The sequence below is a fragment of the Robertmurraya sp. DFI.2.37 genome (assembly GCF_029211245.1).
GTDB lineage: Bacteria > Bacillota > Bacilli > Bacillales > Cytobacillaceae > Robertmurraya > Robertmurraya methanolica_A.
The window spans coordinates 57672-110661 of record NZ_JARGEJ010000011.1; the positions used below are offsets into that span (position 1 = coordinate 57672).

The window sequence follows — 52990 nt, forward strand, 5'->3', positions numbered from 1 at the left end:
GTTGTTGCATCTAAGTGTGCGAATGTAGTTGCTGGAGCCGGATCCGTATAGTCATCGGCAGGAACATAAATCGCTTGGATAGATGTAACTGAACCAACATTTGTTGATGTGATACGTTCTTGAAGTTTACCCATTTCAGTAGCTAGTGTTGGTTGGTAACCAACGGCTGAAGGCATACGTCCTAATAGGGCCGACACTTCTGAACCTGCTTGCGTGAAACGGAAAATGTTATCCATGAAGAAAAGAACGTCCTGTCCTTGTTCATCACGGAAATACTCAGCCATCGTTAAACCAGTAAGAGCAACACGCATACGTGCTCCTGGTGGCTCATTCATCTGACCGAATACCATCGCTGTTTTCTTAATAACGCCTGAATCAGTCATTTCATGATAAAGGTCATTACCTTCACGAGTACGCTCACCTACACCAGCGAATACCGAGATACCGCCGTGCTCTTGAGCGATGTTATTGATTAATTCCTGAATTAAAACGGTTTTACCTACACCGGCACCACCAAATAGACCGATTTTTCCACCCTTAATATACGGGGCAAGAAGGTCTACTACTTTAATTCCAGTTTCAAGGATTTCAACTTCTGTTGAAAGCTGTTCAAAATTAGGTGCTTCTCTGTGAATAGAGTCACGACGAGATTCTGCCGGAATTGGCTCATCAAGGTCGATATTTTCGCCAAGTACGTTAAATACACGTCCTAACGTAATGTCCCCTACAGGAACAGAGATTGGTTTACCAGTGTCAGTAACTTCAGCTCCACGAGTTAATCCGTCAGTTGAAGCCATAGCAATGGCACGAACTGTATCATCACCTAAATGAAGGGCAACTTCAAGAGTTAAGTTGATAGCAACTTCAGATTCGTTACGCGCTTCGTTAACGATTGTTAAAGCGTTATAGATTTCAGGTAGCTGTCCGCTTTCGAATTTCACGTCAACAACCGGACCCATAACTTGAACAACGCGTCCTATGTTCATCTTTTTCCCTCCTAATCACGTTCTCATAGCAAATAGAGTAGGAAGTCTAGGCTTCCTAACCTCCAATAAAATTTATGTTCTAATTCTTGCTCAATAGCTCAGTTTACTCGCCGACTAAGCTATATTATTCTAACGCTGTAGCCCCACCAACGATTTCTGTAATTTCCTGCGTGATGGCAGCCTGTCTTGCACGGTTGAATAAGAGGCTGTATGAATCGATAAGTTCTTTTGCGTTATCGGTTGCACTTCTCATCGCGTTCATCCGAGCCGCATGCTCTCCCGCCTTACTATCTAAAAGGGCACCGAAAATTAAGCTTTCCGCATATTGAGGAAGTAATACTTCTAAAATCTCTTCTGCTGAAGGCTCGAATTCATAAGACATCGGCTTTTTAGAGGTAGCAATATCGGTGAGCGGAAGAAGTTTCTTCTCGACAACATCGTTTTGAATAGCACTGACAAAATGATTATAGTACATGTATAATTCATCAAACGCACCGTCAGCAAACATACCAATTGTCTTATTCACCGTGTCTTTTACCTCGTTAAACGTTGGCTGATTTGCGATTGATGTTAAATCAAGGGCAATATTCATATCGCGCTTTCGGAAAAATTCGCGTCCTACTTTGCCTAAAGCAATGATGACAAACTCATCATTTGATTGATGGCGTTTTTGAATCGCTTGTAACGCTGCACGCAATACGTTACTGTTAAACGCACCTGCAAGTCCACGTTCGGCAGTAATGACCAAATATGCCGTTTTCTTGACGGGACGTTTGACCAACATCGGATGGGATGCATCACTGCTACCAAGCGCAACGGATGCAGTAACTTCTTGGATTTTCTCCATATAAGGGACAAATGCCTTTGCGTTACCTTCAGCACGACTAAAATTAGATGCCGCAACCATCTCCATCGCTTTCGTAATTTGGCTCATTTTCTTAGTAGAAGTGATTTTATTTTTTATATCACGTAATGATGCCACTCAGTTCTCACCACCTTATCAAGATTGTTCGGTTAAAGTACCTTTTAGGTTACTCCAACTCCTTTTTAGACGATATTACTCAGAAACTGCGAAAGATTTCTTGAATTCGTTAATCGCTGCCGCCATTTCTTCATCGGTCGGAAGCTCTTTCGTAGTAGCAATATGGTCTAACACATTCTTGTGATTGTGGTCTAACCATGAAAGGAATTCAGATTCAAAACGACGAATATCCTGTAATGGTATATCATCTAAGAAACCACGGGTTAACGCATATAGAATCGCAACTTGTTTTTCAACCTTTAATGGCTTGTTCAGATCCTGTTTGAGAATCTCTACTGTACGCGCACCACGATTTAATTTTGCTTGTGTTGCTTTATCTAGGTCTGATCCGAACTGAGCAAATGCTTCAAGTTCACGGTATGATGCAAGGTCTAGACGCAGCGTACCAGATACTTTTTTCATCGCTTTAATTTGCGCAGATCCTCCTACACGCGATACTGAAAGACCTGGGTTAATCGCTGGACGAACACCAGAGAAGAATAGATCAGATTGTAAGAAAATTTGTCCATCTGTGATAGAGATAACATTTGTTGGAATATAAGCAGAAACGTCACCAGCTTGTGTTTCGATGAATGGTAGTGCTGTGATTGAACCAGCACCTTTTGCATCGCTAAGCTTAGCAGCACGCTCTAGCAAACGGCTGTGTAAGTAGAAAACATCCCCTGGATATGCTTCACGACCTGGAGGACGACGTAATAACAAGGAAAGCTCACGATATGCTGCAGCTTGCTTTGTTAAGTCATCATAAACAACTAAAACATGTTTTCCGTTATACATAAATTCCTCAGCCATTGATACACCAGCGTAAGGAGCTAAGTATAGTAATGGAGCTGGTTGAGATGCAGAAGCTGTTACAACGATCGTGTAATCAAGTGCACCGTTTTTACGTAAAGTCTCAACAAGTCCACGAACGGTAGATTCCTTTTGCCCGATCGCTACGTAAATACAGATCATGTCTTGATCCTTCTGGTTCAAGATTGTATCTACAGCAACGGATGTTTTACCAGTTTGGCGGTCACCAATGATTAACTCACGTTGTCCACGACCGATTGGCACTAGAGCGTCAATCGCTTTAATACCCGTTTGAAGCGGCTCATGAACGGATTTACGATCCATTACTCCTGGAGCTTGGCTTTCAATTGGGCGAGACTTCGTTGTATTGATCGGTCCTAGACCGTCCACTGGCTGACCGAGCGGATTAACAACACGACCGATTAACTCTTCACCTACAGGAACTTCCATGATTCGGCCTGTACGACGTACTTCATCGCCTTCACGGATTTCTGTAAATGGTCCTAAAATGATAATACCGACGTTATTTTCTTCAAGGTTTTGCGCCATACCCATAACGCCATTTGAAAATTCAAGAAGCTCCCCAGCCATGACATTGTCGAGGCCATGAGCACGGGCGATACCGTCACCGACTGTGATAACTGTACCTACATCACTCACTTGAATTTCCGACTGATAGTTTTCAATCTGCTTTTTTATCAGCGCACTAATTTCTTCAGCATTGATGCTCATGAGTTTCACCCCTATCTACGAATAGAATGCGTCAACATGACGCAATACGGTTCTAATAACAATAGGTTATTAACCTAAAAGTTTACGTTCTAAGCGCTCAAGTTTGCCGCTTAAGCTGCCATCAAAAATACGATTCCCAATGCGGATTTTAACTCCACCAAGCAAATTAGAATCGACAATATTATTAATACGAAGAGCTGATTTGCCTACTTTTTTTGCAAAAGTCGAAGATAATGCAGCACGCTCCGCCTCTGTTAACGGGCGAGTGGTAAAAACCTTAGCCTCTGCAACTCCTCTTTCTTCGTTTGCCAATTGAATAAATTCATCGGCTATCGCTGCAATCTCATCTTCACGATGACGTTCAATTAATAGCATAAGTGTATTTAACACGAATGTGTTCATTTTAGAGAATGCCGTTTTTAAAATCTCTTTCTTCTGTTCAATTGGAAGCTTAGGAGACTTTAACACAGCTTGCAACTCTGCATTATCTGCTACTACCTCTTTTACTACACGAAGCTCTGCTTCCATCTGGTCAAGAAGTTGATGTTCTTTGGAAAGCTGGAAAAGAGCTGTTGCATAGCGTTTTGCTACACTTGAGCTACTCATCTTTATCTCCCGCCTTCTTGAATATATTCATTAATCAACTTTTCTTGGTCTTCTACAGAAAGTTCTTTTTCAATCACTTTAGAAGCGATTAAAACAGATAAGGAAGCGACTTGATCACGGATAGCTGAAACAGCTTGTTCCTTTTGCTGTTCAATTTCAAGCTTGGCTGATTCTTTCATGCGATCAGCTTCAGTTCGAGCCAACGTAATAATTTCTTCACGTTGGAGATCCCCTTGCTTTTTCGCATTTTCAATTAAGGTTTGTGCCTCTGTACGCGCTTCCTTTAACAGATTGCGCTGCTCTTCCAATAACTTCTTCGCTTCGGTACGACTTTGTTCAGCCGACTCTATTTCATTAGCAATATGTTCTTCACGTTGTTTCATGATGCCCATTAATGGACCCCATGCAAGCTTTTTCACTAAAAAAAGCAATATCGCAAACATTGCGATTGTAAATAGTATATCTCCACTATTAAAAACACCCGCAGATGCGCCTAAAACAAAAGTATTACTTAACAACACGCTTGATTCACTCCCTTCAGAAAACACTGAAACATTAAGGAAAAGATTATAGTTGATATAAGGATGAGTCAATTTCATTACTGTGCACATAAAGCTAATAACGGACGCCTTTCCATCTCGAAAAACGCACATTTTTAACTGGCGTCTATCCATTATGAAATCGATTCAGGTTTTATTTAAGATAAAGGAAAGGCGAAGCTCCTAAATAGATCATCTTCGCCATTTGCTAAAACTATATACCCTATTATTGACCTATAGCCATAAACGCGATAACAACGGCCATAATAGGAATCGCCTCAACGAATGCTACCCCGATAAACATTGTTGTTTGTAACATTCCACGTGCTTCAGGTTGACGTGCGATCCCTTCTACTGTACGAGATACGATCAAACCATTCCCTAAACCTGCTCCTAATGCTGCTAAACCAATTGCGATTGCTGCTGCTATTGCACCCATTATTTTTCCTCCTTGATAGTTAAAGTTATTAAAGTTTTTAGTTCAATATATATTGAACCTATATCATTAATGGTCATGACTTACTTTGTGAGAAATATAGACCATTGACAATAAAGTAAAGATAAATGCCTGAATGGATCCGATAAAGACTGAGAAGCCTTGCCATACGATGGTAAGCGGAGCTGCCGCTAGTACACCGATAAAACTTGATGTGGCTAAACCTGCAAGTAAAGATAATAAAATTTCACCTGCGTAAATATTTCCATAGAGACGAAGACCGAGTGTAAGAGTATTAGAAAATTCCTCGATTATTTTAAGTGGAAATATAAAACCTACTGGCTGGAAGTAAGAGCGTCCATATTCTTTTGCTCCTTTGAGCTTTATGCCGTAATAGTGTGATAAAGCCACTACCATCGCCGCAAGCGTAAGTGTAACGACAGGATCTGCAGTTGGCGATTTCCACCATAACGTGTGGTCTACTACTATTGCAAATGGTAAACCTAGCATATTGGAAACAAAAATAAACATAATAAGGGTTACCCCTAGAACATGAAATCTACCGCCAGTTTTCCAATCCATAGAGCTATTAATGATATTTCTTACAAAATCCATTACCCATTCCATGAAGTTTTGTTTCCCAGTTGGTTTCATAGAAAGGTTGCGTGTGCAAACTACTGCAATGATTAATACAATGATACTCGCAACCGTAATCATGAGTATGTTTGATAGATTAAACCATAAGCCCATTATTTTAATCATTGGGGATTCATGACTCAACAGTTATCACCTCTCTTTTCTCTGTTTAGAAAGTAAAAATTTTGTAAAAAGAAAATCTATCATAATGACTATGTAAGATGTCATTAATCCAAAAACTACACTATAAAAATGAAACATTTCTGGATATTTCAAGGCTATCATAACTGCTAAGACGGCTGTCGCCATTCTTGAGAACATCCCAAGGGAACGAACTCTTTCTCCTCTTACAACAGCCTCTCCGAACCTTTCCATCCGTTTGGCCAAGAGCCACAAATTAAACAGACTCAAGGATGTGCCTAAAATTAGACCGAGAAATATTGACTTATAGTCAGTAAAGCCCCAACCAAGCACATAGAAGGATAACAAAAAAAATAAGCTTCTTTGCTGCCTCATGTATGTTGTTTTAATATCCTGCATTATCTATTCTCCCGAAAAAAAATGTTGGATTAAGCGAATCGTAGAATATACCCCGACAGTTAGACCGATAAATAAGCCTATGATCAAAAAAAGTGGCTCGGTCTCTATTCGGTTGTCGATCCATCTTCCTGAAAAAATACCAATCAGAACTGAACCGACTAATTGAGAAAGAATCGCGGACATTAACGCCATCGCTTGAAACGGGTGGCGGTTACTTTGTTTCATAGTAACGCATCCTCTCTATTATTAAAGAGAACGGTAGGAAGGCTGTCAGGTGAATTCATATAAAATCAAAAGGTTAAAAGGTTTCTTCTATGAGTATGTTGAAAACCTTATCATTTATATCCTTTGTAAGCATACAATAGCGACTATTTAATGTCAATTGGTTTGTAGGGAAAAAAAACACACATTCAAGTGGCAAATTTATGCATGTTCACAAAATTTTCAAAAATAATTTCTAATAGATATTGCATTCTTTTTCCCTACTTGTTCTATTTGTCATTTTTCAATAAAAAGAGTAGTCTCAATCATGTCCTCTTGACCCGACTTTTTCGCAAATACCTGGGCCAGGTAAAGTCCATCTTCGGGTAGATCTTCGACTTTTATCTCTTCCTTTAACAAACCTTTTCCTACCTTTCTTTTCGCATCTAAAAATCCAATAAATTGATACGTATCTGGATCAAATAAAGCAATGCCAAATTCTTCTGCTCCTCCAGGTAAATACACTTCATATTGATACGTCCCTTCCTTATCTCCTACACCAAAATCAAAACCCATTACCCGTGGATAGTTTGGTTCTTCTAGTAAATACAAATAAGGAATTTGAATCTGTTGAGAACCCGCACGCAGTTCTAAATGACCATCATATATTTTCTTCGTGAATGCACTTGGGTCTACCATCATGTTAATTTCTAACTTCTTTTTTTCCTTTGGTTTTAGAGTAAAAGAAAGCGGTAGCTCCCATTCGATTCCCGTTTCATTTTGGGGGATAGCGAAGGAATATGATAATGTTTTGTTACTGACATTTTCGACTGTTACATATTGTTTATGCTCATGCTGATTTTCAACCTGCTTGAATTTCCCAAACTGCAATGAACCAGGAATTACAAGCGATTGTGTTTTAACGGCTTCATCCAGTTGAATTCTCCCTGCTCCTTGCTCATAAGTCCGATATCTCTCCCCCTTGACATTTGTCAGAGGTTTCGCCGTGTTCATTAAAGCGGCTTTGATTTGCTCCGGAGTCCAGTTTGGATGCACCTGTTTTAGTATCGCACTAGCTCCTGCTACATGTGGTGCTGCCATACTGGTCCCTTGTAAAGCTAGATAGCCTCCTGGAATCGTGCTTGTAATTGCCACTCCTGGAGCGACGACATCGGGCTTGATTTCCCAAGTTGATGTGACCGGACCACGGGAACTAAAATCTGCGATTAAATCCTTTTCTTCGATTACATTGGTTTTTGCAAAAGCGCCATCCAGCGCAAGCCTTTTGAGTTTTTTTCCGTCCTTCTTTGAAATCGTAGCGACAGGGAGCTCCACCTCACTATCGAGATTACCGACAAAGCTTCCATTAATATGATTATAAATCATAACCGCCACCGCGCCTGCTTGAAAGGCATTATAAGCTTTTTCAGTAAATGTCAATTCACCTCGTTCTATCAAGGCGATTTTCCCTTCTACCGTTTTTAGCTCTTCCCTTTTCCCTAAACCTCCGAACGCTAACGGATAGGAACGGTCGAAGTTCCATTGCTTTGATCCTTGCATCGGCTCCAGTCTGATTTCACCGTCGAATCCATCGACCTTAAGATAGGGAATTTTTAACGACGGAGTTGACGCTCCTACAGAAATCGCCTTCGTCGCAGTCCCTGGGGACCCAACTGTCCACATATTCGGACCAGAATTCCCAGATGACGTAACTGGTACAATTCCTTTTTCCGCTGCTTTATTTAAAGCAAGGCTTATCGGCAAGTCAGGGCCGTTAATTTCATTTCCAAGTGAAAGATTAAGAATATCTACCTTATCTTTTATCGCTTCTTCAATCGCAGCCAACACTTGCTCCGTCGTACCCGAACCGCCAGGACCGAGCGCTCGATAGGCAATGACATTCGCATCAGGCGCGACTCCGTTGATTCGTCCATTTGCTGCAATAATCCCCGCGACATGGGTTCCATGCAATGTCATCGGACCATCTTCTGTCTCTGACTCCATCGGATCCTTATCCCCATCGACGAGGTCATGCCCGCTCTTATAGCTCCTGCTTAAATCAGGATGGTGATAATCGATACCTGTATCAATGACACCAACGGTCACTCCTTTTCCTGTCAACCTGTTGTTATGGGCGTCAAATACCCCGCGAACGGTTTGCCCTCCAATAATATCAATATTCTCAAGCTGTGCTTTATATGTTTTAACTGGGGATACAAGTTGTACTTTGTTCGATTGTGCTAGCTGTGCGAGCGTTTCTTTGCTGCCTTTTACCGAAAAACCGTTTAGTGCATGTTTGAAAATATGTCTTAGTTCTAAGTCGGGATAATGGTTGATGATGTTGCGAATGTCAGTTTCCGTCATTTCTTCGGGTAGTGTGACAATCGCTACTTTTTCTGTAAGAGGAGATTCCTCTGGGAGAGAAGGGCGCTGAAGATTTTGGGCATTTGTAGTTGTCGTTAAGGGGAAAAGAAATATTAGTAGAAGTAATATGATTTTTTTCATGAAAACACCCTCTTTTTTCACTAGAATGTTCTGATTGAGAGTGGAGTATGCATGAAAGTTTGGATTTTGTGGTTGGGTTAAGAGGCCTTGTGCTGTTTAGACGGTTGGATTGCTGTTGTTTTGGTGAGGATTGCGGGGGTTTCAGGGGGGATTGCGGGTCTTTTGTGATTTATTGCGGGTAAATCCAACAGGATTGCGGGTAATTTATAGGTTATTGCGGATTTGCGTAATTCAGCGAAATTCAAATACTTATTTTAGGTAACTACTTTGTGGATCACCAATGATAGATCACATTTTTGGTCGTTCCCGATTGTTCAAGTTCCATTCTTAATAGGAGTTCACGAACCACATGCCTAGACGACATATGAAGGAAGTCACGACATTGTTGATTATTTATGGTTTCCCCAAACAAATAGAGATAATCTTCTATCGCTTTTTTATAAGCTGTTTTTGAAGATGTAGCACAGGATGGACATGACCAGGTCCCATAACAATAATTCATCGGAATGAAATTACAGTTCGGGCATTGCACACCTGAATTGACTTCTGATTTTTGTAGTTTATATATCTCGAAAACATCTTGCTTTGATGGAGTGTGGTTTTTAATCATGGTCTTAGTAAGGCGCCGATAATCTTTTTCACTAATCTTTTGTTTATGCAAATTTTCAAATGGTTTTATTTTGCTTGGCAGGTGCTCAGCATGGAATACTTTCTTAAAAATTTCTGGATCATTGGATTTAATTATTGTTGAGGGGTTGCTAATGACTGCATAACATTCGATCGGAAGGATTGGAAGTTTACGCTCAAGAATCCATTTATTTAATTGTATTTTATGCCTTTCCGCTTGAATGATCGGATTAGGAAAGCCTTCTTCAACCCCATTAAATGTTCTCGTGAATTGTTTCGAATGTTTATCAAAATATAAGGTTCCTATCATATTTTTGGTTTCAAGGCTGAGGAAAAAGTAAGGGGATACGACCAAGCTATCAATCTGAAACGTTTGTCCTGATTTAATTTTGAGGCGGATATCATGGATAACATCATACTTTTCTGGTAGAAACGTAAGATGGTAGGATACATTTTGCTCACCACGTAAACCCGCTTTCCGCTTTGCTTGATCATCTAAGATAGATTGAATTTTCGGATGGTCTTTAGGTAACCTACGAAGAAGTACATCATTTTGCATAATTCTAAAGGGTTTATCTCTTTCTTTTAATATCATAATGGGTCTTTCACTCCTTATTATTAGATTAATAATGAAATTCGCTTCATATCTAGATTCTCCTGTTTAATTTCTGTGAACAGTTTACGAATTAGGAGTCAATTTTACTTGTTTAATAGGTACCAGCGGTAAGGATTGCGGGTCTTTTGGCCATGATTGCGGGCATTTTGAGATTATTGCGGGTAAATCGAACAGGATTGCGGGTTAGTTGTAGATGATTGCGGTTTGCGTAGACTCGAAAATTTTAGATACTAATTTTCAGAGATAAAACACACCTTCAAATTGAAGGTGTGTTCCTTTTACTCGTCTAATGGATTATATGGTTCAGGTCGTGCATTCGTTTTGTCGAAATAGTAGCGAATCGCCTCGCATATTCTGCGGGAGGCTTCGCCGTCACCATATGGGTTTGTTGCTTTTGCCATTTTTTCATACGCCATAGCATCGGTTAAAAGTTCAGTGGCGAGAGAGTAGATCGTTTCTTCATCAACGCCTGCAAGCTTTAATGTGCCTGCTTCAATTCCCTCTGGTCTTTCGGTCGTATCACGAAGCACTAATACAGGCACGCCTAAAGATGGGGCTTCTTCTTGGACCCCGCCTGAATCCGTTAAAATTAAATGAGCACGCGCTGCTACATTGTGAAAATCAATAACATCGAGAGGTTCGATTAGACGAATGCGCGGATCATCTCCTAAAATCTCAGCTGCTAACTCACGGACAACAGGATTTAAATGGACTGGGTAGACAACTTGAACATCCTTTTGCTCGTCGACAATGCGTTTTACAGCACGGAACATATTGCGCATCGGCTCACCTAAATTTTCACGGCGATGGGCTGTTAAAAGAATAAGTCGATCGCTGCCAAGACTAGACAGCACTTCATGATGATACTCTTCCTTTACCGTTGTCTTTAAAGCATCGATCGCTGTGTTTCCTGTAATGAAAATACTCTCTTCTTGCTTGTTTTCCCGGCGTAAATTTTCAGCAGATTTAGATGTTGGTGAAAAATGCAGATCCGCCATTACTCCTGTTAACTGCCGATTCATTTCCTCTGGAAAAGGAGAATATTTATTCCACGTTCTTAACCCCGCCTCCACATGACCAACAACGATCTGATTGTAGAAGGCTGCCAGGCTAGCTACGAAGGTTGTCGTTGTATCGCCATGAACAAGGACAATATCCGGCTTCACTTCTTTCATAACTTTATCTAGACCTTCTAGGCCTCGAGTGGTTACGTCAATCAGCGTTTGGCGGTCCTTCATAATATTTAAATCATAGTCAGGAGTTATGCCAAAAATCGCCAGCACTTGATCTAGCATTTGACGATGTTGAGCAGTAACCGTCACAATCGATTCAAAGTACTCTGGGTATTTTTGCAGCTCTAAAACCAATGGGGCCATCTTAATTGCCTCAGGTCTGGTCCCAAAAATCGTCATTACTTTAATCGGCTTGTCCATTATGCACACTCTCTTTCTTCTCATTCATGCTCCTATCGCCTTACTTCGTACCAAATAAACGATCTCCCGCGTCTCCTAAACCTGGGACGATATAGCCCTTTTCGTTGAGCTTTTCATCCAATGCCGCAATATAAATATCTACATCAGAATGAGCTTCTTTGACGGCTTCTACCCCTTCTGGAGCAGCGATTAGACACATAAATTTAATATTTTTAGCTCCGCGCTTCTTCAAAGAGTTAATTGCCTCGATCGCTGATCCACCTGTTGCAAGCATTGGGTCAACCACAATGAAGTCTCTCTCCTCGACATCGCTTGGTAGCTTCACATAGTATTCAACTGGCTTTAACGTTTTCGGGTCCCGATAAAGTCCAATATGGCCAACTTTTGCCGCAGGAATAAGCTTAAGTACACCATCAACCATTCCAATTCCAGCACGTAAAATTGGAATGACACCAATTTTTTTCCCTGCCAATACCTTTGATTTCATAGTGCTGACTGGTGTTTGAATTTCAATTTCCTCCAAAGGCATGTCACGTGTAATTTCGAAAGCCATTAACGTTGCCACTTCATCAACTAGTTCACGAAATTCCTTTGTTCCAGTGTCCTTTTCACGGATGTATGTAAGTTTATGTTGGATTAATGGGTGGTCAAAAACGTATACTTTTGCCATGCTACACTCTCCTTTTCTATTCACACTTCGTCTAATTTTACAGAAAAAGAGATCCAAGAGCAACTCCTATCCGAAATTGTTAAAGAAATGACATCTTCCTCGATATATACACGTGACTTAAAGAAAAAGTCTTACATATCTTTATTTTTAGTTCTACTGGTGACGCTGCGCCTCAACACCTTGACAACCTAAAATCCTAAAAGTTCACTTTTAGAGTAACATCATCTGGCTATACTTACCCATAGTGGATGCTTCCTTAGCTGGGGATATTGCCTTTTTGCTGCTGTCGATTCATCCATTACGCTCTGATCTTATATCTCTTGAATCAGCACTGTAAACTATCTACATTGAGATCAAAACACTCCTAAATTGCGGACGCACTATATTCTACACTAGGATAAATATTCCCCTTATCAAAAACGATATTTCTTTCAGAAAATTGATCCCGCAGTAATTGTTGTTGTTCTTCTGTTAGAAAATTATGCCTAATCTCTATAGCTCCAGTTTTCGCATCGACGCCCAACACATACAAGAGATGCTCGGGCGTTGCAGACTGTTTGACTATTTCGTTGACAACCTTATATACTTCGTCCGTTAGTAAATGATTCTCTTCCGTAGTATACGGAGTATAGTAAATATGTATATTTTTTGCCAGCATATCTCCACTATCTACTTTTTCTTGTAAAGCGTCAACGAAGCTTTTTAACTTCTCATCCGCTTGTTTGACTCCAATCCAAACACCGAATGGTTCCGTATCTGTTACTTCTTTCACAAAGAAAATTACACCCTTCTTCATAAACGCATCATATCCACCATTAATATCCGCTATACTAGATTCAACAATCCCTCCTTCAATTACCTCAACAGCTAACGACTCTACTCGTTCTTCTATTGTATCGCCAAACTGCCCAGCCAAAAATTCCGTTAGATCCTTGACTTCTTCTACTGCCCTATCTCGCTTTGACGTATCATTTGTCGTTTGTTCTAATTTCGCAATAATACTTCGGTTATTGACTACTTCAACCGTTTCCCAGCCTGAGCTGTTTTCAGGATTTTGCGATTGACTTTTCAATTGCCCTCCATCCGCTTTCGGCTGCGTGGACGCTGTACCACATGCAGTTAAAAACAGAATGATAAGGAGAGAGGCCCTCCATTTCCATTTCATCATTATCTCCCTCGATCCTATTGACTTATATTCATTTAGACGAAGGAGTGAATATTTAAGTTACTATTTGTTTCCAGTTTTTCTCCTATTTCGGGGAAAAGTACGTTTCTGCAAGGATGAATCAAGTGGCCTCTCTTTGTGCCCACACAAGCTTACGGATGCTAACTTGCCAATACACTAACTACAAATCAATGTCCGCAAAAATAAAAGAGCGAAATTCCAGCAACAGAACTTCGCTCTTCTTACATAATTATTGTTGTTGATATAACGGAAATCTACCTGTCAAAGCTTCCACTCGTTGTTTCGCCTCTTCAAGCTTTCCTTCATCTTCGTGATTTTTCAATGTAAACCCGATGATGGAGGCGATTTCTTCCATCTCTGCTTTATCAAAACCACGAGAGGTAACGGCAGCTGTTCCAATTCGAACACCACTTGTTACAAACGGGCTTTCCGGATCATAGGGAATGGTATTTTTATTAACAGTGATTCCAACTTCATCGAGAACCTTTTCAGCAACTTTACCAGTAAGACCTAGAGAACGTACATCCACTAATAGGAGATGATTGTCCGTTCCCCCAGAAACAAGGTTGAGCCCTTGCTTTTGCAGTTCTTCTGCTAAATGCTTAGCATTGGCAATAATATTCGCTGCATAATCCTTAAAGGAATCTTGTAAAGCCTCCCCAAATGCCACTGCTTTCGCAGCGATTACGTGCATAAGTGGACCGCCTTGAATTCCCGGAAAAATCGATTTATCAATCTTCTTCGCAAATTCCTCTTTACAAAGAATCATTCCGCCACGAGGACCACGAAGAGTTTTATGGGTTGTTGTAGTAACAAAATCAGCATACGGAACTGGGTTTGGATGGAGGCCAGCAGCAACAAGTCCTGCAATATGAGCCATATCCACCATTAAGTAGGCACCCACTTCATCCGCGATTTCTCTAAAACGCTTGAAATCGATCACGCGAGGGTATGCACTTGCACCAGCAACAATTAGCTTTGGTTTATGGGTACGTGCTTTTTCTAAAACATCATCATAATTGATGGTGTGAGAAACTTCATCTACACCATACTCAACAAAATTATATTGAACTCCAGAAAAATTAACAGGGCTTCCGTGTGTTAAATGGCCACCATGGGAAAGGTTCATTCCCAACACTGTGTCCCCTTGCTCTAGGATCGTGAAATAAACAGCCATATTTGCTTGAGCACCTGAGTGAGGTTGAACATTTACATGCTCTGCACCGAAAATTTGCTTTGCACGATCACGGGCTAAATCCTCGGCTATATCCACATATTCACAGCCACCGTAATAACGTCTGCCAGGGTAACCTTCTGCATATTTATTTGTTAATACAGAACCTTGCGCTTCCATCACTGCTTCACTCACAAAGTTTTCAGATGCAATAAGTTCGATTTTTGTACGTTGTCGACCTAATTCTTTTTGAATCGCTTGAAATACTTGCTCATCCTGCTGTGCCAAATGCTTCATCATAATCCCCCTCATATGTTTTATTTCTCCTGCCACATGCTTCCCATTTTAATCGTTAATAGAAAAATACGCAAGATGATTTACGAATAAAATCCGAATAATATTATATGGTTATAATAAAAATGTTCGTTATTCCTCCCAATTCCAATAATCGAGCTCTCCAAGCCTTTCCCCTCGGATTTCAGGAGCATCCTGAAGCTTCAGCAGTTCTTTTACAGGACCGGTTACTACTGCCCCATAGACGATAAATCCATTCTCCTGCAAATAATCGTAGCGCTCTTTAAGATAATCCAGCCCTAAAAATCCTTCGTAGTATCTCTTTGACTCTTCGGTGAGGAGGTTTTTCATGTTCGTTAGCATCATTTTTTTACTTTCGTCAAGCTGCTCCTCTGTTAACACCCTTATTTTCCCTTCCGATAAATAATCATCATCAATCTCTCGTCCTCCCGTAAGCCCAAAGGGACTCATAATTGAGATTTCCTCTTCTCCTCCACCCCATCCTCCTGGTTGAAAAACGGTGAATTCACCTGTATAAAGCGGGGCCCATAATATATCGATATCATACGGTTTTAACAAATCAATAAGTTCTTCAGCTGTCATGAAATCAGTCGTTGAAAAGGCGAGCTCCCCTACCGTTCCTTCATGAAGTTTAGCTAACGTATCCCAAACCCTCGGATCCTCGTTAGCCTTTAGCCTGTCTCCTGTTTTAGGGTGTTCCGGTAAGGAAAAAGAAAAGCGATTGTCCTCAGGGATCGTCACATTGTCCAACGGCCGCGATGAAAACAACAGCGATTTACGAATGTTCATTTCGCCTACTTGCTTCTCCTCTTTCCCAATCGTCTTGAACAACGGGTAAGAGATCTTTTGCGTCAGAAATGGCGTAATTTCACTATCCACAAATCCGCCTATATCCCCATTTATGTTTGGATTTGTCCACTCTAAAGCAACTTTACTATAATACGCATGCTTTCTATCCAAATGTAGAGATTCATAACTAATGGAGACAATCATCATGTAGACCACGTACAGAAAAAAGAACACAATTAAGATGCGCAAAATTTTCATCGTTAACATAAAGCGATACTTTAATAAAATTTTTTTCTCCTTCTCCTTATTCCACTCATTCACGTTCTTCCCTCCAATTATTCTCTTTCGCTAATTGTAATAATTTTTTTCGCGCCCGGTGAATGGTCACTTTTACTTGACTTTCCGTCAAGTCAAGCGCCTCGGCGATTTCTTTATAACTAAATGATTCAAATTCTCTTAAATATAAAGTTGTTCTATATTGCTCTGGCAAAAATTTTAGGAAAGTATGTAGATCTTCCCTTTCCTCCATCTTTAACGCTTCTTCCTCAGGCAATCCATAAGGGCTGAGGAACTCATTTTCTTTTGTAAAAAGCTCTGCAAAGGGAATCTTCTTTCTTCTCTGCCGCTTTCTCCACTCATCTATATAGACGTTTCTCGCCACTTTAAATAACCACGCTCGGACGTCCTCGCGATTATACTCTGACAGAGAAATCGTTGCTCGCACGAAGGTTTCCTGTGTTAAATCCTCTGCCAGTTCTTTCGAGCCCGACATTTTTAATAAAAAATAGTACAGGGATTTCGCATATTGCCTGTATAAAATTTCAAGTTCATTTTTTCGACTGCGCATGCTTTTTCCCCTTTAAAAAGTAATCCGTAAGGTACACGTCTCTCTTACTTTAAAGTTACACTAAAAATAAAAAAAGCCTCTACCGAATAGTAGAAGCAAAAAAATGTAGATGTATGCAAATTTTTTTGGAGGTTTTTAACATGATTTGTTTTCAGTTGTTCGTTCATATACCGCACGAGCACCACCGATTAGCTTCGGACGACTCGTTGCCAGTGTGATATGAGCGTTTCCAAGCGTTTTTAATGAGACACGGACAGGAACAGCAACATGTTTAATATGCATGCCAATCAGTGTATCGCCGATATCTATCCCTGCTTCTGCACGAATGTGTTCAACTACGACCGGATCAGCAAAATGATGATAAGCATAGGTTGCCATTGCACCACCTGCATTGCGAACAGGAATCACGGTTACTTCCTCAAGCCCTCGACTGTCTGACGTCTTTCGCTCAACAACGAGCGCCCGATTCAAATGTTCACAACATTGGAAAGCAAGCTGAACCCCGGTTTCATCAGCGAATTCTTTCACTTTTCGAAAAATCATTTCCGCAACTTCAACCGTTCCAGCTGTACCGATTTTTTGACCAACTACCTCACTGGTACTACAGCCAATCACGAAAAGATGACCTTTCGCAATCGTTGTTTGCTCTTTAAATTCTCGTAAAACGGTTTCTAACTGCTTTTCCCATTGCGGTAATTCCATTACCATGCCCATACCTCCTTTCAAGGAAACTTAAAGTTGATCCTCGTAGGCTGTAATTTTCCCGACACGTTTTTCATGGCGACCGCCTTCATAATTAGTAGACAACCATACCTTGGCAATTTCACGAGCCAATCCTGGTCCAATAACGCGCTCTCCCATTGCTAAAATATTACTATTATTATGCTCACGAGTTGCCTTCGCACTAAATACATCGTGGACAAGGGCGCAGCGTATTCCTTTTACCTTATTCGCTGCAATACTCATGCCAATTCCTGTTCCACAAATTAAAATGCCTCGATCAAATTCACCAGAAGCCACTTTTTCCGCCACTGGTAAAGCATAATCTGGGTAGTCAACAGACGTTTCGCATTCACAACCAAAATCTTCATACTGAATACCTAATTCATCCATTAATTGCTTTAACTCTTGGCGGATATTCAATCCGCCGTGATCTGATGCAATTGCAACCTTCATATCCGTTTTCCTCCTATCGCGCATTGTTTCCGAAATTGATTTCGATTATATTTTGACACAATCCGCTTTTTTTAACAATGAGGCTCATCACGTGCTTACTACTTTCACCCAGATACTGATTTAGACTGTTTGGCTTTCACCATTTATGCTCAACTTGGCTTTGTCTTATTTTTTACTCCTTTCAGCAACCATATTGTTAAAAAAAGACCAATAAAAAAGGCTCCCATTATTGGAGCCGTAACCATTTTTTAAAGCTTAAAACGAGTAATTGTATTTTTTAACGCTTCGGCTTGTCCTTTTAATTCGGAAGCAAGCTTTTCGACATTTTCTATAACCGCTGCCTGCTGGTTAGTAGCCGTCGTTACTTCTTGTGCACCGGCAGAGGTTTCTTCAGCGATAGCGGCCACTTCTTGTGATTGGGTGGAAGTATGAACAATGCTTTCCATTTGTTTATCGACTAATGTTGTAATCGCTGTGACTGACTCAGCCATTTCATTGACTGTTTTCGTCATTTCCTCAATGACATTATTCGTTTGAGCGCCTTTTTCCGCCTCTACATTGGCCACTTCAACTTGGTTGGCAATTTGTTGAACGACATTTTGAACTTCTTCTTGAATATTTTTAATGAGCTCAGAAATGCCTTGCACTGCTTTTCCACTTTCGTCAGCAAGGGTACGAACTTCCTCCGCTACGACAGCAAAACCTTTGCCATGCTCACCCGCGCGCGCTGCTTCAATCGAGGCATTCAACGCTAATAAATTCGTTTGGGCTGCAATATCGCCTACAAGCTGAATAATTTGTTCTACTTTTGCGGCGTTGTCTTCCAATCGTTTAACCGTTTGCAAGGAATCCTCGTTTTCCTTTGCAAGACGCTGAATACCGGAGACTAAAGAATGGATAATATCCTTTGACTCTTGAAGATCCTGTACCAGTTCACGTGAAACATTTCCAGAGCTCTTAGCTGTCTCCTGAACCTCTTCTGCAATACGGATGACATCTTCAACAGACTCTGCTGTTGCTTGAATCGACACTGCTGAATTGTCTGCTCCCATCGAAATTTCGCTTATCGTTCTTGCGATCGCTTCTGCTTGTTCAGCAGCAGCAGAGGATTCACGGGAAATGGAGATCACTTTTTCATTCGTCGCTTGGAAGTTTTCATCAATTTTTTGCACCATTTCTTTCAAGTTGAAAAGCATGTGATTGAAAGCAACCCCAAGAGCACGAATCTCATCATCAGATTTTGAAAGCTCAACATCAACGGAGATGTCGCCATGGGCCGCCTTCAAAGCCACTTTTTCCAATTTTTGCAGCGGTTTAATAATAAAGCCGGCTGCTAGAAATGCCAAAATTCCAGACCAGATAATCCCTAAGCTTAATGTAATAATCGTGAATGTAATTTCTCCAAATGGCAGCATATCTTGAATCATTGGATATAAAAAGTAAATAAATAGTCCACTCGTAGTATAAGTAATGAGTGCAAGCGTCGTAATAAATAAGACAAGTTTTTTCCTTAGACCAAACTTATATTTCTTTTTCTCCTCCATCTTCTTCCTCCCTAAATGTCTCCGAGACCATTAATTTCTCGATTATTTTCTTTATATTCTCACTGATGTCAATATAGGTCTTTCTATATGTTTCTAAGGAGCCACCAAATGGATCGTGAATATCACTATTTATTTTTTCACCTGCAAATTCCTTTAAAGTAAATACTTTCCCCTCAGAATTTGGAAACATAGAGAGAACAGATCGCTTATGGCTTTCTGTCATCGTGAATATATATGAAGCCCAATCCACTAACCCCTTCGTAAGCATAGACGACCGGTGAACATGCTCAATACCCTCTTCTTCCAATATTCTTTGTACATGCGATGAAGCAGGTGCCCCATCCATTGCATATACTCCAGCAGATTTCACTTCCATTTCAGGAATTTTTTTACTCTTTAAAATAGCTTCTGCCATTGGACTTCTGCAAGTATTACCTGTGCAAACAAATAGTATGCGAGTCACCCTGGTTCCCCCTTCTTTCTACATTATAAGACATTTTTATTAGAAAAGAAGAATTTTTTTACAAATAAAGCAGTGTCAATAGTCCTAGTCGGATATAAATACCCCTAGTAAAACCTTGCCCGCCATTAGGATAAACAATACAAGCTTGGCGGATTTTCCTTTCTAATAGTTCTCATTATATCCTCTAACTCGCTGAAACAAAATAAAAAAAGCTGCTGTTACAATAGCAGCAATTTTATACCGAACGCAAGTAAAATTCCACCCCCAAGGGCTTCGCTATACGTTCCTAACCAACCTTGTACTTTTCTTCCAAGCAGTAAGCCCATCCACGTAAGAATGCATGCTCCCAGCCCAAAACAAACGAGAACTAACACTGTTTTTGCCCCGTAAATTCCCAGAGTCAAACCTACGGAAAAACTGTCAATACTTACCCCTAGCGCAAAAAGAAGGAGTCCTAAACCAACGGGTGTGAACCGTGATTCTTCCTCCTTTTTAAAACTTGATAAAATCATTTGTACACCTAAAAGAAGCAATAGTCCTCCGCCAAGCAGAGCGGCAACCTCTCCAAATTGCTTTGACAGAAAGCGACCAGCCACCATTCCCAGCATGGGCATTAGCACATGAAAACAGCCGATAGTGACCCCGATTTTAAGGATTTGCTTCAATCGAATTGGGATCATTCCCATTCCTAACCCTACGGAGAATGCATCCATCCCAAGAGCAAATGCCATTATCATTAGTGTAATCATTTCTCCGATTAGTTCAGACATCCATGCGCCCCCTTTGGATCTGCTATTTCAGCATATGCATGTCCATAGGGGGACAAGAACTAGAAATCATTTTGTAACATAAATGTAATATTCTAATTTTCCGTGATTACCTTATGTCCTGCAGCCTTCAAAAGGCGATTCATAATGGCTTCACCGACTCCTTCATGAACGAAGGCTTCACTAAATATGATATTCACATCCGATTTGTTAAAGCTTCTAAGCGCATCATACAATCCGCTTGCTACAGTCTCTAACCTGCTCCTTTGTCCACACACTTGAACGATGTCACTCTCATAATAATCGCGGTTTTCTACCGTGGTCAGTACACCGACTTTAAGACCCTCTCGTTTTTTTTCAAAGATAAGCTGTTGAATATATTCTCGGCTCCCTTTTACTAAATAAAGCGGGGCATCAGGGGCATAATGGGTATATTTCATTCCAGGCGATTTTGGCGCCTTATCCTGACTTGCCAACGCTGGATCAACCTTGACGAGACCAATCTCCGCTTCTAGCTGTTCCTTTGTAACACCACCAGGCCGCAAGATTTGTGGGATATCACCCGTGCAATCTAAGACGGTTGATTCCACTCCTATCCCCGTTGAGCCACCATCCACAATGGCGGATACTTTCCCATTTAAGTCTTCCCATACATGCTCTGCCGTTGTCGGACTAGGCCTGCCAGAACGGTTTGCACTCGGCGCTGCAATAGGAAGACCCGACGCTTGAATAAGCGCCAAAGCAACCGGGTGTTCAGGCATGCGAATTGCAACTGTGGATAAGCCCGCAGTCGCAAGTTCAGACAGTACCCCTGCTTTCTTTTGAAAAATAATCGTTAAAGGACCTGGCCAAAACTTCTCCATTAAAAGCTCGGCCGTCTGCGGTACTTCTACAACAAACTCCTTAATTTGCTGAAGTTCACTTATATGAATAATTAACGGATTATCACTCGGTCTTCCTTTCGCTGCAAAAATCTTCCGCACCGCAGCATCTGATTTTGCGTTTCCACCCAAACCATAAACCGTTTCCGTCGGAAAAGCGACAACCTCATTTTTCACTAATCTATCTGCAGCCTCTATTATTTGTGGATATGTTGACAGATTATCCACATTTTTATCCACTTTAAAGTATGATGTATCCATAATCTTCCACCTTCGTCTTCTTTCCATCTAAACGGTACTTTCCTACTTTATCACGTAAGAAAGTATAAGAGAAGGGGATATGATTCTCAAGTTTTATCCACAAATTGTGGATAAAACTGTTTATAAAGTGGATAACTTTGTGGATATATCCACATTATTCAAGCTTTAAACGCATAAATAACGAGTTGTCCACATTCATAATATGTTTCACATGCTCGGAAGCAAATAATCCGTTAGGCAAATTCTCTTTATCTTCTCTTTCAAAACCCAATACTGAAAATAACGATAGCGAAGAGCGTTTATTTGTTGCAAGATATAGACTTTCCAACTTTTTTTCTCGGGCAAGCTTAAGCATTTGCTCAAGAAGGAAAAGCAACTCATTTTCACTAAGTTTTTGCGTCATTGCTAAAGAACGAAGTAAGCCATATGTTCCTAACGGCTCTATCCCTATTGTTGCCTGGATTTGCTCATCCTCATCTTCCAGAATCAAAAAATATTCAATCGCATCCTCGACTCCATCTGTTCCAAGGTTTGCCTTTTCTAGAAATGCTATTAACCTATCCTTATCTGTCATTCGAGCACAACGTATTAATGCTTCCATCTACTCACACCTCTTTTTTTTAATATCTACTCTATTAATATGTGGATATGTTGTAGATAGAACCATTTTTGCTAGAATACACTGCACTACCTTCATTTGTATTCCTGTAGGTAATCAAAAGAATCTGAAACCTATTATCCAAAGATCTTTTCAAAGATTTCTACTAGGAAAAACTTTACTTTCACTTCTTCTTCCTCATCCTCAACGAAAAGCGGCTCCTCTTGTTCTTCTTGTTTTTCTTGTTCTTCTTGTTCCTCTTCCACCGCTTCTTCCTCTATTCCTTCACTTACTGCCACACTGTTGGAAAAATCAAGGAAACATAGCGGCGGGAAAAGGACGCACCACCAGTTCGCACCTTGCCCCTCCCCAATCGAGACAAGAATTGCCTCGTATTCACCTGCTGGATAGAGAAATTCACCGTATAGTTTTGTTGGGAATTCAACCTTTTTATCATAAGCAGCTTCCACTTTATCGGTGCTACCGTTAGTGCGTACTACGTCTTCTGCAATCTTTTCAATTTCTGGAATTCTTGACTCGATTAATCTGCGCGCAGCTTCTACAGAAGTTAAATCCTCCACCCATGCTGAAATTTCTGCATTTATGGCATCCCGCACTTTTCTTTTCATCTCTTGGTCTTTTTCATGATCACTATTTGCTAAAATTCGCAACCGTATCGCTTCATTCGGAATTACAACTAAGTCATTCGCAGTTACTTCATTTTTTGGTATATATAAACTAAGAATTGTTCCAATTGATAGAATTAGAATATATGCCAATGCTATTGTTTTGGCTTTCATGTTTGACCACCCCTTCACCACACAGTGTGGACAGGAGTTGAGAATCTTAAACTATTAAAATTAAATTTTTTACTAGTCGTGTCTTCCGATATCGGTCTTAAATTGATTATTTCGGTCTTTATTGGATTATATCGGTCTTAGAATTCATTTATCGGTCAAACAAAAAAAAGGACTTCCTAAAAAGTCCTTTCTCGTTATCCCCATTCAGCAAACACCATGCGATCCTTGCCATTAATATCATGGATAACTTCAACGCTTGCCTGCGGAAAGGCATCCTCCACCAATCGGGCCACAAGCACACCTTGACCTGCCCCAACTTCAAATGCAATCATCGCCTTTTCATTCATGACAAATGGCAATTGCTCCATTAAACGGCGGTAAATGACAAGCCCGTCATTCCCTGCAAAAAGAGCTCGATGCGGCTCATGCTCTGTAACTACTACCGACATCGCTTTTCGATCACCTTCAGGAATGTAGGGAGGATTTGACATAAGAACATCAAACCTTTGCCCCTTTTCCACAAAAGGAGTGAGCAAGTCGCCTTCAACAAAAGAAATCTCAGCTCCTAACTCAGTTGCATTTTTCTTCGCTACCTCAAGTGATTCCCTAGCTATATCTGTCGCTGTGACGATGAGGTTCTCCCTTTCTAGCTTCATCGTTATCGCAATCGCCCCACTGCCCGTCCCGATGTCAACAAGAGAAACAACCTGATCCGCGGCAAACTTTTTCTTCATTCTCTCAAGAGCATGATAGACAAGCTCTTCCGTTTCTGGTCTTGGGATAAGAACTTCTTTATTCACCGAAAAAGTTCGGCCGTAAAATTCCTCATATCCGATTAAATATTGTACCGGCTCCCCTTCACCATGTTGATGGACCGCCTTAGCAAACGCTTGCCAAACGTCCTGCGAAAGCTCATCATGGAAGCTCGCAAACAACTTTGCGCGGTTCATCCCCGTATAATGGCGAAGTAATAATTCCCCCGCATTTTCATCGCGACCTCGCTCCGTTAAAAAAGAAGAAGCCCACTTGAGGGCTTCGAACACTTTCTTACACATCTGAAGCACTTTCCAATTTCGCGGACTGATCCTCTAAAATTAAAGCGTCGATAATTTCATCCAATTTCCCTTGTAAAATTTGATCGAGCTTTTGGATGGTTAAACCGATCCGATGATCTGTCACACGATTTTGCGGGAAGTTGTACGTGCGAATGCGCTCTGAACGATCTCCTGTTCCAACAGCAGATTTGCGATTTTGGTCATATTCTGCTTGCGCTTCTTGTTGAAATTTATCGTACACGCGAGCGCGCAGTACTTTCATTGCCTTATCTCTGTTTTTATGCTGGGACTTTTCATCCTGACAAGTAACAACAATGCCAGTAGGAATATGGGTTAAACGCACAGCCGACATGGTCGTGTTAACGCTCTGTCCACCCGCACCAGAGGAAGCATATGTGTCAAAGCGAATATCTTTATCATGAATTTCAACTTCAACATCTTCTGCTTCCGGCAAAACAACTACTGTCGCTGTAGAAGTATGAATACGTCCACCAGATTCAGTTTCAGGAACACGCTGAACACGATGGGCTCCATTTTCAAATTTAAGCTTTGAATAAGCGCCATTTCCATTGATCATAAAGATAATTTCTTTGAATCCGCCTACACCTGTGGAACTGGATTCTATTACTTCTATTTTCCAACCCTGCGCTTCTGCAAAACGGCTGTACATGCGGTAAAGATCTCCCGCAAATAAGGCAGCCTCATCGCCTCCAGCAGCCCCACGTATTTCCATGATTACATTCTTATCATCATTTGGATCTTTAGGAATCAGAAGGATCTTTAAGCGCGCTTCAAGCTCTTCCACCCTTTCCTCTAACTCATTAAGCTCTTCTTTGACCATTTCACGCATTTCAGGGTCAAGCTTTTCCTCAAGCATCGCTTTCGCATCTTGAAATTGTGAGCGCACCTCTTTATATTCACGATAAGCGTCGACTGTTTCTTGAATATCTGACTGTTCTTTAGAATATTCACGTAATTTGTTCGGATCATTAACAATTTCCGGATCGCTCAATAGTTCATTTAACTTCTCATAACGGTCTTCCACCGCTTGTAATCGATCAAACATGCGTTTCACCTCAGGTTTATTTCCCTTTAGAAAGGGTTTGACATTTCTTCGTTTATTTAAAATATACTAATTGAGATTCATTCATTGAGTTACAATTGTTGATTTGTGGACTATATCAAATACCCATAACATTCTAATTATAGTATAGAGGCCAAACATCGTCAAAACCAATCCAAAAAAAACATGCGCAAGTTTGAGCATGCTTTTTTTATTCCTCATTCACTTTTACTTCTATATCATAGCTAGGGAGTGCCGCAATCAAAAGCTTATGGAGTTTAGCCTGCGCCTCCATCTTTTCCTTTGCCGATAGATTCTGCTCTGTGTGTGCTGTCACCCACAAATCATTGCCGTTAATCCAAACAGAATCCGGGGTAAACTCACCCGTGTCAGTAATGACCTTTTTTGCATGCTCAATATCCGTCCCTTGATTACGCTCTGAACCTGTATTTATTAAATTCGGATTTTGGTCAGACATTGTCCTTCCAGGAAGTTCACGATTCGTGACATTCGTCTCGACTGGGTTTTTATCTTCAACCAGTTCATTTTGTAGCGCACCATCACAGGCCGTTAAACAGAAGAGAAAGATAAGTAACGAAAGTTTCCTCATTCATCTCACATCCTTCATTATTCTCTTTTTAGAATGCCCAATTTTCGAAAATGGGTTGAAGAAGTTATTTCCTTTTTGCGCAAAATTTCGAGAGCTTACATTTTATAAAAATTAATATTTTTAATTATTGTTATAAATAATTAAATTTATTTAATTAAATAATTAATTTTTATTATTTACCAATTAATTTATTTGATATATAATCAAAACAAACAAAGGAAAGGATTTTCAAGAATGACTTATAAGATCATTACAAACTGTCCTGTCTGCAGTAAAACCTTAAAGGTGACAAGGCTACACTGTTCCCATTGTCATACAACCATCGAGAATGAATTTGAATTGTCGAAATTAGCTTCATTATCAAAAGAACAGCTTCATTTTGTTGAAATTTTTTTAACCTGCCGAGGCAACATCAAAGAGGTCGAAAAAGAACTGGGGATCTCTTATCCAACCGTTCGTGGAAAATTGAACGATATCATTTCAGCACTTGGATATGAACCGAAAAAGAAAAATGAAGTCGATGAGAAGAAAGTTGTAACGATGTTAGAAAATGGAGAGATTACTGCAGAAGAAGCCATTAAGCTGTTAAAAGAAGAATAGGAGGAATTTGCAATGAGAGAGGAAATTGCCAAGATATTATCAATGGTTCAAGATGGGAAAATTGATGCCGATAAGGGGGCTGAATTAATTCAAATTTTACAAGATAAAGAAGAAGCTACAGATTCGTTCGTTGAAAAACCAAAATCAAACAATTACTTTGACAAGATGCTCAAAGTTCGCATTCAGTCAACGGATAACGATAATGTCACAGTCAATTTGCCGCTAAAGCTTGTTAAGGTCGTTTTAATGGCTGGTCACAGCATCGCGGCAAGCATCCCTGAGTCAGAGAAATATGTAAAAGACATTGATATCAATCTTATTATTGATGCGATCGAAAATGAATTGGATGGCCCCATTGTTGATGTAAAGTCAGCAAACGGCGATACCATTTCTATCATCATTGAATAGTGAGTTGCTTATGATCCATTTAAAAGTGAAAACAAAGGACATCCGTTTTTCCATCCCCATTCCGTATGCAATTTTAGACATCGGCATCTCGGTTTTATCTTCAAAGTTGGTTCAACAACAACTTAGCAAACGGACAAAAACACACTCCGAAGAAAAAAAATGGGACTATTCGCTGCCATCAATAGAGAAAGAAATGCTAAAGCCCATTATCAGAGAATTAAAAAACTATAAGGGACTTGTTCTCGTCGATATTAAAGATAAAGAAGGTACGGAGGTTCACATAAGACTATAATTAGCAAACGGACACTGATTGTTCAGATTATCAACAAAAGGTAGCGAAAGTTTCGCTTCCTTTTATTTTTTTCCGAGCGACGGTGGACGGTGACTATCTGTTCCCTACAAGTTTAAATCTCCGCTCGAATCAACCAGGTTGCCATATCAAATTGGCCATTTTCATTTCATAGCTAAACGTAAACCACGACTGTAAGTGGCTTTATTCTTTTTCATCACCGTTCAAAGAAAAATAAAAGCAAGTCAAGGAAGATTCGCCTATCCTTCACCTGCTTTAGTTCAAAGATCTTTTCAAATAGCTACACTACATTCAAACTGACTTAGATATGGTTTTCTTTGCTAGTACGTTCGGCGACTTTGGAACTTCATGATGATGGCGACAGCGGGCTTCATAGGCTTCAGCTGCTCCTACTAAAATAATCGGATCATCATAGGAAGCAGGGCGACCGTTAATTAAACGTTGTGTGCGACTAGCTGGCGAACCGCACACTGTGCAAACCGCTTGAAGCTTTGTGACCGATTCTGCAATCGCCATTATATTTGGCATTTGCCCGAAAGGTTCGCCGCGGAAATCCTGATCAAGCCCCGCAGCAATAACACGATGTCCACTGTCTGCTAAATGCTGAATAACGTTCACGATCTCCGAATCGAAAAATTGAACTTCATCGATGGCAACGATCTCTTCATTTGATTCAATATGTTTAAAAATATCTGTTGAATGAGCGATTGGAATAGCATTGAATGATGTACCATTATGAGAGACAACAGCGTCGCTGCTATAGCGATTATCAATTTTCGGCTTAAAAACAACTACTTTTTGTTTCGCGTATTCAGCCCTACGAACGCGGCGAATCAGTTCCTCCGATTTACCAGAAAACATGCTTCCGCACACTACTTCCACCCAGCCGTGATGATTTACTACATACATGTACAGGTCTCTCCTTCCATGATACATACGATTCGAACCAATGTCACAATGTTCTAACTTCAACTAGAAAAGGAGCTTCCTCTTCACTTGCACAATGACTTGGACTCAATCTATGTAAAACTAATCTATATAAATTCCTTAGAAATTTGGCAAAATTGAAATAAAAAACAGGCAAAGGTTCTGCCTGTTTAATGATTGATTATTGTTGTTGTGATTTAAGGCCATATTTCTTATTGAAACGGTCAACACGTCCGCCAGCTTCAGCGAATTTTTGACGTCCAGTATAGAATGGATGGCACTCAGAACAAGTTTCAACACGGATTTCTTCTTGAACAGATCCTGTTTCAAACTCGTTACCGCAAGCACATTTCACCGTTGCTTTTTTATAATTTGGATGAATTCCTGATTTCATTCCTTTTCATCTCCTTCCGCCCTGAATCTTTCGAAACAGAGTTATCATATACAGCATAGTATGGCCATGCTGCCTGAAAATCATAAACGCACAAACTCTATTATAACAGCGAGAGATTTGTTTTGCAATATGGGAATTTTTTTACACAAAATAGGCTTTATCTTATGCTACCCTATCATTAAATAGGCATTTCCCTCAAGCCATCAACTTAAGATCTCTTCGCTTTAATCTCCTCATCCAGCTTGGCAAAAAACTCTTCATTCGACTTTGTTGATTTAAGCTTACGTAAAAATTTATCCACAAAATCCGGACTGTCCGTCATGGATTTACGGATTGCCCACAGCTTATCTAAATGATCCTTCGGAATAAGTAGTTCTTCTTTACGCGTACCAGATCGACGTATATCAATCGCAGGGAAAATTCTCCTTTCGGCAAGGCTGCGATCAAGGTGAAGTTCAAGATTCCCTGTCCCTTTAAATTCCTCGTAAATAACATCATCCATACGGGAGCCGGTATCGACAAGAGCTGTTGCTAAAATCGTCAAGCTGCCACCCTCTTCAATATTTCGGGCAGCCCCAAAGAAACGCTTTGGTCGATGAAAGGCAGCTGGATCAATCCCTCCGGAGAGAGTTCGTCCACTCGGCGGAATGACAAGATTATAAGCACGAGCAAGACGTGTAATACTATCCATTAAAATAATGACATCTCTTTTATGCTCAACAAGCCTCATTGCTCTTTCAAGAACGAGCTCAGCAACTTTAATATGGTTCTCTGGAACCTCGTCAAAGGTCGAGCTGACAACATCACCAGCGACAGAGCGCTCAATATCTGTTACCTCCTCTGGACGTTCGTCAATGAGAAGAACGATTAACTCCGCTTCAGGATGATTCGTGGTGATACTATTGGCAATTTGTTTTAATAACACTGTTTTACCTGCCTTTGGCGGTGCCACGATTAAACCGCGCTGTCCAAATCCAACTGGTGCGATTAAATCCATAATTCTCGTAGACATATGCTTCGGTGTTGTTTCGAGCTTCATTTGTCTATCTGGATAGAGGGGAGTTAAGGCTGGGAAATGAACACGTTCTTTCGCCGATTCTGGGTCATCGCCATTTACTGCTTCAACATGGAGAAGGCCAAAATAGCGCTCATTTTCTTTAGGAGGGCGAACCTTACCTGATACTTTATCACCGTTTCTTAAATCAAATCTTCTAATTTGCGATGCAGAAATATAAATATCCTCTGAGCTAGGGGAATAGTTAATCGGACGCAGGAAACCGAAGCCTTCAGATTGAATAATCTCAAGTACTCCCTCCATGAAGAAATAACCTTCCTGCTCTGCACGTGCTTTAAGGATGGCAAAAATTAATTCTTTTTTTGTTAGTTTACTGTAGTAAGATACTCTATATGTTTTTGCAAGTTCATAGAGTTCTTTTAGCTTCATATTTTCTAAGCCTGAAATTGTTAATTCCATCATTACACCACTCTTTAATTTTATAAATTGGATTTTTTTATCTTGAGCCTCTATTAACGAACTATCTTTTATTTATTGAACACGGGACTTCTCTAAAAAATAAGGAAAGAATGCATTTTGAGGCTATAAGAAGCATGAGAAGAGATAAATTCACTTATTTTCAGTCAATTTCATCGATCAGAAAAATGCCTTGTTTTGGAAAATCCCGATTGGCAAAACGAATGTATAAATACCGTTTTTATACTTCGGCTTAAATTGTGTGAACTTGACTCAAATAAAAAACAATTTTTATTTTACCCTGTTTTATAAATAGTAATCAATATAAATTTTTAATTTGGTTGTCATGGTAGGAAGGTTTTTGATATTGGAAGGAGTTGATGTCTTCCTGTTGACCTCAACTTTCTTAATCTTTGAGCTGGTTTTTCGCCATTCTAGGTTGCAGCTCTGGCTCAATGATGGGAGGAGCCAGAGCATTAAGATGTTATTTTATCACTAAATGAGGTTTCTTTTTAAGACTGTGGCGACCCTCAACAAAGCGTACTGTTCCCGATTTTGCTCTCATGACGATAGAATGAGTAGAACCGTATGCCCCATTGTATTGCACACCTTTTAGTAATTCACCGTCCGTAATACCAGTTGCTGCAAAGATGGCATCGTCCCCCTTCACAAGGTCATCCATTCGCAGTACCTTGTTCACATCAATCCCCATCTTCTTGCAGCGTTCTAATTCGGCATCATCCTGAGGAAGAAGCCTTCCTTGAAGTTCACCACCTAAGCATTTTAAGGCAACTGCCGCAAGCACTCCCTCCGGGGCTCCGCCGGAACCGAATAAAATGTCTACTCCCGTCCGTTTAAATGCCGTGTTATACGCGCCAGCAACGTCTCCATCATTAATTAATTTAATACGAGCACCAGCTTCACGAATCTCTTCAATGATCTTGGCATGACGTGGACGATTCAACACCGTTGCCACAACATCTTCAATATCTTTATTTTTAGCTTTTGCAACCGCTCTTAAATTATCAGTGACTGAAGCATTTATATCAACTTGACCGACGGCTTCCGGCCCCACAGCAATTTTGTCCATATACATATCTGGAGCATGAAGCAAGTTGCCGCGGTCAGCGATTGCGATTACCGCCAGCGCATTCCAGCCTCCTGAAGCCACAATATTTGTCCCTTCGAGAGGATCGACAGCAACGTCCACTTCAGGTCCGTTTCCAGTTCCTAGCTCTTCGCCAATATAAAGCATCGGCGCCTCGTCCATTTCACCTTCACCGATTACGACTGTACCTCTCATCGGGATCGTGTTAAAGACATCTCTCATCGCTGTAGTCGCAGCATCATCAGCCTCGTCCTTTTTTCCTCTACCCATCCAACGAGCAGATGACAATGCTGCCGCCTCTGTAACACGAACCAATTCCATTGATAAACTTCTTTCCATCGGTCTTCCTCCCCCAACTATCCTCCAGCGTATGAACAACTGAAGTAACAATCTGCAATTTCTAGTTTGTTTAAGCTTGTTTCATTTGCTCCATCTCTTCTTTTGAAAGCTGCTCTCTCCAAATCGTTGCACCTAAGCCTTCGAGTTTTTCAACTAAATGACTATAGCCTCTATCTATATGGTCGACCCCCGTAATTTCAGTGACCCCTTCCGCTATTAATCCAGCAATCACTAAAGACGCCCCAGCACGCAGGTCACTTGCCTTCACTTTGGCACCTTGAAGTTTGACAGGACCGCTAATAATAGCCGAACGCCCTTCCACCTTAATATTAGCGTTCATTCTTCGCAACTCGTCAATATGCTTAAAGCGAGCACCATAAATCGTATCTGTAACAACGCTCGTTCCTTCAGCTTTTGTTAACAATGAGGTAAAAGGCTGCTGCAGATCAGTCGGAAACCCTGGGTACACAAGTGTTTTTATATCTACCGCTTTAAAAGTATCCGCTTTCCCGACAAAAACCTGATCGTCCTTCGTCTCAATCGGAACGCCCATTTCCCGCAATTTGGCAATTAATGATTCAAGATGTTGAGGAATAATATTATCGATGAGTATTCCTTCACCCACCGCTGCACCCAAAATCAAGTACGTACCCGCCTCGATTCGGTCAGGAATAATCGTATGTCTGCAGCCATGAAGCTCATCAACGCCATCGATGCGGATCACATCTGTACCAGCTCCCTTTATCTTTGCACCCATATTTGTTAGAAGAGTGGCGACATCAATAATTTCAGGTTCTTTCGCTGCATTTTCAATAATCGTACGTCCTTTAGCGCGGACAGCCGCAAGCATAATATTAATGGTCGCTCCAACACTGACCACATCTAAATAAATTCTGGCACCAACTAATTCATCCGCTCGCAAATAAATGGCTCCCTGCTCGTTTGTTACACTCGCACCTAATGCTTCAAAACCTTTTATATGCTGGTCAATCGGTCTCGGACCTAAATGGCATCCTCCAGGCAAACCGATGACTGCTTTTTTAAAACGTCCGAGCATTGCTCCCATTAAATAATAGGATGCTCGAAGCTTTTTCACCTTCCCGTTCGGCAATGGCATGGAAATCATTGAAGAAGGATCTACGGTCATTTCATGATTTGAAAACTGAACAGATCCACCAATTTCCTCTAGAAGACTCTTCAGTAACTCGACATCAGAAATCTCCGGCAAACCTTCAATCGTAACAGGTGAGTCGGCTAATATAGTCGCCGGGATAAGAGCCACAGCACTGTTTTTGGCTCCACTTATCCGCACTGTCCCTGTTAAAGGGTAACCGCCTGCAATTTTGAGCTTATCCATCTCTGACTCCCTTCTTAGCATGATGTTGTCATTTACAGGTAGCTTCCTCCAAACATCACGACTTTGATGATGAAAGAAAATGGGTCACAACCAATCTACTCGCTTATTTAGCAATATAGACATGTTCAAGCAAATACATTCGTTGTTTTTAAAACTGATTATTTCATTAACCACTTTACCATAAAAGTAGAGCTTGGCACCTCGCCTATGTTTTAAAAAATATGTTTATTCTTCTCGATTTTTCCAGTCTGCTAAAAATGCCTCAATTCCTTTATCCGTTAAAGGATGATTGCATAGTTGCAGAATAACCTTATAGGGAATAGTTGCGATATGGGCACCTCGTAAAGCTGCCTCTGTTACATGTTGTGGATGTCTAATAGATGCTGCAATAATTTCAGTTTCAATATCGTGGATAGCGAAGATTTCAGAAATAGTGGAAATAAGCTCTAAACCATTATGACCGATATCATCAAGTCTCCCTAAAAATGGCGAAACGTAAGAAGCTCCTGCACGAGCTGCTAACAAAGCTTGATTAGCACTAAAAATCAATGTCACATTTGTTTTAATTCCTTCTTTTGAAAAAACAGATACTGCTTTTAAACCTTCTGGTGTCATCGGCACTTTGATCGTGATGTTCGGTGCTATTTTTGCAAGTTCACGCCCCTCACGTATCATTCCTTCTGCCTCAAGTGAAATAACCTCTGCACTAACGGACCCTGGAACAAGGGCTGTAATTTCACGAAGGCGCTCCTCAAATGTAACATTTTTCTCTTTCGCTACAAGCGATGGGTTTGTTGTTACACCAGCAATAATACCGAGGGAAAAAGCTTCTTTAATTTCTTCTATATTTGCCGTATCAATAAAAAATTTCATCGTCCATTTCTCCTTTTTCGTTATCTGTATGCCATCAAGCATTACTACTATTGACTCAATTGAGCAAAGAGCATTCTCCTAAAATAAAGAGCAAATTCAAGAATAATGAAATTAAAACCGCCTTAAGGGAAAAGGCGGTTTTATGTCGACATGTTCATTGTTTTGGAAATATTACGCTTTTCCTGAAGAACCAAATTCACGCATTTTGCCAATAACTGTTTCTTTAATTGCTTCACGTGCTGGTCCAAGATATTTACGTGGATCGTACACTTCAGTGTCTGCAGCAAGCACTTCACGTACTTTTTTCGCAGATGCAATTTGGTTTTCAGTATTTACGTTAATTTTGGCTGTTCCTAAAGATACTGCTCTTTGAATATCTTTTGTTGGAATACCAGTTCCACCATGAAGAACTAGAGGCAGGCCTGTTGCTTTACCGATTTCCTCCATTTCTTTAAAGCCAAGATTAGGTTCTCCTTTATAAGGACCATGAACGGAACCTAACGCTGGAGCAAGACAATCAATGCCTGTTAGCTTCACAAGTTCTTCGCACTCTTTTGGATCGGCATAAATAACGCCGTCTGCCACGACATCATCTTCTTGACCGCCAACTGTGCCAAGCTCAGCTTCTACAGAAACACCTTTTGAATGTGCATATTCAACTACTTTTTTCGTTGTTTCAACATTCTCTTCAAAAGGGTGATGTGAAGCATCGATCATAACAGAAGTAAAGCCTGCATCAATCGCTTCCTTACATTTATCAAAGCTAGATCCATGATCTAAATGGATCGCCACTGGAACTGTAATTCTATAGTCTTCTAAAAGCCCTTCAACCATTTTAACAACAGTTTTAAAGCCTCCCATATAACGACCTGCACCTTCAGATACACCAAGAATTACTGGAGATTTCTCCTCCTCAGCAGCTTGTAGAATCGCTTGTGTAAACTCTAGGTTATTAAGATTAAATTGGCCGACAGCGTAGCCGCCCTCTTTTGCTTGAATAAGCATTTCCTTCATTGAAACTAAAGGCATTTTTCTTCCTCCTTTTACATGATCTATTCTCCCAATAGCTGAAATTCTTTAAAAGTTTTCCCTTTATAAATCTCGGTTATGTACTTAACATTCAAGCATTGTGAAGAATGACCCTGTAAAACATTCTACCAAATATGCTCAAGAAAAGCTATGCAGATTGTGGACAAAGGCAAAAATATGTAAATGACAAAATACCATTAAAATAAATGAAACCGTTGTCTTTGAGCGCTCGAAAACAAAGAAAGCCTATTGCATCAAGCACCCGTTCCAAAACAGGGTTGTTCATAAAAATTTAATATAATTTTACTCTTCTGTGACAGAAATATATTTTTTAACAGCTTCACGAATATCATCAATGTCAAACGGTTTGGCAAAATGAGCTAAAGCACCCAAATTTTTCGCCTCTTGGATCATATCCAATTCCCCATATGCAGTCATAATAATAACGCGAATCTCTTGATTAATAAGTTTCATTCTTTTAAGAATTTCAATTCCATCCATCCCTGGAATTTTCATATCAAGTAACACTAGGTCTGGGCAATTATTTGCCACAATATCTAAAGCCTGTACTCCATTCGCCGCCTGATGGGTCTCGTAACCTTCTTTTTGCAACACCTCATTTAGCAGAATACGAATGCCAAACTGATCATCAACAATTAAAATCTTCCCTTTCATAAAACCACCTCTTCCTCAATTTAGAATCTACTTTGATGCTGTTGTGACCATTTATGTATATGAATTTCAGCATGGCTCAAGTTGATGAAAAAACGAATAATATAGAGAAATAAAAAATCGTTCATTTTTTTTCATTTTTTTAATACCATTCTGAAAGACATTCTATGTTCAGTTCTTTTCCCCTGATGTAAGAGAAAGAAACCAATAAGAGAAGTGAGCAAATTCTTTTTTTAAAAAGATATTTGCCTTACTATTGATGGAAAATGTTGATAATCCTTCCACCTCATTAAATTCTATTTCTTTCATTCAGATTCCTGCATAATAAATCATTATTTTGCCTTTTTCCAAAAAGCTTGATTATAATCTAGACGAGGAGGTTTTACGATGTTAAAAATGTTTTCTACCCAATTAACGGGGTTATTTAATCGAATACATGAAAAAGAGGAATTTTCATTCGAAGATGGAGCGAGATTGCTCGCTCAAGCTGCGGTCGGAGACGGGATCATTTACCTATACGGAAAGAAGGAAATGGCAGCTATTTTAGCCGAAGCGTTTCATAGCAGCGAGCCATTAAAAATTGCTAAGCCTTTGGAAGGCCATGAACACGAAGTTACCGAGGCAGATCGAGTTGTTATTTTTTCTAGATATTCCGATGACAAGGAAGCGCTGAAAGTTGCCAAGTGGTTACAGGAACGGAGAATTCCCTTCGTCACCGTTGCAACCAAAACCAACGATGAAAGGGAGTGTTTGGCCGCTCTCTCTGATGTACATATTAATTTGCACGTTACAAGGGGCCTGCTCCCTGATGAAGATGGAAACCGTTACGGCTATCCCGCTTCCATGGCAGCCCTATTTGTCTATTACGGGTTAACCTTAACCTTAAGGGAAATTTTAGCAGACTACTAGGAGGGCAAGTTCGATTAAGGAACCCCGATTTGACCGGAACGACCGAAGTATTTCCGGGTTGTGACCGATTACGAGGCCGATTCAACCAGAACAAACACGGTATTCTCGAAAAGCGGTTGAATTCGAATTCTATTCGTCCGGAAAGAGCGGGATGTAACCGAGTAGCAGCCAATATGCAATGGGCGCCCATTTACCTCTTCTCTAACCAAATACGAACTTTTTCGTTCTGAGCCGAACACATACTCGCACCTGCACTAGTTTGGGGAGATGAGTTGATATTCCAACAAAAATGGCGTATAAACTGAACCCAGTTTATACGCCATTTTAATGTTAACACTTTCGTTTTACTTATTCGTTTTCATGGATGCTTCTACGAAATCTCTAAATAATGGCTGTGGACGATTTGGCCTTGATGTGAATTCGGGATGGAATTGAGAAGCCACGAACCAAGGGTGGTCTGCTAATTCAATAATTTCCACTAAACGCCCGTCTGGACTCGTGCCAGAGAAAATGAAGCCAGCCTCTTCCATTTCTTGGCGAAATTTATTATTGAACTCATAACGATGACGATGACGTTCATAGATCACTTCATCTGCATAGGCAGCATACGCTTTTGATCCTTCTGTTAGCTTACATGGATATAAGCCGAGGCGTAGGGTTCCCCCTAAATCTTCAATATCTTTTTGCTCAGGAAGCAAATCGATAATTGGATGCGTCGTACTTGGAGCTATTTCAGCTGAATGTGCATCTGTATAGCCAAGAACATTGCGGGCATACTCTACTGAAGCTAGCTGCATTCCTAAGCAAATACCAAGGAACGGAATCTTATTTTCACGAGCAAATTGCGTCGCAAGGATTTTCCCCTCAATACCACGGTCTCCAAATCCACCAGGAACAAGAATACCGTCAACATTTTGAAGAAGCTCCTTTACATTGTCTGCATTCACTTCTTCTGAATTGATCCACTTAATGTCAATATCTGCATCAAAGGCATAGCCTGCATGCTTTAATGCTTCGACCACAGAAATGTATGCGTCTTGAAGCTCGACATATTTCCCAACGAGGGCAATTTTTGTTGTTTTTGACAAGTTAAGAACCTTATCGACTAATGCTTTCCATTCGGTCATTTCTGCCTCTGGAGCTTGAATTTTTAAATGCTCAAGCACAATTTGATCCATATGCTGCTCTTGTAATGTAAGAGGTATCGAGTATAAAGTGCTTGCATCTGGACATTCAATTACAGCCCTTGGGTCGATATCACAGAATAGGGCAATTTTATCTTTCATATCTTCAGCAATTGGCATTTCTGTACGAACAACAATGATATTTGGCTGAATTCCTAAGCTTCTCAATTCTTTCACGCTATGCTGCGTAGGTTTTGTCTTCATTTCACCTGCCGCTTTAATATAAGGAACTAAGGTACAGTGGATGTACATGACGTTATCACGTCCGATGTCGCTTTTGATTTGGCGGATCGCTTCAAGGAAAGGCAATGATTCGATATCGCCAACCGTTCCTCCGATTTCCGTTATCACGACATCAGCATTCGTTTCTTGACCGGCACGGAACACTCTATCTTTTATTTCATTCGTAATATGCGGAATAACCTGTACGGTTCCTCCTAAATAATCACCACGGCGTTCTTTTTGCAAAACAGTTGAGTAAATTTTTCCTGTTGTCACATTGCTGAACTTCGTCACATTAATATCTACAAAACGCTCGTAATGACCAAGGTCTAGATCCGTTTCTGCACCATCATCCGTTACAAAAACCTCTCCATGCTGGTACGGGCTCATCGTTCCAGGATCCACATTTATGTATGGATCGAATTTTTGAATTGTCACGCTCAAGCCTCGGTTTTTCAGCAATCTGCCAAGTGAAGCAGCAGTAATTCCTTTTCCTAACGATGAAACCACTCCACCAGTTACAAAGATATATTTTGTCATCAAAAAATCCCCCTTTAGATTAATTTTTCCTACTTGTACATCCACAAAGCGAAATAATAATGAAAAACAGCCTTTAATGCTTCACTAAAAATTGCCCGTTTTTCATAAAATAAAACCTCTTTTGCATCGCCTGTGAACCGTTGATAATGTTTGATACTGCCTGCGTTAGGGGTAATAGATACCTAGAAATTTGCCTATGAAAAGATCAGATGTACCACCTGCACCCATTAGTTTTCTCAAACTTGATTTTTCTTATCGCTGATGCCAAAAATTGATAAGCTATTATTTTGGACTACTCTTCATAAAGCTCGCGAGACTCTTCTATGGAAATAAAAGAGTCTCCCTTTTAGATAAAATAAAAACGCTCCACTTACAAATTTTTGTAAGGGAGCGTAAATCATATCACTATTGTCGTTCCTTTTTTAAGGAGCCCAAAAATGATTCTACAAGCCTCTTATAAAAAAGTCAAGATTATAAATCCTCTTCATCGTCTTCATCTAGATCATCAAAGTCGTCATCATCTTCATCAGCCGTTAGAAGGTCTTCATCTTCATCTTCAAAATCTTCATCGAAGTCCTCGTCGTCTTCGTCAAGATCTAGTAGATCATCGTCTTCTTCATCAGCAAGAATATCATCATAATCGATATCGTCTTCTTCGTCATCCTCATCGAAATCAAGGTCTTCATCCAGTACCTTCTTAGCTTTCTTCTTCTTTGGCTTAGTTGGTGTGATCACTTCTTCTTCAGATTGATCAACCGGATACCAAACTCGTAGTCCCCAGCGGTTCTCTCCTAAAGAAAGGAAACGACCATCAATATTTAAATCGGTATAAAACTGAGCGATTTTTACACGTACCTCTTCTTCCGTTAATCCTAATGTTGCCGTAATTTCATCCATGATTTCTTTAAATGAAGCTGGCTGCTTCTGACTATTCAATAATTCATAAGCCATTTCTATTAATGACATTTCTTGCAATTGTTCTTTTGAGAATTGTTTAAGACTCAACATTTGCACATCCTTTCACCATCTAAACACTGTAAACCTAGAGTTATCAGCACTTACGACTGATATTACTTCTGTTGACACTCTGAATAGCATATTCTCCATTATAAACAAAATATAGCCCTTTATGCTAGTTTCAGTTAGTCAATCTGTTACTTTTTTCTAAAAGTTGTAACTTCATCTATTTTAAGGCAATATCTCAAGGTGATTTCTGCTTCATTTTTTGTTTCCTTTTCTTCTTTGACGGATCGGACAACTGATCGAAGGCAAGCGTAAAGAAAAAGATTGCCAATAGGAAAAAAGAAACAGCACCCAACTGCCGCTCATATAAAAAAACAAGGGTCATAAGGATGACACTTAATGTCAAAAAAATGATAATCCGTCTTCTCAACGTCGCTCACATCCCAATCTGCATACTATCTTGATTATAAAGTAAAATGATTGATAATGTGAAAATTCCTCTAAATATATTTTGTAAAGAAATGTAAAGACCCTGTCCTATTTTCCTTCATTACTTGGGGAAATAAAATAGTTCAGACCAGAGAAAACTGTTTCCCTGGTCTGATCACTCACATGTTCCTGCGATATTGCCCGCCTACTTCATAAAGGGAACGGGTAATTTGTCCCAGACTCGCTACTTTTACCGTTTCCATTAATTCAGCAAAAATATTGCCCCCGTTAACAGCGACTTCTTTTAAGCGTTTTAAAGCAATCTCTGCTCTCTCTTCATTCCTTTTTTGAAACTCTTGTAAATTCCGGATTTGCAGTTCCTTTTCCTCCTTAGAGGCCCTAGCAAGCTCCATATTATCCAATTCCTCTTCTGATGGCGGATTTGGATTTAAATAAGTATTGACGCCAATGATCGGAAGCTCACCAGTATGTTTTTTCATTTCGTAAAACATTGACTCCTCTTGGATTTTCCCCCGCTGATACTGAGTCTCCATTGCTCCTAACACACCGCCGCGATCATCCATCCGCTCAAATTCCTGCAAAACAGCTTCCTCAACTAAATCCGTTAATTCCTCGACAATAAAGGAACCTTGCAGGGGATTCTCGTTCTTTGTTAATCCATGTTCCTTTGTAATAATCATTTGGATGGCCATTGCCCGTCTTACCGATTCCTCTGTTGGTGTCGTAATGGCCTCATCGTAAGCATTTGTATGAAGAGAATTACAATTATCATGGAGAGCCATTAGAGCCTGCAATGTCGTCCGTATATCATTGAAATCAATTTCTTGGGCATGGAGGGAACGACCTGACGTTTGTACATGGTATTTAAGCTTTTGACTACGTTCATTTGCCCCGTACTTATTTTTCATAACAGTCGCCCAAATTCGCCGTGCTACACGACCAATTACCGTATACTCTGGATCCAATCCGTTCGAGAAAAAGAAAGATAAATTTGGTGCAAAATCATCAATATGCATGCCACGGCTCAAATAATACTCCACATACGTAAGACCGTTGGCCAGTGTAAATGCAAGCTGCGAAATCGGATTTGCCCCCGCCTCGGCAATATGATAACCGGAAATAGAAACAGAATAATAATTACGTACTTTATGGTCAATGAAATACTGCTGGATATCACCCATCATCCTTAAGGCAAACTCCGTGGAAAAAATACATGTATTTTGCCCTTGATCTTCCTTCAGGATATCAGCTTGCACCGTTCCCCGCACCGTTTGCAATGTTTTAGCTTTCACCTCCTCAAGCTCCTGCTCACTCAAAGGACGGCCGAGTTCTTCCTCTTTCCTGTCTACCTGCTGTTGAATGGCCGTATTCATGAACATTGCCAAAATAATTGGTGCAGGTCCATTGATCGTCATTGAAACTGAGGTTGAAGGATGACAAAGATCAAAGCCTTTATATAGCTTTTTCATGTCATCAAGAGTACAAACACTGACACCGCTTTCCCCAACCTTCCCATAAATATCCGGTCGATAATCAGGGTCTTCTCCGTATAATGTGACCGAGTCGAAAGCCGTGCTTAAGCGCTTTGCTGCATCATCCTTTGACAAATAATGAAAGCGGCGATTTGTTCTTTCAGGTGTCCCCTCTCCGGCAAATTGACGCTTCGGATCCTCCCCTTCCCGTTTAAACGGGAAAACCCCAGCAGTGTAGGGAAAGCTGCCTGGAACATTTTCTTTATAGACCCATTTGATAATTTCGCCATAATCTTTGTATTTCGGTAAAGCAACCTTTGGAATATTAATTCCTGACAGACTTTTCGTTCTTAAAGCTGTCACGATTTCCTTATCACGAATTCTGGTGACAAACTGTTCTCCAGCATATGTTTCTTTTGTCGCTTCCCAATTTACTAATATATTTTTTGATTCAGGGGTGAGCTTACTTTCCACCTCATCCTTTAAACGTTGGAGAGCAGTGAGCACTTCGGCATTTTCTTCTCTCTCTTTCAATGCCTCCTGTGCACCTTCTATTTGGAATAGCTTTCTTGCCAGCTCTACCTGTTCCTCCGCTGTTTGGTGATATTTTCGAACTGTGTCGGAAATCTCCCTTAAGTAGTAACGGCGCTCATTTGGAATGATGATATTTTGCTTTTCAACTTTCGCATTCTTACTGAAGGAGGTACGCCAATTCGTAGCCATTTTTTCATTAATCGTTTCGATTAATGCAGCGAATAGAGCGTTCGTTCCTTGATCATTAAATTGACTAGCGATCGTGCCAAAGACTGGCATTTCATCCAACTCTTTTTCAAAGAGCATATGACTTCGCTGATATTGTTTTTGCACTTGCTTTAAAGCATCCTCCGAGCCTTTTCGCTCAAATTTGTTAATGACGATTAAATCAGCATAATCAATCATGTCAATTTTTTCGAGCTGGGAAGGAGCTCCGAAGTCACTGGTCATGACATACATCGAGACATCGCATATCTCCGTAATACCTGCATCTCCTTGACCAATTCCGCTTGTTTCGACAACGATTAAATCATAGCCTGCCGCTTTGACCACAGCAATCGCTTCCTTAATTGCCAACGACAGCTCGGATTTCGACTCCCTTGTTGCTAAGCTGCGCATATAGACGCGTGGAGAGAATATGGAATTCATACGAATACGATCACCAAGAAGCGCTCCTCCTGTTTTTTGCTTCGTAGGATCGACCGACAAAATAGCAACCTTTTTTTCGGGAATCTCATTTAAAAATCGACGGATTAATTCATCGGTTAAGGAGCTCTTCCCGGCACCGCCTGTTCCTGTTATCCCAAGGACAGGCGCCTGTCTATCAATCGACTTCAGTTGCTCTAACACCGCAGCCTCAGTTGCCGTCGCGACTTCAAGTGTTTGATGCTCTGCTAACGTAATCAGCTTTGCCGTCGCCACTACATCTCCTTTCGACACCTTGTTGATATAGTTCGAAACATCTGCTGCGATTGTTGGAAAATCGCATTCCTGCAGCATCAAATTGATCATGCCTTGAAGACCGAGCTTCCGCCCGTCTTCTGGAGAAAAAATTCGCGCAATTCCATAGTCATGCAGCTCCTTGATTTCACGCGGAATAATTACCCCACCACCGCCGCCGTAAATGCGAATATGAGAGGCCCCTTTTTCTTTTAACAGATCGTACATATACTTAAAATACTCAACATGCCCTCCTTGATAAGAAGACATGGCAATCCCTTGAACATCCTCCTGAATCGCCGCATTGACCACTTCTTCCACAGAACGGTTATGCCCAAGATGAATCACTTCTGCTCCACTTGCCTGAAGAATTCGGCGCATAATATTAATTGAGGCATCGTGTCCATCAAACAAGCTGGATGCAGACACAAAACGGATATGATTTTTCGGCTTATAAATAGTCTGCGTACTCATCTTTCTCCCCCTTAGTTAGAAAAACGCAGGACGCCTCGGAACACTCAAAACCCGATTGGTCCCTGCGATGATTATTCAAGTCACCACTAAAGCCCCTTCATGGTGATGAAACTTCTTTGTTCTTAATCCCCTCAAAAATAAGCTTGATTTGGATTTCGATATATTCTTCTAGAGAGTACATCTTTTGAATATTCCAACGGCGAAACGCCCACATTTGCCCTAATACAACAATATTATGAGACATGAGTTTCACCTGTTCTGCTGACAGGTCCAACTCTCCATTTTCAACGCAGCGATTAATAATGTCCTCAATGATGAGCGCCATCTCTGCTTCCTTTCTTAACACATATGGAAGAGCATCTTTGGAGAGAGATTTCGCCTCCTGATACATGACGAGCACTTCATCTTGAAGATCGTCTACCACTCTAAAGTAATTGCCAATGCCTAGCTTAAGACTAGCCAGAGTACCGCGTTTTGTATCAATATCCTTTTGTAAGCGGTTGTGTACCTCATCATAAATACTGTCACACACTAAATACAGGACATCTTCCTTCGAACGAATATATTCGTATAACGTTCCAATGCTAAACCCAGCTGCTTTCGCAATCTCTCTTGTTGTTGTTCGGTGGAATCCCTTTTCTTTAAAAAGCGTGACAGCCCCTTTAATCATTTGATTTCTCCTTTTTATGACAAGACGCTCATCTTTTACAGATGCATGAACCTCACGCTTTTTCATTCATGATATCCCCCCTCCTTTTTTCAGGAGAACTTTATTTCGTTATCATCCTTGAAATAACAAGACGTTGAATTTCCTGTGTTCCTTCATAAATTTGCGTAATTTTCGCATCGCGCATAAACCGTTCAACTGGATAATCTTTCGTATAGCCGTAGCCGCCGAAAATTTGAACTGCTTCTGTTGTCACGTTCATCGCTGTATCCCCCGCAAATAGCTTTGACATTGCCGATTCCTTCCCATATGGGAGCCCTTCCGATTCAAGCCATGCCGCTTGATAGGTTAATAGTCGAGCCGCTTCAATATTCGTAGCCATATCTGCTAATTTAAAACCGATCCCTTGGTTGGCAACGATTGGTTTGCCAAATTGATGACGTTCCTTTGCATAACTAGTCGCTGCATCCAATGCCCCTTGAGCAATTCCAACTGCTTGGGCAGCAATTCCATTACGCCCACCATCTAATGTCATCATCGCGATTTTAAAGCCTTCGCCAACGTGACCTAGAACATTTTCCACCGGCACTCGGCAGTCTTCAAAGATGATCTCCGTCGTTGGTGATGAACGAATCCCAAGTTTTTTCTCCTTTTTGCCAACCGAAAAACCTGGAAAACCACTTTCGACAATAAACGCTGTCGTTCCCCTAGTCTTTTGAGCTGGATCGGTTAAGGCAAAAACGACATAAATGTCTGCTATTCCGCCATTTGTAATAAAAATTTTCGAGCCATTTAAAACATAATGATCACCTTCAAGGCGCGCTGTTGTCTTCATTCCACCTGCATCTGATCCGCTTCCTGGCTCTGTTAATCCGTAAGCACCGATTTTTTCCCCTACAGCCATCGGGCGCAAATATTTTTGTTTCTGTTCCTCACTGCCGAACTTATAGATTGGCCAACCAGCTAAGGAGGTATGGGCTGAGAGAGTTACACCAATTGATGCATCAACTCGGGACAATTCTTCAACTGCAATACAATACGCTAAATAATCACTGCCAATTCCTCCATACTCTTCCGGCCAAGGAATACCTGTTAATCCGAGCTCTGCCATTTGTGTGAAAATTTCTCGATCGAAACGTTCTTCTTCATCCCGTTCAGCAGCAGTTGGGGCAACTTCATTGTTTGCAAAGTCTCTTACCATTTTACGAATCATTTCATGTTCTTCGGATAATTGGAATCTCATTTTGCTCCCTCTTTCTTTATAGATTCTTGCTAATCACGATGCGCTGAATCTCGCTTGTTCCTTCATAAATCTCCGTTACCTTTGCATCGCGGAAATAACGCTCAACTGGATAATCCTTTGTATATCCGTAGCCACCGAACACTTGAATCGCCTCTGTTGTTACGGCAACCACCGTTTTCGAAGCAAAAAGCTTAGCCATGGATGCTTCTTTTCCACATTTCAATCCATTTGCTTTCAAATCAGCCGCTCGGTAGATTAATAGTTTTGCTGCTTCAATTTGTGTAGCCATATCAGCAAGTTTAAAGGCTATCCCTTGCTGAGTGGCGATTGGCTTGCCAAATTGATGGCGCTCTTTTGCATACTTCGTCGCTGCTTCAAATGCGGCCTCTGCAATGCCAAGTGCCTGAGCAGCAATCCCAATTCTGCCAACTTCTAAATTCCCCATCGCAATTTTAAAGCCGTGGTCTTCCTCGCCAAGGAGATTCTCCCTCGCTACCTTCATGTCTTCAAATGTTAACTGAACGGTCCTCGATCCATGCAGGCCCATTTTATGCTCATCTTTTCCGACAATAAGCCCTGGAGTATCTTTTTCCACAATAAAAGCGGAAATTCCCCTTGCACCTGCCGCCGGTCTTGTCGAAGCAAAGACGATGTAGATGTCAGCCTCCCCACCGTTCGTAATAAACACTTTTGAACCGTTTAATATATAGTGCTCACCGTCTAATACCGCCTTTGTCTTTATACTCCCTGCATCTGAGCCCGAGCTTGGTTCCGTTAGGCAAAATGCTCCTAAATATTCACCAGAAGCAAGCTTTGGAACATATTTTTTCTTTTGCTCCTCATTTCCAAAATATAGAATTGGATTCGTCCCAACGGATGTATGGACAGATAAAATGACGCCAACAGTCGCACTTACCTTAGAAATTTCATGGATTGCTAGTATATAAGAAATAAAGTCCATTTCCGCTCCGCCATATTTTGCTGGGACAGGAATTCCCATTAATCCAAGCTCTCCCATTCGCTTGACAATGCTGCGTGGAAATTCACCTTGTTCCATCCTCTCAATAAATGGGGCAATCTCTTTCTGCGCAAAGTCCTGAACCATTTTTCGCATCATTTCCTGTTCGTCTGTTAATCGCAAATTCATACTTCTCCCCCTTTCTTGATATTAATTCCGGAAAAATTGGTGTTAATTCCGGAAAAATTGATGTTAATTCCGGAAATTTTAACTTTGATTCCGGAAAAATGCGTGCGAATTCCGGAAATTCCAGTGTTAATTCCGGAAAAATTCATTTTTATGCATATTCGTAAAACCCTCGTCCAGACTTCTTACCAAGCCAACCTGCCTTGACGTATTTGCGCAGCAGCGGACATGGGCGATATTTATCATCACCAAAACCTTCATGAAGCGTTTCCATAATGTAGAGACATGTATCCAATCCGATAAAATCGGCGAGTGTTAACGGACCCATTGGATGATTCATACCGAGCTTCATCACTTCATCAATCGCTTCTTTTGTAGCGACACCCTCATACAGGGTATAGATCGCTTCATTAATCATCGGCATTAAAATTCGATTGGAAACAAATCCAGGGAAATCATTTACTTCCACCGGAACTTTATTTAACTTTTGGGTAATATCTTCAATCGTATCGTACACTTCGTCTGCCGTTGCAAGTCCGCGAATAATCTCAACGAGCTTCATAACCGGAACAGGATTCATAAAATGCATTCCTATCACTTTTTCCGGCCGTGACGTAGCGGCAGCGATCTCTGTAATTGGCAAGGAGGAGGTATTGCTTGCTAAAATGGCGTGAGCAGGTGCGAATTGATCGAGCTCCTTAAAAAGGCTCGCTTTTATGTCCATATTTTCCACCGCCGCCTCAATGACCAAATCGACAGCACCGGCATTACGGAGCTCGGTGGATGGCGTGATGTTTGCTAAAATGGTCTCTAGCTCAGCCTCAGTCATTCTTTCTTTCGCAACCTGTCTCGCCAAATTTTTCTTAATTACATTTAGCCCCTTCTCCACAAATTCCGTCTTCAAATCATGCAATCGCACTTTGAATCCGGCCTGAGCGCATACTTGAGCAATACCTGAACCCATTTGCCCTGCACCAATCACCATTATTTTATCTATATTCATTACGCTTCCCCCTTTGGCACTTCAATCATAATGGCATCCCCTTGACCACCGCCGGAACAAATAGCAGCAACTCCAATACCGCCTCCACGACGCTTCAATTCATGCATAAGCGTAACAATGATTCTTGCACCACTTGCACCAATCGGATGTCCTAAAGCGACCGCACCACCATTTACATTGACCTTTTCTGGATTTAACTTGGCGATCTGACTGCTGGCAAGGGCGACCGCAGCAAAAGCTTCATTAATTTCAAATAGCTCGATTTCCTCAACGTTCTTCCCCGTCCTTGCCAAAAGCTCATTAATGACCATTCCAGGGGTTTTCGGAAAATCTTTCGCTTCAACCGCAACTGCTGCCTGCCCAATAATGTAGGCTTCCACCGTTCTTCCTTCTCTCAGCGCTCTTTCTTCACTCATGAGCACGAGGGCAGCGGCTCCATCATTTACGCCTGGGGCATTCCCCGCCGTAATCGTTCCATCAGCACCAAATACAGGCGGCAATTTCGCCAACCGTTCAAGCGATGTATCTCTTCTTGGCGCCTCATCTACAGAAACCGTCACCGCTGGCCCTTTCCTTTGCGGCACTTCAACCGCAATGATTTCTTCAGAAAGTTTTCCTGATTCGATCGCCGCTAATGCGAGCTGATGGCTGCGCAAAGCCCACTGATCCTGTGCTTCCCGATTAATGGACAGCTCCTCGGCAACCCCATTTCCGTATGTCCCCATATGGACACCTGTAAAGCTGCACGTTAACCCGTCATGTACCATTAAATCCTTTACAACGGAATCTCCCATTTTCAGACCAAAACGAACATTTGGTAAAAAATACGGGGCATTGCTCATCGATTCCATCCCACCGGCTACGATCACTTCCTCATCCCCTGCGCGAATAATTTGATCTGCCAAAGTGACACTTCTCATCCCGGATGCACAAACTTTATTAATCGTCTCTGTTTTCACACCCCAAGGGAGACCAGCTTTTTTGGCCGCCTGCCGCGACGGGATTTGCCCCTGGCCACCTTGCAGAACATTTCCTAAAATGATTTCCTGCACTGCTTCCCCCTTCACTTGCGCCCGTTCCAAAGCTGCTTTAACGGCAAGTCCCCCTAAATCTGAAGCTGTAAGACTGCTTAATGCTCCTCCTGATTTGCCAAAAGGCGTTCTTACCCCGCTGAGAATGACTGTTTTTCCCATCCTAAACTCTCCTTTTCTATTAAATTTTTAAGTGGAATTCATAAGATGTGCTTGATCTTGGTAGGTTTTAAACTTGACTGACTGAACGCTCGCTCGAAGTTAAATATGAAGAAATGGAAACTTTTCGTTTCCATACTGCCTCGTAGATTATGAAAACGCTTTATTTACTGCTCATTTTACAGTAATTACTGAAAAATTTGAATACGTTTTTAAAAAATCAAAAATTCGGAATGATTACTCCAAAAAAAATTTGGCATTTCCAGCGAGCTGCTAACTCGCTGGAGCCATTCTTTACGAGGCCAATTCTGCAGCCTCCCCACAAACTGCTTTTTCTAAAAGTTCTGCAACATCATATGTGGAAACTTGATCTTCAACTTCTTTCGCCTTTGTACCATCAGAAAGCATTGTTAGGCAATATGGACATCCAGAGCTAATGACAGTCGGATTGACCTCTAATGCCTGCTCTGTGCGGGCAACATTAATGCGGTGCCCGGTCTCCTCTTCCATCCACATCAGACCTCCACCAGCTCCACAGCACATCCCCGTATCACGGTTCCGTTCCATTTCCACAAGTTTCACTCCTGAAATCGCTTTAAGAATCTCACGTGGCGGATCATAGACTTCATTGTAGCGCCCTAAATAACAAGAATCATGGAAAGTAATGGTTTCATTGACCGCATATTTTGGTTTTAAGCGTCCATCTTTTACGAGCTGATAAAGAACCTCTGTATGATGGTATACTTCCGCTTCCAGTCCGAAATCAGGGTACTCATTTTTAAATATATTGTATGCATGCGGATCAATTGTCACGATCTTTTTCACATCATTTTTTTCAAATTCAGCAATATTATTAGCAGCAAGCTCCTGGAAGACAAACTCATTTCCAAGGCGGCGGGCCGTATCGCCAGAATTCTTTTCTTTATTCCCAAGAATGGCAAATTTCACCCCTGCCTCATTTAATAATTTGGCAAATGATAAGGCAATTTTTTGACTACGATTATCATAAGAACCCATAGAACCTACCCAGAAGAGATATTCGAATTCTTCTCCTGCTTTTTTCATTTCTTTCACCGTTTTTACTTCTACATCTTCTCTAGCATCACGCCAATTTTCACGTTCTTTCCGATTTAAGCCCCATGGATTTCCTTGACGCTCAATATTTTGCATCGCACGCTGTGCGTCCGCATCCATTTTTCCTTCCGTTAACACTAAGTAACGGCGAAGGTCGATAATTTTTTCTACATGCTCATTCATAACAGGGCATTGGTCCTCACAATTTCGGCAAGTTGTACAAGCCCAGATCTCCTCTTCGGTTATCACCTCGCCTATTAAGCTCGGACTGTAAGCAAGGGCCGCAGCACTCTCCTCAACACCTTTTCCTGCACCAGCAAGAGCAAGCTGGTTCCCTTGTGTTTTTGCAAAAGCAAAGGTCGGAACCCATGGCTGTTTCGACGTTACAGCCGCACCGTGATTTGTTAAGTGATCGCGGAGCTTTAAAATAAGATCCATCGGTGAAAGCATTTTTCCCGTACCGGTCGCCGGGCACATATTTGTACAGCGTCCACACTCTACGCAAGCATATAAATCCACTAATTGAAGCTGTGTAAAATCCTCAATTTTCCCTACGCCAAACGTTTCTTGCGTTTCATCTTCAAAATCAATCTTTCTTAATTTGCCTGGTTTTTCAAGGCGATTTAAATAGACATTTGCTGGACCCGCAATTAAATGAGCATGCTTTCCTTGCGGCACATAGACGAGGAAAGTCAATAAGAACAGTAAATGGATCCACCAAGCGACATAAAAGATGGCGATAGAAGCGGTCTCACCCATACCCGAAAATGCCGTCGCAATGAGAGAAGCAACAGGTTCTGTCCAAGTTGCCTCATGTCCATGCCAGATCATACTCATACCATTCCCCAGCAGCACTGAAAGCATTAAACCGCCAATAAAAATCAATACCAATCCTGACTTAAAACCCCTTTTCAGCCGAACAAGCTTTTCAATATAACGTCTATGGAAAGCCCATACAACCGCCACTAAAATGATTAAAGTAACAATTTCCTGGAAGAAAGTAAAGCCGCCGTAAAGGGGGCCAAATGGTAAATGGGCACCAGGATAAATCCCTTTAATAATGAAATCAATCGCTCCAAATTGCACAAGGATAAAACCGTAAAAGAACATCACATGAATGATTCCGCTTTTTTTGTCCTTGAGAAGCTTTTTTTGCCCGAACACCATTACCCATATTTTGTTCATCCGCTCTTTCACATTGTGATCAAACTCTTCTTTTTTCCCGAGCTTAATGTAATCGATCCTTGTTTTCACAACATACACAAAAAGGCTCACTCCGTAAGCGATTACAAAAAGGGTTGCAATAAGATTGATCCATAATAGTCCATTCATCTGAAATGAAACGCTCCTTTCTTTATTCGAATATGGTTTGAGTGAGGAAAATTTTAATAACAGAGCCCTTCACAATCGAAGCTTTTTCCATGAAGTGAAATGGTCCTAACATGTAAAATTTTCAGAATTTATATAATTCTATTATATAATGAATGAGCGTTCAGTCAATATTTTCTTTTTAAATCTGACTTGAAAAACCGTTATAGAAGGTATTATTTCGGGGACAATATGATTACCTATCAGATAAAGGAGCGGATAGCATTGAAAATCCTAATTTGTATTTTAATTGCTATCTTTGTCATTGGTGCCTTTTTGACCTTTGATTATAAATTGGGAAGAAAAAAGCAATTGCCGACGATTAAAAGCAATGCCTTTCCGTTCCGTGAAAGCAATCTTGAAATCTTCACTCATGGGACTGACCTATTTGATCGTATGTTTGATGATTTTCATCATGCCAAAAAACATATCCATGTCCTATTTTATATTTGCAATGATGATCAGTTCGGAAATGAGTTTCTTTCTCTTCTGAAAAAGAAAGCTGAGGAAGGGGTCGAGGTCAGGCTTTTGCTCGATTGGGCTGGGAGCCTAAAAGTTTCAAGAAAAATGATTAAGGAATTGCAAAGTGCTGGAGCTGAGTTTGCTTTCTCCAACGTACCAACATTTCCTTTTTATTTTTATTCTTCACAAGTGCGCAATCATCGCAAAATTGCCGTGATCGATGGAGAGACTGGCTATATTGGTGGCTACAATGTCGGCAATGAATACATTGACCTAGATCCGAAGCTTAGCCCTTGGCGCGATTATCACCTTAAGATTACTGCCGAGGGCGTTCTCGATTTACAACAGCAATTCCTTCTTGATTGGCAGGAAGCAACAAAGACCAATTTATTGCAGAACAAAATTTATTTTCCGCCATTAGAAAAAGGCAAAAGCCGACATAAAACCATCTCAACAGAAGGATTTATTTTAGAAGACACTTTTTCAACGCTGATCCAGCAAGCGAAAAAGTCGATCACTATTGGGAGCCCTTATTTTATTCCAAGTAAAAGAATTCTCGACGAGCTTCTTGATGCACTGAATCGAGGGGTAGAATTAACCATCATCGTCCCCTATGTATCCGATCATATGCTTGTTAAAGAAGCGTCCTTTCCACACCTGAGAGCCATCATCGCTGGCGGCGCCAATGTATACCAATTTAAAAACGGCTTTTACCATGCCAAGATCCTGTTATTTGACGATCAAATTTGTGACCTCGGTACAGCTAATTTTGATAATCGTAGCTTCTTTCTTAATCACGAAATTAACTGCTATATTTACGACCCGCAAGTGATTAAAGAAGTCAAACTTATTTTAGAGAAAGATTTAAAAGATTCTGTGAAGCTATCATTAAAGGATTTAAACTCCCTTAGTCTCTTCTCGCGTATTAAAGAAGGAGTTGCAAAATCGATCTCCCATTTCTTATAAGACTTCGTTTAAAGTCATTGGGTACAGACAATAATCAGTTTGTACCTTTTTGAGGTTTTATTTGAGAAGCATTCGGACTCGGCTGGCCCTCGGGAACTGTTCACCAGCCGAATCTGCAAACTATTCTAACTAAAATCGTTATTGGACTATTCTTGCTCGCGGGATCCCTTTTCTGTCCGAATACGCCTTCTATTCGGACTATTCCTGCTCGCGAACTCCCCTTTCTGTCCGAATACACTCTCTATTCGGACTCTTCCTGCTCGCAGGATCACTTTTCTGTCCGAATACACCTTCTATTCGGACTCTTCTTGCTCGCGGGCCCCCTTTTCTGTCCGAATACACTCTCTATTCGGACTCTTCCTGCTCGCGGGATCACTTTTCTGTCCGAATACGCCTTCTATTCGGACTCTTCCTGCTCGCGAACTCCCCTTTCTGTCCGAATACACTCTCTATTCGGACTCTTCCTGCTCGCAGGATCACTTTTCTGTCCGAATACGCCTTCTATTCGGACTATTCCTGCTCGCGAACTCCCCTTTCTGTCCGAATACACTCTCTATTCGGACTCTTCCTGCTCGCAGGATCACTTTTCTGTCCGAATACACCTTCTATTCGGACTCTTCTTGCTCGCGGGCCCCCTTTTCTGTCCGAATACACTCTCTATTCGGACTCTTCCTGCTCGCGGGATCACTTTTCTGTCCGAATACGCCTTCTATTCGGACTATTCCTGCTCGCGAACTCCCCTTTCTGTCCGAATACACTCTCTATTCGGACTCTTCCTGCTCGCAGGATCACTTTTCTGTCCGAATAC

52 protein-coding genes (1 of these 52 running past the window's edge) are annotated in these 52990 nt (G+C 41.0%); 5 read left to right on the forward strand and 47 right to left on the reverse strand.

All coding sequences use genetic code 11. The features are described from left to right. From atpD to PZE06_RS08530, 28 genes are all read right to left on the reverse strand, one after another. Positions 1-986 carry the 5' portion of a F0F1 ATP synthase subunit beta gene (atpD, locus tag PZE06_RS08395; protein ID WP_095312056.1) on the reverse strand. Its footprint begins 436 nt before the window's first position, so the window shows 986 of its 1422 coding nt (coding positions 1-986); it begins with the start codon at positions 984-986; its stop codon lies beyond the left edge, outside the window. Between the two features lie 124 nt (positions 987-1110). Continuing rightward, complete coding sequence (atpG, locus tag PZE06_RS08400; protein WP_150914322.1) at positions 1111-1968, reverse strand: ATP synthase F1 subunit gamma; 858 nt, start codon at positions 1966-1968, stop codon at positions 1111-1113. A gap of 75 nt (positions 1969-2043) precedes the next feature. Further along, the gene (gene atpA / locus PZE06_RS08405; protein WP_095312060.1) at positions 2044-3552 is read right to left on the reverse strand and encodes a F0F1 ATP synthase subunit alpha; all 1509 of its coding nucleotides are present in this window, start codon (positions 3550-3552) and stop codon (positions 2044-2046) included. A 69-nt stretch (positions 3553-3621) separates the two neighbouring features. Continuing rightward, a complete protein-coding gene (locus tag PZE06_RS08410; protein ID WP_150914324.1) occupies positions 3622-4158 on the reverse strand; it encodes a F0F1 ATP synthase subunit delta in 537 nt (178 codons plus the stop codon). Positions 4159-4160: 2 nt separating this feature from the next. Further along, on the reverse strand, positions 4161-4676 hold the full coding sequence (locus tag PZE06_RS08415; protein WP_150914491.1) for a F0F1 ATP synthase subunit B: 516 nt from the start codon (positions 4674-4676) through the stop codon (positions 4161-4163). A 247-nt stretch (positions 4677-4923) separates the two neighbouring features. Next, a complete protein-coding gene (atpE, locus tag PZE06_RS08420; RefSeq protein ID WP_095312064.1) occupies positions 4924-5136 on the reverse strand; it encodes a F0F1 ATP synthase subunit C in 213 nt (70 codons plus the stop codon). A 66-nt stretch (positions 5137-5202) separates the two neighbouring features. Next, positions 5203-5913, reverse strand: a complete 711-nt coding sequence (gene atpB, locus PZE06_RS08425; RefSeq protein ID WP_150914327.1) for a F0F1 ATP synthase subunit A — start codon at positions 5911-5913, stop codon at positions 5203-5205. Between the two features lie 6 nt (positions 5914-5919). After that, on the reverse strand, positions 5920-6309 hold the full coding sequence (locus PZE06_RS08430; protein ID WP_150914329.1) for an ATP synthase subunit I: 390 nt from the start codon (positions 6307-6309) through the stop codon (positions 5920-5922). 3 nt (positions 6310-6312) lie between these two features. After that, on the reverse strand, positions 6313-6534 hold the full coding sequence (locus PZE06_RS08435; RefSeq protein WP_150914331.1) for an AtpZ/AtpI family protein: 222 nt from the start codon (positions 6532-6534) through the stop codon (positions 6313-6315). A 273-nt stretch (positions 6535-6807) separates the two neighbouring features. Continuing rightward, positions 6808-9015 (reverse strand): S8 family serine peptidase, encoded by a 2208-nt coding sequence (locus PZE06_RS08440; protein WP_150914333.1) that lies wholly within the window; start codon positions 9013-9015, stop codon positions 6808-6810. Between the two features lie 274 nt (positions 9016-9289). Beyond that, positions 9290-10237: a nuclease-related domain-containing protein gene (locus tag PZE06_RS08445; protein WP_150914335.1), complete on the reverse strand. Its 948-nt coding sequence runs from the start codon at positions 10235-10237 to the stop codon at positions 9290-9292. A 299-nt stretch (positions 10238-10536) separates the two neighbouring features. Further along, positions 10537-11691: a non-hydrolyzing UDP-N-acetylglucosamine 2-epimerase gene (gene wecB / locus PZE06_RS08450; RefSeq protein ID WP_150914337.1), complete on the reverse strand. Its 1155-nt coding sequence runs from the start codon at positions 11689-11691 to the stop codon at positions 10537-10539. A gap of 40 nt (positions 11692-11731) precedes the next feature. Then, positions 11732-12361: a uracil phosphoribosyltransferase gene (upp, locus tag PZE06_RS08455; protein WP_095312078.1), complete on the reverse strand. Its 630-nt coding sequence runs from the start codon at positions 12359-12361 to the stop codon at positions 11732-11734. A gap of 364 nt (positions 12362-12725) precedes the next feature. Then, a complete protein-coding gene (locus PZE06_RS08460) occupies positions 12726-13529 on the reverse strand; it encodes a hypothetical protein (RefSeq protein ID WP_275791664.1) in 804 nt (267 codons plus the stop codon). A 247-nt stretch (positions 13530-13776) separates the two neighbouring features. Then, the gene (gene glyA, locus PZE06_RS08465) at positions 13777-15018 is read right to left on the reverse strand and encodes a serine hydroxymethyltransferase (RefSeq protein ID WP_150914341.1); all 1242 of its coding nucleotides are present in this window, start codon (positions 15016-15018) and stop codon (positions 13777-13779) included. Positions 15019-15147: 129 nt separating this feature from the next. After that, a complete protein-coding gene (locus PZE06_RS08470) occupies positions 15148-16146 on the reverse strand; it encodes an anti-sigma factor (protein ID WP_150914343.1) in 999 nt (332 codons plus the stop codon). After that, positions 16139-16672: a sigma-70 family RNA polymerase sigma factor gene (locus PZE06_RS08475; protein WP_150914345.1), complete on the reverse strand. Its 534-nt coding sequence runs from the start codon at positions 16670-16672 to the stop codon at positions 16139-16141. Before PZE06_RS08475 ends, PZE06_RS08470 begins: the two co-directional genes overlap by 8 nt. 135 nt (positions 16673-16807) lie before the next feature. Further along, positions 16808-17380: a TIGR01440 family protein gene (locus tag PZE06_RS08480; RefSeq protein ID WP_150914347.1), complete on the reverse strand. Its 573-nt coding sequence runs from the start codon at positions 17378-17380 to the stop codon at positions 16808-16810. A gap of 24 nt (positions 17381-17404) precedes the next feature. Then, entirely contained in the window at positions 17405-17848 is a 444-nt protein-coding gene (rpiB, locus tag PZE06_RS08485; protein WP_150914349.1) for a ribose 5-phosphate isomerase B, read from the reverse strand. A gap of 248 nt (positions 17849-18096) precedes the next feature. After that, the gene (locus PZE06_RS08490) at positions 18097-19392 is read right to left on the reverse strand and encodes a methyl-accepting chemotaxis protein (RefSeq protein ID WP_150914351.1); all 1296 of its coding nucleotides are present in this window, start codon (positions 19390-19392) and stop codon (positions 18097-18099) included. Beyond that, positions 19370-19855 (reverse strand): low molecular weight protein arginine phosphatase, encoded by a 486-nt coding sequence (locus PZE06_RS08495; RefSeq protein ID WP_150914353.1) that lies wholly within the window; start codon positions 19853-19855, stop codon positions 19370-19372. The genes PZE06_RS08490 and PZE06_RS08495 overlap by 23 nt, the downstream gene beginning before the upstream one ends. 218 nt (positions 19856-20073) lie before the next feature. Then, positions 20074-20625: a manganese efflux pump MntP gene (locus PZE06_RS08500; protein WP_150914355.1), complete on the reverse strand. Its 552-nt coding sequence runs from the start codon at positions 20623-20625 to the stop codon at positions 20074-20076. A 92-nt stretch (positions 20626-20717) separates the two neighbouring features. Further along, a complete protein-coding gene (locus tag PZE06_RS08505) occupies positions 20718-21764 on the reverse strand; it encodes an L-threonylcarbamoyladenylate synthase (RefSeq protein WP_150914358.1) in 1047 nt (348 codons plus the stop codon). A 154-nt stretch (positions 21765-21918) separates the two neighbouring features. Further along, complete coding sequence (locus PZE06_RS08510; protein WP_150914360.1) at positions 21919-22365, reverse strand: GNAT family N-acetyltransferase; 447 nt, start codon at positions 22363-22365, stop codon at positions 21919-21921. A gap of 134 nt (positions 22366-22499) precedes the next feature. Then, positions 22500-23162: a stage II sporulation protein R gene (gene spoIIR, locus PZE06_RS08515; RefSeq protein ID WP_150914361.1), complete on the reverse strand. Its 663-nt coding sequence runs from the start codon at positions 23160-23162 to the stop codon at positions 22500-22502. A gap of 194 nt (positions 23163-23356) precedes the next feature. Then, positions 23357-24217: a peptide chain release factor N(5)-glutamine methyltransferase gene (prmC, locus tag PZE06_RS08520; RefSeq protein ID WP_150914363.1), complete on the reverse strand. Its 861-nt coding sequence runs from the start codon at positions 24215-24217 to the stop codon at positions 23357-23359. Beyond that, positions 24210-25283 carry a peptide chain release factor 1 gene (gene prfA / locus PZE06_RS08525; protein WP_150914365.1) on the reverse strand — a complete coding sequence of 358 codons (1074 nt, stop codon included), beginning with the start codon at positions 25281-25283 and terminating at the stop codon, positions 24210-24212. The genes prmC and prfA overlap by 8 nt, the downstream gene beginning before the upstream one ends. Before the next feature lie 208 nt (positions 25284-25491). Next, positions 25492-25890, reverse strand: coding sequence for a hypothetical protein (locus PZE06_RS08530; protein WP_150914367.1), 399 nt, complete (start codon positions 25888-25890; stop codon positions 25492-25494). Between the two features lie 234 nt (positions 25891-26124). On the opposite strand from PZE06_RS08530, the gene PZE06_RS08535 reads away from it, so the two are divergent. From PZE06_RS08535 to PZE06_RS08545, 3 genes are read left to right on the forward strand one after another with little or no spacing between them, the layout of a single operon-like run. Continuing rightward, positions 26125-26490 (forward strand): DUF2089 domain-containing protein, encoded by a 366-nt coding sequence (locus tag PZE06_RS08535; RefSeq protein ID WP_150914369.1) that lies wholly within the window; start codon positions 26125-26127, stop codon positions 26488-26490. A gap of 12 nt (positions 26491-26502) precedes the next feature. Next, entirely contained in the window at positions 26503-26898 is a 396-nt protein-coding gene (locus tag PZE06_RS08540) for an SHOCT-like domain-containing protein (protein ID WP_150914371.1), read from the forward strand. Between the two features lie 10 nt (positions 26899-26908). After that, complete coding sequence (locus PZE06_RS08545) at positions 26909-27190, forward strand: hypothetical protein (protein WP_150914373.1); 282 nt, start codon at positions 26909-26911, stop codon at positions 27188-27190. Positions 27191-27499: 309 nt separating this feature from the next. Here PZE06_RS08545 and PZE06_RS08550 read toward each other — a convergent pair whose 3' ends face one another. The 9 genes from PZE06_RS08550 to PZE06_RS08590 all read right to left on the reverse strand — a co-directional run bounded on the left by PZE06_RS08550 (position 27500) and on the right by PZE06_RS08590 (position 35687). Continuing rightward, positions 27500-28117 (reverse strand): thymidine kinase, encoded by a 618-nt coding sequence (locus PZE06_RS08550; RefSeq protein WP_095312118.1) that lies wholly within the window; start codon positions 28115-28117, stop codon positions 27500-27502. Between the two features lie 199 nt (positions 28118-28316). Further along, complete coding sequence (gene rpmE, locus PZE06_RS08555) at positions 28317-28529, reverse strand: 50S ribosomal protein L31 (protein WP_095312119.1); 213 nt, start codon at positions 28527-28529, stop codon at positions 28317-28319. Positions 28530-28737: 208 nt separating this feature from the next. Further along, a complete protein-coding gene (gene rho / locus PZE06_RS08560) occupies positions 28738-30003 on the reverse strand; it encodes a transcription termination factor Rho (protein ID WP_150914493.1) in 1266 nt (421 codons plus the stop codon). A 481-nt stretch (positions 30004-30484) separates the two neighbouring features. Next, the gene (glpX, locus tag PZE06_RS08565) at positions 30485-31447 is read right to left on the reverse strand and encodes a class II fructose-bisphosphatase (protein WP_150914376.1); all 963 of its coding nucleotides are present in this window, start codon (positions 31445-31447) and stop codon (positions 30485-30487) included. 70 nt (positions 31448-31517) lie between these two features. Continuing rightward, complete coding sequence (locus PZE06_RS08570; protein WP_150914378.1) at positions 31518-32804, reverse strand: UDP-N-acetylglucosamine 1-carboxyvinyltransferase; 1287 nt, start codon at positions 32802-32804, stop codon at positions 31518-31520. A gap of 225 nt (positions 32805-33029) precedes the next feature. Then, on the reverse strand, positions 33030-33677 hold the full coding sequence (gene fsa / locus PZE06_RS08575; protein WP_150914380.1) for a fructose-6-phosphate aldolase: 648 nt from the start codon (positions 33675-33677) through the stop codon (positions 33030-33032). Between the two features lie 171 nt (positions 33678-33848). Next, the gene (locus tag PZE06_RS08580; protein WP_150914382.1) at positions 33849-34706 is read right to left on the reverse strand and encodes a class II fructose-bisphosphate aldolase; all 858 of its coding nucleotides are present in this window, start codon (positions 34704-34706) and stop codon (positions 33849-33851) included. Positions 34707-35009: 303 nt separating this feature from the next. Further along, complete coding sequence (locus tag PZE06_RS08585; protein ID WP_150914384.1) at positions 35010-35381, reverse strand: response regulator; 372 nt, start codon at positions 35379-35381, stop codon at positions 35010-35012. Positions 35382-35549: 168 nt separating this feature from the next. Further along, entirely contained in the window at positions 35550-35687 is a 138-nt protein-coding gene (locus PZE06_RS08590) for a hypothetical protein (protein WP_191963541.1), read from the reverse strand. Between the two features lie 78 nt (positions 35688-35765). Between PZE06_RS08590 and PZE06_RS08595 the strand changes: the two genes are divergently transcribed. Further along, positions 35766-36287 carry a DUF2529 domain-containing protein gene (locus PZE06_RS08595; RefSeq protein WP_150914386.1) on the forward strand — a complete coding sequence of 174 codons (522 nt, stop codon included), beginning with the start codon at positions 35766-35768 and terminating at the stop codon, positions 36285-36287. Positions 36288-36631: 344 nt separating this feature from the next. Here PZE06_RS08595 and PZE06_RS08600 read toward each other — a convergent pair whose 3' ends face one another. From PZE06_RS08600 to PZE06_RS08645, 10 genes are all read right to left on the reverse strand, one after another. Beyond that, positions 36632-38233, reverse strand: a complete 1602-nt coding sequence (locus tag PZE06_RS08600) for a CTP synthase (RefSeq protein ID WP_150914388.1) — start codon at positions 38231-38233, stop codon at positions 36632-36634. Positions 38234-38704: 471 nt separating this feature from the next. Continuing rightward, positions 38705-39238, reverse strand: coding sequence for a DNA-directed RNA polymerase subunit delta (gene rpoE, locus PZE06_RS08605; protein WP_150914390.1), 534 nt, complete (start codon positions 39236-39238; stop codon positions 38705-38707). A gap of 196 nt (positions 39239-39434) precedes the next feature. Beyond that, entirely contained in the window at positions 39435-39626 is a 192-nt protein-coding gene (locus tag PZE06_RS08610; RefSeq protein WP_150914392.1) for a hypothetical protein, read from the reverse strand. A gap of 178 nt (positions 39627-39804) precedes the next feature. Further along, complete coding sequence (gene icmF, locus PZE06_RS08615; protein WP_150914394.1) at positions 39805-43065, reverse strand: fused isobutyryl-CoA mutase/GTPase IcmF; 3261 nt, start codon at positions 43063-43065, stop codon at positions 39805-39807. Positions 43066-43162: 97 nt separating this feature from the next. Then, the gene (locus PZE06_RS08620; RefSeq protein WP_150914396.1) at positions 43163-43801 is read right to left on the reverse strand and encodes a TetR/AcrR family transcriptional regulator; all 639 of its coding nucleotides are present in this window, start codon (positions 43799-43801) and stop codon (positions 43163-43165) included. A gap of 34 nt (positions 43802-43835) precedes the next feature. Beyond that, positions 43836-44975 carry an acyl-CoA dehydrogenase gene (locus PZE06_RS08625; protein WP_150914398.1) on the reverse strand — a complete coding sequence of 380 codons (1140 nt, stop codon included), beginning with the start codon at positions 44973-44975 and terminating at the stop codon, positions 43836-43838. A 16-nt stretch (positions 44976-44991) separates the two neighbouring features. Beyond that, a complete protein-coding gene (locus PZE06_RS08630) occupies positions 44992-46122 on the reverse strand; it encodes an acyl-CoA dehydrogenase (protein ID WP_150914400.1) in 1131 nt (376 codons plus the stop codon). 148 nt (positions 46123-46270) lie between these two features. Beyond that, positions 46271-47122 carry a 3-hydroxybutyryl-CoA dehydrogenase gene (locus PZE06_RS08635; RefSeq protein WP_150914402.1) on the reverse strand — a complete coding sequence of 284 codons (852 nt, stop codon included), beginning with the start codon at positions 47120-47122 and terminating at the stop codon, positions 46271-46273. Further along, positions 47122-48315, reverse strand: coding sequence for an acetyl-CoA C-acetyltransferase (locus tag PZE06_RS08640; RefSeq protein ID WP_150914404.1), 1194 nt, complete (start codon positions 48313-48315; stop codon positions 47122-47124). Before PZE06_RS08640 ends, PZE06_RS08635 begins: the two co-directional genes overlap by 1 nt. Before the next feature lie 291 nt (positions 48316-48606). Next, positions 48607-50718 carry a (Fe-S)-binding protein gene (locus PZE06_RS08645; protein ID WP_150914406.1) on the reverse strand — a complete coding sequence of 704 codons (2112 nt, stop codon included), beginning with the start codon at positions 50716-50718 and terminating at the stop codon, positions 48607-48609. Positions 50719-50979: 261 nt separating this feature from the next. Between PZE06_RS08645 and cls the strand changes: the two genes are divergently transcribed. After that, entirely contained in the window at positions 50980-52182 is a 1203-nt protein-coding gene (gene cls / locus PZE06_RS08650; protein ID WP_150914408.1) for a cardiolipin synthase, read from the forward strand. Positions 52183-52990 lie beyond the last annotated feature (808 nt).

Coding starts and splice junctions, on each gene's coding strand:
- rho (WP_150914493.1), bottom strand. CDS start 30,003: ATGGAATTAACAATTTCAGGCTTAGAAAATATGAAGCTAAAAGAACTC.
- PZE06_RS08540 (WP_150914371.1), top strand. CDS start 26,503: ATGAGAGAGGAAATTGCCAAGATATTATCAATGGTTCAAGATGGGAAA.
- PZE06_RS08440 (WP_150914333.1), bottom strand. CDS start 9,015: ATGAAAAAAATCATATTACTTCTACTAATATTTCTTTTCCCCTTAACG.
- PZE06_RS08625 (WP_150914398.1), bottom strand. CDS start 44,975: ATGAGATTCCAATTATCCGAAGAACATGAAATGATTCGTAAAATGGTA.
- glyA (WP_150914341.1), bottom strand. CDS start 15,018: ATGAAGCATTTGGCACAGCAGGATGAGCAAGTATTTCAAGCGATTCAA.
- prfA (WP_150914365.1), bottom strand. CDS start 25,283: ATGTTTGATCGATTACAAGCGGTGGAAGACCGTTATGAGAAGTTAAAT.
- PZE06_RS08500 (WP_150914355.1), bottom strand. CDS start 20,625: ATGTCTGAACTAATCGGAGAAATGATTACACTAATGATAATGGCATTT.
- PZE06_RS08640 (WP_150914404.1), bottom strand. CDS start 48,315: ATGGGAAAAACAGTCATTCTCAGCGGGGTAAGAACGCCTTTTGGCAAA.
- icmF (WP_150914394.1), bottom strand. CDS start 43,065: ATGAGTACGCAGACTATTTATAAGCCGAAAAATCATATCCGTTTTGTG.
- PZE06_RS08645 (WP_150914406.1), bottom strand. CDS start 50,718: ATGAATGGACTATTATGGATCAATCTTATTGCAACCCTTTTTGTAATC.
- PZE06_RS08620 (WP_150914396.1), bottom strand. CDS start 43,801: ATGAAAAAGCGTGAGGTTCATGCATCTGTAAAAGATGAGCGTCTTGTC.
- PZE06_RS08545 (WP_150914373.1), top strand. CDS start 26,909: ATGATCCATTTAAAAGTGAAAACAAAGGACATCCGTTTTTCCATCCCC.
- PZE06_RS08410 (WP_150914324.1), bottom strand. CDS start 4,158: ATGAGTAGCTCAAGTGTAGCAAAACGCTATGCAACAGCTCTTTTCCAG.
- rpmE (WP_095312119.1), bottom strand. CDS start 28,529: ATGAAATCAGGAATTCATCCAAATTATAAAAAAGCAACGGTGAAATGT.
- fsa (WP_150914380.1), bottom strand. CDS start 33,677: ATGAAATTTTTTATTGATACGGCAAATATAGAAGAAATTAAAGAAGCT.
- PZE06_RS08430 (WP_150914329.1), bottom strand. CDS start 6,309: ATGCAGGATATTAAAACAACATACATGAGGCAGCAAAGAAGCTTATTT.
- PZE06_RS08570 (WP_150914378.1), bottom strand. CDS start 32,804: ATGGATAAGCTCAAAATTGCAGGCGGTTACCCTTTAACAGGGACAGTG.
- PZE06_RS08600 (WP_150914388.1), bottom strand. CDS start 38,233: ATGACAAAATATATCTTTGTAACTGGTGGAGTGGTTTCATCGTTAGGA.
- PZE06_RS08595 (WP_150914386.1), top strand. CDS start 35,766: ATGTTAAAAATGTTTTCTACCCAATTAACGGGGTTATTTAATCGAATA.
- PZE06_RS08535 (WP_150914369.1), top strand. CDS start 26,125: ATGACTTATAAGATCATTACAAACTGTCCTGTCTGCAGTAAAACCTTA.
- atpA (WP_095312060.1), bottom strand. CDS start 3,552: ATGAGCATCAATGCTGAAGAAATTAGTGCGCTGATAAAAAAGCAGATT.
- spoIIR (WP_150914361.1), bottom strand. CDS start 23,162: ATGAAAGCCAAAACAATAGCATTGGCATATATTCTAATTCTATCAATT.
- PZE06_RS08435 (WP_150914331.1), bottom strand. CDS start 6,534: ATGAAACAAAGTAACCGCCACCCGTTTCAAGCGATGGCGTTAATGTCC.
- PZE06_RS08550 (WP_095312118.1), bottom strand. CDS start 28,117: ATGTATGTAGTAAATCATCACGGCTGGGTGGAAGTAGTGTGCGGAAGC.
- PZE06_RS08635 (WP_150914402.1), bottom strand. CDS start 47,122: ATGAATATAGATAAAATAATGGTGATTGGTGCAGGGCAAATGGGTTCA.
- glpX (WP_150914376.1), bottom strand. CDS start 31,447: ATGGAAAGAAGTTTATCAATGGAATTGGTTCGTGTTACAGAGGCGGCA.
- PZE06_RS08530 (WP_150914367.1), bottom strand. CDS start 25,890: ATGAGGAAACTTTCGTTACTTATCTTTCTCTTCTGTTTAACGGCCTGT.
- PZE06_RS08460 (WP_275791664.1), bottom strand. CDS start 13,529: ATGATGAAATGGAAATGGAGGGCCTCTCTCCTTATCATTCTGTTTTTA.
- PZE06_RS08510 (WP_150914360.1), bottom strand. CDS start 22,365: ATGGAAGCATTAATACGTTGTGCTCGAATGACAGATAAGGATAGGTTA.
- PZE06_RS08585 (WP_150914384.1), bottom strand. CDS start 35,381: ATGAAAGGGAAGATTTTAATTGTTGATGATCAGTTTGGCATTCGTATT.
- PZE06_RS08475 (WP_150914345.1), bottom strand. CDS start 16,672: ATGCGCAGTCGAAAAAATGAACTTGAAATTTTATACAGGCAATATGCG.
- wecB (WP_150914337.1), bottom strand. CDS start 11,691: ATGGACAAGCCGATTAAAGTAATGACGATTTTTGGGACCAGACCTGAG.
- rpiB (WP_150914349.1), bottom strand. CDS start 17,848: ATGAAGGTTGCAATTGCATCAGATCACGGCGGATTGAATATCCGCCAA.
- PZE06_RS08505 (WP_150914358.1), bottom strand. CDS start 21,764: ATGGATACATCATACTTTAAAGTGGATAAAAATGTGGATAATCTGTCA.
- PZE06_RS08590 (WP_191963541.1), bottom strand. CDS start 35,687: ATGAAAGAAATAGAATTTAATGAGGTGGAAGGATTATCAACATTTTCC.
- PZE06_RS08480 (WP_150914347.1), bottom strand. CDS start 17,380: ATGGTAATGGAATTACCGCAATGGGAAAAGCAGTTAGAAACCGTTTTA.
- atpE (WP_095312064.1), bottom strand. CDS start 5,136: ATGGGTGCAATAGCAGCAGCAATCGCAATTGGTTTAGCAGCATTAGGA.
- PZE06_RS08630 (WP_150914400.1), bottom strand. CDS start 46,122: ATGAATTTGCGATTAACAGACGAACAGGAAATGATGCGAAAAATGGTT.
- PZE06_RS08490 (WP_150914351.1), bottom strand. CDS start 19,392: ATGGAGGAGAAAAAGAAATATAAGTTTGGTCTAAGGAAAAAACTTGTC.
- upp (WP_095312078.1), bottom strand. CDS start 12,361: ATGGCAAAAGTATACGTTTTTGACCACCCATTAATCCAACATAAACTT.
- prmC (WP_150914363.1), bottom strand. CDS start 24,217: ATGTGTAAGAAAGTGTTCGAAGCCCTCAAGTGGGCTTCTTCTTTTTTA.
- PZE06_RS08445 (WP_150914335.1), bottom strand. CDS start 10,237: ATGATATTAAAAGAAAGAGATAAACCCTTTAGAATTATGCAAAATGAT.
- PZE06_RS08580 (WP_150914382.1), bottom strand. CDS start 34,706: ATGCCTTTAGTTTCAATGAAGGAAATGCTTATTCAAGCAAAAGAGGGC.